General features: G+C 69.9%; 56 protein-coding genes (2 of these 56 running past the window's edge). 28 read left to right on the top strand and 28 right to left on the bottom strand.

Annotated elements, in window-relative coordinates; all coding sequences use genetic code 11:
* On the top strand, positions 1-1,170 hold the 3' end of the coding sequence (locus PUT80_RS23760) for a UbiA family prenyltransferase (RefSeq protein WP_275293491.1). Its footprint begins 1,302 nt before the window's first position; 1,170 of the gene's 2,472 nt are visible here — the last part of the coding sequence; its start codon lies beyond the left edge, outside the window; its stop codon occupies positions 1,168-1,170.
* A gap of 265 nt (positions 1,171-1,435) precedes the next feature.
* Here the strand turns inward: PUT80_RS23760 and PUT80_RS23755 are convergent, their stop codons facing one another.
* Together PUT80_RS23755 and PUT80_RS23750 are read right to left on the bottom strand one after the other, a co-directional pair.
* Entirely contained in the window at positions 1,436-1,987 is a 552-nt protein-coding gene (locus PUT80_RS23755) for a hypothetical protein (protein WP_275293490.1), read from the bottom strand.
* A gap of 109 nt (positions 1,988-2,096) precedes the next feature.
* Positions 2,097-3,269, bottom strand: coding sequence for a cytochrome P450 (locus PUT80_RS23750; protein WP_275293489.1), 1,173 nt, complete (start codon positions 3,267-3,269; stop codon positions 2,097-2,099).
* Positions 3,270-3,480: 211 nt separating this feature from the next.
* Here PUT80_RS23750 and PUT80_RS23745 point away from each other — a divergent pair, with 211 nt between their 5' ends.
* From PUT80_RS23745 to PUT80_RS23735, 3 genes are all read left to right on the top strand, one after another.
* Positions 3,481-4,503, top strand: coding sequence for a ketoacyl-ACP synthase III family protein (locus PUT80_RS23745; RefSeq protein WP_275293488.1), 1,023 nt, complete (start codon positions 3,481-3,483; stop codon positions 4,501-4,503).
* 2 nt (positions 4,504-4,505) lie between these two features.
* Complete coding sequence (locus PUT80_RS23740; RefSeq protein ID WP_275293487.1) at positions 4,506-5,393, top strand: hypothetical protein; 888 nt, start codon at positions 4,506-4,508, stop codon at positions 5,391-5,393.
* 73 nt (positions 5,394-5,466) lie between these two features.
* Entirely contained in the window at positions 5,467-7,236 is a 1,770-nt protein-coding gene (locus PUT80_RS23735; RefSeq protein ID WP_275293486.1) for a dihydroxy-acid dehydratase, read from the top strand.
* A gap of 120 nt (positions 7,237-7,356) precedes the next feature.
* On the opposite strand, the gene PUT80_RS23730 is transcribed toward PUT80_RS23735, so the two are convergent.
* Both PUT80_RS23730 and PUT80_RS23725 read right to left on the bottom strand, forming a co-directional pair.
* Complete coding sequence (locus PUT80_RS23730) at positions 7,357-8,118, bottom strand: hypothetical protein (RefSeq protein WP_275293485.1); 762 nt, start codon at positions 8,116-8,118, stop codon at positions 7,357-7,359.
* A gap of 409 nt (positions 8,119-8,527) precedes the next feature.
* Positions 8,528-8,998, bottom strand: a complete 471-nt coding sequence (locus PUT80_RS23725) for a hypothetical protein (protein WP_275293484.1) — start codon at positions 8,996-8,998, stop codon at positions 8,528-8,530.
* Between the two features lie 271 nt (positions 8,999-9,269).
* Between PUT80_RS23725 and PUT80_RS23720 the strand changes: the two genes are divergently transcribed.
* On the top strand, positions 9,270-10,265 hold the full coding sequence (locus PUT80_RS23720; protein ID WP_134731553.1) for a PQQ-binding-like beta-propeller repeat protein: 996 nt from the start codon (positions 9,270-9,272) through the stop codon (positions 10,263-10,265).
* On the opposite strand, the gene PUT80_RS23715 is transcribed toward PUT80_RS23720, so the two are convergent.
* Complete coding sequence (locus tag PUT80_RS23715) at positions 10,260-11,480, bottom strand: hypothetical protein (RefSeq protein WP_134731555.1); 1,221 nt, start codon at positions 11,478-11,480, stop codon at positions 10,260-10,262. The two genes, PUT80_RS23720 and PUT80_RS23715, sit on opposite strands and share 6 nt — an antisense overlap.
* Positions 11,481-11,535: 55 nt before the next feature.
* A complete protein-coding gene (locus PUT80_RS23710; protein ID WP_275293483.1) occupies positions 11,536-12,012 on the bottom strand; it encodes a hypothetical protein in 477 nt (158 codons plus the stop codon).
* Positions 12,013-12,116: 104 nt separating this feature from the next.
* Between PUT80_RS23710 and PUT80_RS23705 the strand changes: the two genes are divergently transcribed.
* From PUT80_RS23705 to PUT80_RS23695, 3 genes are all read left to right on the top strand, one after another.
* Positions 12,117-13,673, top strand: a complete 1,557-nt coding sequence (locus tag PUT80_RS23705; protein WP_275293482.1) for a GMC family oxidoreductase N-terminal domain-containing protein — start codon at positions 12,117-12,119, stop codon at positions 13,671-13,673.
* A 155-nt stretch (positions 13,674-13,828) separates the two neighbouring features.
* Positions 13,829-14,389: an isochorismatase family protein gene (locus PUT80_RS23700; RefSeq protein ID WP_037814504.1), complete on the top strand. Its 561-nt coding sequence runs from the start codon at positions 13,829-13,831 to the stop codon at positions 14,387-14,389.
* 505 nt (positions 14,390-14,894) lie between these two features.
* The gene (locus PUT80_RS23695) at positions 14,895-15,878 is read left to right on the top strand and encodes a S1 family peptidase (RefSeq protein WP_043827530.1); all 984 of its coding nucleotides are present in this window, start codon (positions 14,895-14,897) and stop codon (positions 15,876-15,878) included.
* Between the two features lie 101 nt (positions 15,879-15,979).
* On the opposite strand, the gene PUT80_RS23690 is transcribed toward PUT80_RS23695, so the two are convergent.
* The 6 genes from PUT80_RS23690 to PUT80_RS23665 form a co-directional block, all read right to left on the bottom strand.
* Entirely contained in the window at positions 15,980-16,423 is a 444-nt protein-coding gene (locus tag PUT80_RS23690) for a hypothetical protein (protein WP_134731561.1), read from the bottom strand.
* Between the two features lie 211 nt (positions 16,424-16,634).
* Positions 16,635-17,225, bottom strand: coding sequence for a 3,4-dihydroxy-2-butanone-4-phosphate synthase (locus PUT80_RS23685; protein WP_134731563.1), 591 nt, complete (start codon positions 17,223-17,225; stop codon positions 16,635-16,637).
* A gap of 19 nt (positions 17,226-17,244) precedes the next feature.
* The gene (locus PUT80_RS23680; protein ID WP_037814493.1) at positions 17,245-17,925 is read right to left on the bottom strand and encodes a GntR family transcriptional regulator; all 681 of its coding nucleotides are present in this window, start codon (positions 17,923-17,925) and stop codon (positions 17,245-17,247) included.
* Between the two features lie 42 nt (positions 17,926-17,967).
* Positions 17,968-18,492, bottom strand: coding sequence for a flavin reductase family protein (locus PUT80_RS23675; protein WP_275293481.1), 525 nt, complete (start codon positions 18,490-18,492; stop codon positions 17,968-17,970).
* Between the two features lie 5 nt (positions 18,493-18,497).
* The gene (locus PUT80_RS23670; protein WP_275293480.1) at positions 18,498-18,926 is read right to left on the bottom strand and encodes an ester cyclase; all 429 of its coding nucleotides are present in this window, start codon (positions 18,924-18,926) and stop codon (positions 18,498-18,500) included.
* Positions 18,927-18,958: 32 nt separating this feature from the next.
* Positions 18,959-20,434 carry a cytosine permease gene (locus PUT80_RS23665; protein ID WP_275293479.1) on the bottom strand — a complete coding sequence of 492 codons (1,476 nt, stop codon included), beginning with the start codon at positions 20,432-20,434 and terminating at the stop codon, positions 18,959-18,961.
* Between the two features lie 323 nt (positions 20,435-20,757).
* Between PUT80_RS23665 and PUT80_RS23660 the strand changes: the two genes are divergently transcribed.
* From PUT80_RS23660 to PUT80_RS23635, 6 genes are read left to right on the top strand one after another with little or no spacing between them, the layout of a single operon-like run.
* Positions 20,758-21,378 (top strand): amino acid synthesis family protein, encoded by a 621-nt coding sequence (locus PUT80_RS23660; RefSeq protein WP_275293478.1) that lies wholly within the window; start codon positions 20,758-20,760, stop codon positions 21,376-21,378.
* The gene (locus tag PUT80_RS23655; protein WP_037814485.1) at positions 21,375-21,926 is read left to right on the top strand and encodes an amino acid synthesis family protein; all 552 of its coding nucleotides are present in this window, start codon (positions 21,375-21,377) and stop codon (positions 21,924-21,926) included. The genes PUT80_RS23660 and PUT80_RS23655 overlap by 4 nt, the downstream gene beginning before the upstream one ends.
* A 6-nt stretch (positions 21,927-21,932) precedes the next feature.
* Positions 21,933-22,664, top strand: coding sequence for an alpha/beta hydrolase (locus PUT80_RS23650; RefSeq protein ID WP_275293477.1), 732 nt, complete (start codon positions 21,933-21,935; stop codon positions 22,662-22,664).
* On the top strand, positions 22,657-24,144 hold the full coding sequence (locus tag PUT80_RS23645; RefSeq protein WP_037814482.1) for an aldehyde dehydrogenase: 1,488 nt from the start codon (positions 22,657-22,659) through the stop codon (positions 24,142-24,144). Before PUT80_RS23650 ends, PUT80_RS23645 begins: the two co-directional genes overlap by 8 nt.
* Before the next feature lie 2 nt (positions 24,145-24,146).
* Entirely contained in the window at positions 24,147-24,359 is a 213-nt protein-coding gene (locus PUT80_RS23640) for a tautomerase family protein (protein WP_037814481.1), read from the top strand.
* On the top strand, positions 24,356-25,399 hold the full coding sequence (locus PUT80_RS23635) for an LLM class flavin-dependent oxidoreductase (RefSeq protein WP_037814479.1): 1,044 nt from the start codon (positions 24,356-24,358) through the stop codon (positions 25,397-25,399). Before PUT80_RS23640 ends, PUT80_RS23635 begins: the two co-directional genes overlap by 4 nt.
* A 10-nt stretch (positions 25,400-25,409) precedes the next feature.
* On the opposite strand, the gene PUT80_RS23630 is transcribed toward PUT80_RS23635, so the two are convergent.
* The 6 genes from PUT80_RS23630 to PUT80_RS23605 all read right to left on the bottom strand — a co-directional run bounded on the left by PUT80_RS23630 (position 25,410) and on the right by PUT80_RS23605 (position 31,283).
* The gene (locus tag PUT80_RS23630; protein ID WP_134731567.1) at positions 25,410-26,249 is read right to left on the bottom strand and encodes a cytochrome c biogenesis CcdA family protein; all 840 of its coding nucleotides are present in this window, start codon (positions 26,247-26,249) and stop codon (positions 25,410-25,412) included.
* Entirely contained in the window at positions 26,246-26,959 is a 714-nt protein-coding gene (locus PUT80_RS23625; protein ID WP_134731569.1) for a thioredoxin domain-containing protein, read from the bottom strand. Before PUT80_RS23625 ends, PUT80_RS23630 begins: the two co-directional genes overlap by 4 nt.
* 90 nt (positions 26,960-27,049) lie before the next feature.
* Positions 27,050-27,988, bottom strand: coding sequence for a M56 family metallopeptidase (locus PUT80_RS23620; RefSeq protein WP_134731571.1), 939 nt, complete (start codon positions 27,986-27,988; stop codon positions 27,050-27,052).
* The gene (locus tag PUT80_RS23615; RefSeq protein ID WP_037814578.1) at positions 27,985-28,353 is read right to left on the bottom strand and encodes a BlaI/MecI/CopY family transcriptional regulator; all 369 of its coding nucleotides are present in this window, start codon (positions 28,351-28,353) and stop codon (positions 27,985-27,987) included. Before PUT80_RS23615 ends, PUT80_RS23620 begins: the two co-directional genes overlap by 4 nt.
* 96 nt (positions 28,354-28,449) lie before the next feature.
* Positions 28,450-29,955 carry an amino acid permease gene (locus PUT80_RS23610; protein ID WP_275293476.1) on the bottom strand — a complete coding sequence of 502 codons (1,506 nt, stop codon included), beginning with the start codon at positions 29,953-29,955 and terminating at the stop codon, positions 28,450-28,452.
* The gene (locus PUT80_RS23605) at positions 29,952-31,283 is read right to left on the bottom strand and encodes an aminotransferase class III-fold pyridoxal phosphate-dependent enzyme (RefSeq protein WP_199817724.1); all 1,332 of its coding nucleotides are present in this window, start codon (positions 31,281-31,283) and stop codon (positions 29,952-29,954) included. The genes PUT80_RS23610 and PUT80_RS23605 overlap by 4 nt, the downstream gene beginning before the upstream one ends.
* Positions 31,284-31,373: 90 nt before the next feature.
* Between PUT80_RS23605 and PUT80_RS23600 the strand changes: the two genes are divergently transcribed.
* The gene (locus PUT80_RS23600) at positions 31,374-32,279 is read left to right on the top strand and encodes a LysR substrate-binding domain-containing protein (RefSeq protein ID WP_275293475.1); all 906 of its coding nucleotides are present in this window, start codon (positions 31,374-31,376) and stop codon (positions 32,277-32,279) included.
* On the opposite strand, the gene PUT80_RS23595 is transcribed toward PUT80_RS23600, so the two are convergent.
* The gene (locus PUT80_RS23595) at positions 32,273-33,328 is read right to left on the bottom strand and encodes a LacI family DNA-binding transcriptional regulator (RefSeq protein WP_308196552.1); all 1,056 of its coding nucleotides are present in this window, start codon (positions 33,326-33,328) and stop codon (positions 32,273-32,275) included. The two genes, PUT80_RS23600 and PUT80_RS23595, sit on opposite strands and share 7 nt — an antisense overlap.
* 162 nt (positions 33,329-33,490) lie before the next feature.
* Here PUT80_RS23595 and PUT80_RS23590 point away from each other — a divergent pair, with 162 nt between their 5' ends.
* The 6 genes from PUT80_RS23590 (at position 33,491) to PUT80_RS23565 (ending at position 39,256) form a co-directional block, all read left to right on the top strand.
* Positions 33,491-34,420, top strand: a complete 930-nt coding sequence (locus tag PUT80_RS23590) for a TIM barrel protein (protein ID WP_275293495.1) — start codon at positions 33,491-33,493, stop codon at positions 34,418-34,420.
* A gap of 71 nt (positions 34,421-34,491) precedes the next feature.
* Positions 34,492-35,934, top strand: a complete 1,443-nt coding sequence (locus PUT80_RS23585; RefSeq protein WP_275293474.1) for a sugar porter family MFS transporter — start codon at positions 34,492-34,494, stop codon at positions 35,932-35,934.
* A gap of 3 nt (positions 35,935-35,937) precedes the next feature.
* Positions 35,938-36,282 (top strand): universal stress protein, encoded by a 345-nt coding sequence (locus PUT80_RS23580; protein ID WP_275293473.1) that lies wholly within the window; start codon positions 35,938-35,940, stop codon positions 36,280-36,282.
* Between the two features lie 22 nt (positions 36,283-36,304).
* The gene (locus PUT80_RS23575; protein WP_037814469.1) at positions 36,305-37,324 is read left to right on the top strand and encodes a Gfo/Idh/MocA family oxidoreductase; all 1,020 of its coding nucleotides are present in this window, start codon (positions 36,305-36,307) and stop codon (positions 37,322-37,324) included.
* Positions 37,321-38,313, top strand: coding sequence for a sugar phosphate isomerase/epimerase (locus PUT80_RS23570; RefSeq protein WP_275293472.1), 993 nt, complete (start codon positions 37,321-37,323; stop codon positions 38,311-38,313). Before PUT80_RS23575 ends, PUT80_RS23570 begins: the two co-directional genes overlap by 4 nt.
* Before the next feature lie 67 nt (positions 38,314-38,380).
* Complete coding sequence (locus PUT80_RS23565) at positions 38,381-39,256, top strand: sugar phosphate isomerase/epimerase (RefSeq protein ID WP_275293471.1); 876 nt, start codon at positions 38,381-38,383, stop codon at positions 39,254-39,256.
* 478 nt (positions 39,257-39,734) lie between these two features.
* Here the strand turns inward: PUT80_RS23565 and PUT80_RS23560 are convergent, their stop codons facing one another.
* Genes PUT80_RS23560 through iolC form a run of 5 tightly spaced genes read right to left on the bottom strand, consistent with a single transcriptional unit; the run spans position 39,735 to position 45,727 of the window.
* Entirely contained in the window at positions 39,735-41,228 is a 1,494-nt protein-coding gene (locus PUT80_RS23560; RefSeq protein ID WP_275293470.1) for a CoA-acylating methylmalonate-semialdehyde dehydrogenase, read from the bottom strand.
* 23 nt (positions 41,229-41,251) lie between these two features.
* Complete coding sequence (iolD, locus tag PUT80_RS23555) at positions 41,252-43,117, bottom strand: 3D-(3,5/4)-trihydroxycyclohexane-1,2-dione acylhydrolase (decyclizing) (RefSeq protein WP_275293469.1); 1,866 nt, start codon at positions 43,115-43,117, stop codon at positions 41,252-41,254.
* Positions 43,114-43,920: a 5-deoxy-glucuronate isomerase gene (gene iolB, locus PUT80_RS23550; RefSeq protein ID WP_037814462.1), complete on the bottom strand. Its 807-nt coding sequence runs from the start codon at positions 43,918-43,920 to the stop codon at positions 43,114-43,116. Before iolB ends, iolD begins: the two co-directional genes overlap by 4 nt.
* Positions 43,917-44,783: a hypothetical protein gene (locus PUT80_RS23545; RefSeq protein WP_037814461.1), complete on the bottom strand. Its 867-nt coding sequence runs from the start codon at positions 44,781-44,783 to the stop codon at positions 43,917-43,919. Before PUT80_RS23545 ends, iolB begins: the two co-directional genes overlap by 4 nt.
* Positions 44,780-45,727: a 5-dehydro-2-deoxygluconokinase gene (gene iolC, locus PUT80_RS23540; RefSeq protein WP_275293468.1), complete on the bottom strand. Its 948-nt coding sequence runs from the start codon at positions 45,725-45,727 to the stop codon at positions 44,780-44,782. Before iolC ends, PUT80_RS23545 begins: the two co-directional genes overlap by 4 nt.
* A gap of 119 nt (positions 45,728-45,846) precedes the next feature.
* On the opposite strand from iolC, the gene PUT80_RS23535 reads away from it, so the two are divergent.
* The 7 genes from PUT80_RS23535 (at position 45,847) to PUT80_RS23505 (ending at position 53,226) form a co-directional block, all read left to right on the top strand.
* Positions 45,847-46,605 carry a GntR family transcriptional regulator gene (locus PUT80_RS23535; RefSeq protein ID WP_275293467.1) on the top strand — a complete coding sequence of 253 codons (759 nt, stop codon included), beginning with the start codon at positions 45,847-45,849 and terminating at the stop codon, positions 46,603-46,605.
* Positions 46,606-46,812: 207 nt separating this feature from the next.
* A complete protein-coding gene (locus tag PUT80_RS23530) occupies positions 46,813-48,252 on the top strand; it encodes an APC family permease (RefSeq protein ID WP_275293466.1) in 1,440 nt (479 codons plus the stop codon).
* Positions 48,253-48,280: 28 nt separating this feature from the next.
* On the top strand, positions 48,281-50,251 hold the full coding sequence (locus tag PUT80_RS23525) for a primary-amine oxidase (protein WP_275293465.1): 1,971 nt from the start codon (positions 48,281-48,283) through the stop codon (positions 50,249-50,251).
* Positions 50,238-50,579 carry a hypothetical protein gene (locus tag PUT80_RS23520; RefSeq protein ID WP_043827562.1) on the top strand — a complete coding sequence of 114 codons (342 nt, stop codon included), beginning with the start codon at positions 50,238-50,240 and terminating at the stop codon, positions 50,577-50,579. Before PUT80_RS23525 ends, PUT80_RS23520 begins: the two co-directional genes overlap by 14 nt.
* Positions 50,576-52,018, top strand: a complete 1,443-nt coding sequence (locus PUT80_RS23515) for an aldehyde dehydrogenase family protein (RefSeq protein WP_275293464.1) — start codon at positions 50,576-50,578, stop codon at positions 52,016-52,018. Before PUT80_RS23520 ends, PUT80_RS23515 begins: the two co-directional genes overlap by 4 nt.
* A gap of 11 nt (positions 52,019-52,029) precedes the next feature.
* Positions 52,030-52,584 (top strand): nuclear transport factor 2 family protein, encoded by a 555-nt coding sequence (locus tag PUT80_RS23510; RefSeq protein WP_275293463.1) that lies wholly within the window; start codon positions 52,030-52,032, stop codon positions 52,582-52,584.
* 66 nt (positions 52,585-52,650) lie between these two features.
* Positions 52,651-53,226 carry a TetR family transcriptional regulator gene (locus PUT80_RS23505; protein WP_275293462.1) on the top strand — a complete coding sequence of 192 codons (576 nt, stop codon included), beginning with the start codon at positions 52,651-52,653 and terminating at the stop codon, positions 53,224-53,226.
* 63 nt (positions 53,227-53,289) lie between these two features.
* On the opposite strand, the gene PUT80_RS23500 is transcribed toward PUT80_RS23505, so the two are convergent.
* The 4 genes in view from PUT80_RS23500 to PUT80_RS23485 are tightly spaced (at most 26 nt apart) and all read right to left on the bottom strand, a layout consistent with a single transcriptional unit that may run on beyond the window.
* Complete coding sequence (locus PUT80_RS23500; RefSeq protein WP_275293461.1) at positions 53,290-53,616, bottom strand: putative quinol monooxygenase; 327 nt, start codon at positions 53,614-53,616, stop codon at positions 53,290-53,292.
* 26 nt (positions 53,617-53,642) lie between these two features.
* Entirely contained in the window at positions 53,643-54,668 is a 1,026-nt protein-coding gene (locus PUT80_RS23495; protein ID WP_134731621.1) for an NAD(P)-dependent alcohol dehydrogenase, read from the bottom strand.
* Positions 54,665-55,396 carry an iron-sulfur cluster assembly protein gene (locus PUT80_RS23490; RefSeq protein WP_037814447.1) on the bottom strand — a complete coding sequence of 244 codons (732 nt, stop codon included), beginning with the start codon at positions 55,394-55,396 and terminating at the stop codon, positions 54,665-54,667. Before PUT80_RS23490 ends, PUT80_RS23495 begins: the two co-directional genes overlap by 4 nt.
* Positions 55,396-56,406, bottom strand: the 3' portion of a protein-coding gene (locus PUT80_RS23485; RefSeq protein ID WP_134666042.1) for an amidohydrolase family protein. 15 nt of this gene lie beyond the right edge of the window; 1,011 of the gene's 1,026 nt are visible here — the last part of the coding sequence; its start codon lies beyond the right edge, outside the window; its stop codon occupies positions 55,396-55,398. The genes PUT80_RS23490 and PUT80_RS23485 overlap by 1 nt, the downstream gene beginning before the upstream one ends.

The raw sequence follows: 56,406 nt of genomic DNA, 5'->3' as shown, positions 1-56,406 counted from the left end.
TTCCGCGGACCGCGCGGCCGAGCCACCGCGGTGCCGCGCGAACCGCTGCGCACCGGGCAGCTGCCGGAGCGAGTGGTCGTCAGCGACACCACGCTGCGCGACGGCGAGCAGATGCCCGGGGTGGCGTTCCGCCCGGACCAGAAACTGGAACTGGCCCGGCGGCTGGCGGCGTTGGGCGTGCCGATGATCGAAGCGGGCTTCCCAGTGGTGTCGGAAGAGGAGAGCGCCGCGATCCGCGCCATCGTGGCCGCCGAACTGGACACTGTCATCCAGGTGATCGCCCGCCCCGCCGACGCGGACGTGGACGCCGCGCTGCACACCGGCGCGCACAGCGTCGCGGTCTTCATCGGCACGTCCGAATCGCACTTGCGGCACAAACTGCGCATCGACGTGGACGAGTTGAAACGTCGGGTGGACCGCGCGGTGCGCCGGGTCAAGGCGGCCGGACGGCAGGCGGTATTCGCCGCCGAAGACGCCACCCGCACCGACCCTGACATCCTCGCCGCGGTGTACGAGGCAGCCGCGGACGCCGGTGCGGATGCCCTGGGCCTCGCAGACACCGCCGGCATCGCGCAGCCGTGGACGATGCGGGAGCTGGTCGAACGGGTCGGCGAGAGCTGCCCGTTGCCGCTGGCCGTGCACTGTCACAACGACCTTGGCCTGGCCACCGCGAACTCGCTGGCGGGTTTGCTCGGCGGCGCGTCCGGGGTGCAGTGCTCGGTGCTGGGCATCGGCGAACGGGCCGGGAACGCCCCGCTGGAACAGGTCGTCATGGCACTGGAAGCCGCGATGGGGCACTCGACCGGCCTCGACCTCCCGCTGCTGGAACCGCTGGCGCGGCACGTCGCCGGGCTCATCGGCGATCGCGTGCCCGCGTACGCTCCCGTCGTCGGCGCGCACGCGTTCGTGCACGAAAGCGGCCTCCACGTGGACGGAATCTCCCGCGATCCCAGCACTTACGAGCCGTACCCGCCGGAACTGGTGGGCAGGCAGCGCCGGATCGTGCTGGGCAAGCACTCCGGCCGCTCGGCCGTGACGGCGGTCGCCGCCGAACGCGGCCTGACGGTCGAACCCGCGGACATCGACGCGGTGCTGACAGAACTCAAACGCGGCGCGGTAGGCACGGACCGGGTAGCCGAACTGCTGACCCGCGCCCGCCCCGTTGCCTGAGGCACCTGAGCCTCGCCGCCGATGCGAACGTACGTGAGGGGAACCCTGACGGAACCAGATTCCGTCAGGGTTCCCCTCACGTACGTTCACCGGGAGCGAGGCCGCTTACCGCAGCCGCTGAGAAAACCCCAATGTGGCATTGGGTGCACCCCACGCACCGAACGCCACATTGGGGTGCATCTGACGCACCCAATGCCACATTGGGGTGCACCGTGCGGTCCCGGACATTCCTTGCCAGGGCGCGACACCCTGACTGCCATCCGTCTCAGCCAGCGTGCCCGACCCGGTCGGAAGCCTGGCCCTTCTTGGCGTTCTTCTTCGGCGACAGACTCAGGTTGAGCCCCATCCGGCGGGCGCGGGGGAGGACCACCGAGGCCTCGCCGAGGAAGGTCAGGCCGAGCAGGATGCCCACCATGTCGGTGCCGCCCGCGATGTCCGCGTGCCAGTGCTGGGCCAGCAGGACCATGCCGACGCGCAGCGGGATCAGCGAAAGCCAGATGGTCACGGTGAGCCAGTTGTACTTCTGGTGCGGGAGGCCGTCGTGCTCGTAGAGCCGGATGGTGGCGCCGCGGCCGAGGCCCTCGCCGTACGCCGCGAGCACGAAGACGCCCAGCAGCTCCCAGTCCAGCGCGGTCGCCTTCGTGACATCGCCGGCAGCCATGTAGATGCCGACGGCGAAGCAGACCACCGGAAGGACCAGCAGCCGTTTCGTGGACATCGGCGTGCCGCGCAGCCGGCGGATGATCGACCAGACGATGTAGGCGCCGCCGGCCACGAGGGCCACGATGTTCGAGATTTCGTCCAACGTCTTCCACATCGCGCAATCCGTTCCTCGGGGTCGGCCCCACGGTAGGCAGCGCACCCCCGCGCGGGCATCCACCCGGGGGTGCAAAGGAGGGTGGAATCCTGGGGCCGACCGGCCCGGTTCACCAGCTGACGGCGAGTTCGGTCACCCCGCCGGTCACGGACTCCGCCCGGCGCCGCGGCGCGTCCCCGTCCGCGGCGAGGTGCAGTCCGGGGAACCGTTTCGCCAGCGCGCCGAACACCGCCCGCAGCTCGATCCGGGCGAGCGTGTTGCCCACGCAGTAACGCATCCCGTGCCCGAAACCGAGGTGCGGATTGGGCGAACGGGTGATGTCGAACTCGTCCGGCCGCTCGAACACCCGCGGATCCCGGTTCGCCGCGTGGTATGCGAGCAGCACCGCGTCGCCGGAGGGGATGGTCGTGCCGCCCGCCGTCAGGTCCTCGGCCGCGTATCGGACCGAGCCCCCGGTGTCCTGGATGTTCGTCACGACCATCCGCAGGACTTCTTCCACCGCACCGGTGACCAGCCCGGGGTCGGCGGTCAGCTTCGCCCACTGCGCGGGGTTGCGGATGAACAGCACGGTGCCGAGGTCGATCCGGCTCATCGTGGTCTCGTATCCGGCGAACAGCAGCGCGGCCGCGAGCCGGGCCGCCTCCGGAAGTTCCACTCCGCCCGCCGCGGCCAGGTCGGAGAAGACGTCCTCGCTCGGTTCGCGCTTCTTCCGCTCCAGCAGTTCGGCCATGTAGACGCCGAACTCGATCTGCGCCGCGCGGCCCGCCTCCCGATCGCCGGTGCCCGAAAGCCGCGACGTCCAGGACCGGAACAGCTCGTAATCCTCGTACGGCGCCCCGACCAGCGTGCAGATGACCATCGCGGGCAGCCGCTGGGACAGCCCGGCGTGCAGGTCGGCGGGCGGCCCGGGGAGTTCGTCGAGCAGCGCGTCGACCCGTTCCTCGACGCTTTCCTGAAGCGCCAGCATCCGCTTCGCGGAAAACGCGGGCGTGAGCAGCTTGCGCATCCGGGTGTGCCGCTCCAGTTCGCCGTCGAACTCCTCGGTCGGACCGCCCTGCACCACCGAATCGTTGATCCGCGCCGCCGATTCCGGCGTGCGGTGGCCGCGCCGCAGGACCGGGCTGGAGGCCAGGTCCCGCACGAGGTCGTACCCGCAGACCAGCCAGGCCTCGTCCCCGGCGGGCGTGCGGACCTTCGTCAGCGGCTCGTCCTCGAGCAGGCGGTAGTACTGCGGGGCCAGCCGGGACAGGTCCTCGCTCGGCGGAAACGGCAATTCGTACACGGAACCTCCCGATGGCCCACCGCGGCGGGAACTGCGGACGGAGCCGGAACCCGGCCCCGTGCTCCCTCCTACCAGCCGGTCCGCCCGGCGCACAGCCGTCGCCGCCGGAGCGTCCACACCGGCTCAACGCCGCCCCAATCACCGCGCCGTACGGTCGGTTCGTCCAATCGTGGCGCGGGGTCCGGCCCTGCGCCGGGGAAGGAGCGACCCGGTGAATCCGTGCCCCCTGTACGTCGCGGGCGTCGGCGCCTGCCTGCCCGACCGGGAGACGGCCGAGGAAGCCGTCGCGGCGAACCGGTACGACGCCGAGTCGGCACAGACGGACGGCGTCCGCTCCGCCTGCGTCGAGACCGAGCGGTACCCGGCGGAAATGGCCGCGATCGCCGGACGCGGCGCGCTGGCCATGGCGTCCGCCCGCGACTTCGGCACGGTCCGCGCGGTGTTCCACTCCTACGTCGACTACCAGGGCGCGCACTACTGGCAGGCCGCCCCGTACGTCGCCCTGCACACGGTCGGCCGCGACGTCCCGTCGTTCGACGTCGTCCAGGAATGCAACGGCGCGATGGGCGCGCTCGAACTGGGCCGCCGGTTCGTGACCGGCCCGGAGGACGCCGTCCTCGTCACCACCGGCGACCGTTTCGACAGCCCGTGGGTCCGCCGCTGGTACGGCGACCAGTCGGTGCTCGCCGACGGCGGGAGCGCGCTGCTGCTGAGCGGTTCCGGCGGATTCGCCCGGATCCTGTCGCTCTCGACGATGGCCGACAACTCCCTCGAAGGCGAGGCCCGCGGCGGCGGATTCGCCGGCGCGCAGCAGCCGCCGGTCGACTTCGACGCGATGCGCAAACAGTTCCACGCCAAGGACTTGCCGATGCTGGAGCACTACGGCCGGATGGCCGCGCTGTTCGGCGCCTCCCTGCACCGCGTCCTCGACGAAGCGGGCATCACCGCGGCGGATCTGGCGTTCGCCGTCCCGGTGGTGACCACCGCCGCCCGCGCCGCCGACATCGCCGACCGCTTCCTCGGCATCCCGCTGGAGCGCACCAACTGGGAATTCGGCCGCACCACCGGCCACCTCGGCACCGGCGACCAGTTCGCCGGCCTGCACCACCTGGTCAGCACCGGCCGGGCCCGCAAAGGCGACCGCATCCTGCTCCTCGGCGGCGGCACCGGCTACACCATCACCTCGGCGGTCCTGGAAATGCTGGAAGACAGCCCGGACCCCGAACGGAACTGACCATGCCCGACAAGTCCCGGCCCGCCGACGCGACCTGCCGAGGGGAGACGGGCGGTCTGGGCGAGCTGGCCCGTGCGGCCGGTCGGACTCGTCCGGCTGCCGGAAGCCGCCCGGACGACCGAATCCGCTCGGCTGCTCCGGTTCACGTGTCTGATCTGGCCCGCTCGGTTGAGCCGACCCGCCTGACCGGATCGTCCGGCCGAACCGACCCGGTCGGCGCAGGGCTGACCGCGCTTCCCCTCCTCTACTCCCGCTGCGAGGCCGCTCTGCAACCCGGACGGACCGGCGGCGCGGTACGCGAACACCCCGCCCGCCGGGGGACCGGGCTGCCGTTCCGGGAGGCCGCCTTCGACGCCCGGTCCCGGATCCTCGGCGTCCTGGCCTCCTGGGCAGGGCTGGTGGCTGCCGAACGGCAGGTCCCGGCGCCGCGGCGGACCGTGCCGGAGCTGGTGCGTTTCCTCGCCGCACACCGGGACTGGCTGGCCGCGCACCCCAGCGGCGCGGACTTCCTCGACGAGCTCTCCGACCTCATCTCCTCCGCGACCGCCGCTCTGGACGATCCGCGCCCCGCCGTCCCGGTCGGGAACTGCCCGGTCGGCGGCTGCCGCGCCCCGGTGCACCTGCGGCCCGCCACCGCCACAGTCGCCTGCGAAGCCGGGCACGACCTGCCCCCGGCGGACTGGCTCGACATCCGCACCCAGGAGGAACACCGGCGGCGCACCGTGCCCACCAAGGAAGCCGCGCTCGCCGCCGGAGTGCCCGAGGCGACCGTCCGCCAGTGGGCGCGCCGGGGCAAACTGACCCGCTACGGCTCCGCCCGCCGCGCGGAGTACTGCCTGGACGAACTGACCGCCCTCCGCACCGGCGAGGCCCGCCCGCACGCCGGTTGACCGTCGAAGCCAGGATGCGCACCCGCCCGGATCTGCGACGATGGGGGCGATTGTGTCGAAGACGGGAGCGTTGATGGACGAGTCGAGCCGCCGGGATGTGTGGCGCCCGGGCCAGGACTGCCAGGCGGTGGCCACGGCCCGCGCGCTGGGCCAGGACGTGGACAAGATCCACGGGGACGCGTGGGGCGTCGTGGGCACGTTGGGCGACAGCGTCTGCTACGTCGGCGTCTCGGACAAGGTCGAGGCGATCCACGAAGCGCTGGCGCGCCGGATCCGCGAGCGCGACCTGCCCGTCCGGCTGCTGGCCCCGAACTACTCGGGCGGGATCTCGGACGGCCAGCGCAACGGCACGCCGCAGATGCGGTACTCGCTGATCGGCCGCGAGACGACGAACGACGGGCTGTCGCTGCACTTCGAGGGCAGCGAGATCCGGGGAACCGTCGCCGTGGTGGCGTGCGACAAGCCCCCGGTCGGGGCGACGGCGGCGATCCTGGAGCGCGACGTGCCCGCGGTAGTGCTCTCCGACGGGTCCATCCGGCCGGGCACGGATCCCGAAACCGGGGAGCGGATCGACCTGGTCAGCTGCTTCCAGGTCGCCGGGGACCCGGACGCGGCCAAACGCGAGCGGTGGGCGCGCAACGCGTGTCCCGGGCACGGCAGCTGCGGCGGGATCTTCACCTACAACACGATGCAGTCGTTCATCGCCGTGCTGGGGCTGGAGCCGCTGCACATGGTGTCGCCCGCGTCCGAGGATCCGCGGCGGACCGGGGAATTCCCCGAACAGATCGTGGACTGCCTGGAAATCATGACGCAGCGGGGGATCACGCCGCGGCAGCTGGCCACCCCGGCGGCGTTCCGCAACGCCGCGGTCGTGGCGATCGCGCTGGGCGGCTCGACGAACGTGGTCCTGCACGCGCCGGAGATCGCCCGCGCGGCCGGCCTCGACTTCTGGTCGGAGGTCATGACGCAGCAGGAGTTCAACCGGCTCTCCCGGAGCGTCCCGGTGCTCGTCGACGCCCGCCCGTTCGGGCAGTACAGCATGGTGGACATCGACGCCGCCGGCGGCCTGCAGGCGGTGGTGGCGGAACTGCTCCGGCACGACCTGCTCGACGGCTCCGCGCTGACCTGCACCGGCGAGACGCTCGGCGAACAAGTCGAACGGCTCGCCCCGCCCGCCCCGGACAGCGAGGTGATCTTCCCCGTCACTGAGCCGTTCAAGCCGACCGGCGGCCTGCGCCTGTTGTCGGGCAACCTCGCCCCCGATGGCGGCGCGGTGATCAAGCTGGCCGGGGTCGAGACCGGCGTCGTCGACGGCCGGTTCGAGGGACGGGCGCGCGTTTTCGACAGCGAGCAGGCCCTGCTGCGGGCGCTCGTCGAGACGCCGGACGAATTCGCGGATAGGGACATGGTCGTCATCCGCTACGAAGGCCCGAGGGGCGCTCCGGGCATGCCCGAAATGCTCGACCCGACCTCCCGCATCACCGCGCTGTGCCGGCGGAAAGGCATTTCCGTCGCGCTGATGACCGACGCGCGGTTCTCCGGAGGATCGGTCGGACTGGTCATCGGGCACGTCGGCCCGGAGGCCGCGCTCGGCGGCCCCATCGCCCTCGTCGAAGACGGCGACACGATCACCGTCGACCTGAACACAGACACCCTAGAGTGCACCGAACTGGCCGACCCCGCCGTCAATCAGGCTCGCCTGGCGAAGTGGCACCAGGCCGCCGAAGCGAACGGCGGCGTCCACCCGCTGGTCCGCCCGGTGACGTCCCGCCTGCTGCGCCGCATGCGCGCCCTCGCCGCCTCCGCGATCGAGGGCGCGGGGATGTCGGAGGTCTCTTCCTGACCGATCGTTTGTCCACTGTGGATAACGAGCGGAGTGCTCGATCCAAGGAAAGCGAAGGCCTCCTTGCCCGCAACGGCAAGGAGGCCTTCGTCAGTCCACTATGGACTTACCACCGCGGCGTCACCGGCATTTCAGGACGCCGTCGGAGATCGCCACTCCGCCGACCGTGCCGTTGGCAGCGGGAGTGAACACGAACCGCCAGCCCGGCTTCTCCGCGATGGGCATCTCGAACCGCCCGGCTTCGGCGAGCTTCAGGCCGCGTGCGTCGTACGCCTTGTGCAGGTCCGCCAGCGACGAGCCGATGCCGATGCCCTCCGCGGTCTTGGCGTCGGGCGGCGCGCCCAGCTCGTGCACGCCGTTCTTGCCGAACGACGCGCCACCGGCCGCGGCGAACGCCTTGTCGCGCTCTTCCCGCTTGCCCGCCAGTTCGGCACTCGCCATCGCGGAGTCGGCCGCCAGCTGGGCCGCTTCCGCGTCCTTGGCGGCTGCTTTCGCCAATTCCGCAGCGGACTGGCCGGTGTTCTCCTTCGAGTCCCGGTCCGCCGCGTCGGACTTGGCGTAGAGCTCGTCGGCCTTCTTCTGCGCCGCGGCCTCGGCCGCGAGTCTGGCCTGGTCCGGCGCGGGACCGCCCTGCCAGCTCAGGACCGTGCAGCCGTCCAGTGCGGAGACCGGCGCGTTGGCGAGCTTCCCGGTGGCGAGCGCCGCCTCCTTGGCCATCCCCGGCGCGATCCCGCGGTAACCGCCCGCGCCGAAGACCTCGGCATGCGCGGCGGCGGTTTCCGCCGGAGCAGCCGCGGTCCCCGACGAACACGCCGCCAGCCCGCTGACAGCGGCGACCGCCACGACCGCACGGCCTGCGGACAGGACAAAACCCTTGTGCATCTGATTCCCCTCGTACGGACCCATTCCCACGGGTCGTCGTTCCCGGTGCACCGAGATATCCGACAACCTACCGGAACCGGACGAGGCCTCCCATCGATTACCGGACGGCGCGACGGGCAGGTGTGATCGCCACGACACGGCAGGGTTGCCGCGGCAGCGAGACCACTATGGGATCTCGCCTTGGCGAAAACGCGCATCCGCCGACGGTTGTGTGCGTTCGAGCGCGCTTATTTCCGCGATTTCCGGCGGCGCGGCATTTTTTGCGCGAACGCCGTCAGCTCCACGGTTTGCTGAGGAACAAGTAGCCGCGCTGAGGCTGGCCCGCGTTCCCCTTGCGGCCGACGTCCTTCGAGGCCGCGACCGAGCGCTACCGGGCTGTCGTTTTACTCCCTGGGGCGGACCAGATGACTCATCCCACGCAGCTGGGAATGACACATTTGAGGATGTAGTTGACCTGTGCGTGGCGTTCGTTGTTTCCCTGCGTGGTCATCGTGAACAGCCCGCCTGCTGTGCCGTCGAAGGAATTGGAGCCGGAATAGGGGAGGTTCCAGTGCGCGTAGGCGTAGCCTTGACCCCCCGTTCTCTCGATCGTGTAGTTCACCCAGCCTTCGGTGCCGGTGAACGCCCCGCAGCTGTCGGACCGCCAATAGACCGCCGTGTGCGGCTGGATCCGGCTGGACGGTTCGGTGTTCCAGCACCCGTGGTCGAGGTGGGACGCCTTGAGGGTCAGGACCCGGTTGGTCTGGTTGAACAAGGTCACGTAGGCCTCGAAGGCCGAAGCCGGACCCCGGCGGGGGACCGCGGCCGACGCTCCGGCGGACGTGAGCACATTCAGCACGAGGACGGCAGCGAGCGTCAGGAGCAAACCTGTCTTTTTCATGGCACCCCTCGGCGATAGATGGATTTCCGACTGCGAACTTTCAGCATTGCACCGATGTCAAGCTCCGTTTCTGACGTATTCGGTGCAGCGGCTCCGAATGTGTCAGCCGTGGGCCTTGGGGAAATCAGAAAAGGTCGCATGTCCCGGGACATCTGGCCGAGAATGTTGCCTAGCGAAATTGTTGCCGCGCGAAGAATAAAGCGGGCCGCCTGGTTTCGCGGCGCACCTAATGCGGTTGCCGATGGTCACCTGATCGTGGTGGTCTGATGCGGTGATCGACATCGAGTGGGAGCATCCGCTGCACCAGCGCGGCGTTGCCTCGGGCCTGGCCGTGACGAGCGGTCACGTCATCGTCCACGAGCGCAGCACCAGGCTGGTGAGCCTCGACCCGTCCGACGGTGCTGTGCGGTGGGACGTTCCGATCGGCACGTGGCCGCGGGCGGTTGCCGTCGTCGGTGAGCGTTGCCTGGTGATCCCGCAGAACAACCCCCGATTGTCCTGTTTGGACCTCGCGACCGGGCGCGAGATCTGGTCCGCTGACCTCCCCGCAACCCCCGGGCATCTGGTCGTTTCGGCGAACGTCGTGCTCGTCGGCGGCTGGCGCGGATACACGCCGCTGCGCGCGTTCGACCTCGCGACGGGGCGGCTCCGCTGGGAAACCGAGCAGCGAATCCGCACCGTGCTGCCCGTGCCCGCCGGTGACGGCTTCCTGATCGGCGTACCGGGCGACATCCGGGTGCGCTTGATCGATCGGCACGACGGCCGGGTACGGGCCGCATGGCGGCTTCCGCAGCCGCTCGTGGACAACGACGCCGGATCCAGCATCGCAACGGTCGGGCCCGGCCGTTTTCTGCTGCGTTGCGGCCGACGTGCCCTGGCTGAAATCGACCTGTCATCCGACACTGCCCGCGAGTTCGTCCAGGCCGAGACTGACCTTGTGGCTGCGGCGCCGGAACAAGCCGGAGGATTGCTGTGGTTGCCTGAACCCCGCGGCTACACGGTCGTGGACCCCGCCGGAGGACGCCTGCAGTGGCGGGTCGATGTCGGGGAGCGGCTCGTCGGCCAGGTGTTCCCGACCGCCGACGGCTTCCTGGTCGCCGGCATCTCCGGCGTGCTGTTCCACCTGACTTCCGACGGACGGCTCGCCAATCGCACCCGCGTGGCCCGGCGGATCTGGGCGCTGCGCAGCGCCGCACCCGATCGGCTGTTCGCGGTAGCCAAGGGCAGCCTGATCGCCATCGCGGTCAGGAACAGCGCGGGCTCATAGAAAGCGCGCGTCGCCCTCCAGTTCGAGCAGTTGGCGATCGGACGACTGGAAGATCAACACGTTGTTGATGTTCACCGTCCACTCGTTGACGAACCTGTCCGGGTGAAAATAGGGCAGCCGGATCTCTTGCATCCGCGCGGCGAGCATGTCGCTGGCGACCCCGGTGAACGCGGGCTGGCCGGGCATCACCTCTTGCAGCACCTCGTCCGCCAGGACCAGCCCGGGCCGCAACGACACGATCAGGGACGGCGACACGGGAAAGTCCGACCGGACAAGCACTTCCACCTCGAAGCCGGGCGGCCGCGCCGTCGCCGCGTACCCCGGCGGCGAGTCCTGCGCGAACTTGGCGGCGACCACGACGGCGGCGGACGCAGCACTAGGAGGTTGCGGCTGGCCTGGAACCGGGCGGATGTCGCCGAAAGCGACCGTCAGCGGACCGAACCGCAGCGGCCCGGGCTCGATCGGCCGGACGACCACCTGCGCGGTGCTGGCCAGTCGCTCGTCGTCTTCGTACCCCGCGGGCAGGAGCAGGTCGACGTCGGTTTCCGGCCCGAGGTCCTGACCGAGCCCGCGCGCGAGGGCCTCCGATTCGGCGAGCAGGTTGAGGGCGAGATCCACGACGTCGTCGACCGCGTCGACGAGGTCGCTGCCCAGTTCGTCGATCCGCTCCTCGCGCCGGCCCCGCAGGCCCAGCCGGCTCGACCGGGGGAGTTGCGCCCGAGCCTTCTCGTAAGCCTTGGGCCCGAAGAGCGGAAGCGCCTCGGTCAGCGCCCGGAAGGCCGCCTCGTTCAACGTGTCCAGCGCCGCGGGCACGGCGTCGGGGCGGCCCGCGGAGAGGGAGCACAGCGCCACGTACCGCTCGGCCACCGCGATCTGCAGCGGGGACTTGGCTGAGGCTGCCGCGGCGGCCTCGCGGAACAAGTCACGCGCGCGGGCCAGCTCGGCGGCCCGAGAGCGCGGCTCGGGCGCGGTGCTCGCGTCGCGCAACGCCCGCTGCCCGGCCCCCAACGCGACCGTGTACCGCTGATCCAGCAACTCGTCCAGTTGACGGCCGATCCCGGCCATCTGCTCGCTGAGGCGGTCTTCGCTGGCCACGAGTTCGCCGAGCAGCTCCGAGGCCAGCCCGCTGAGCTCGTCGTTCCCGGTGAGCGCACGGATCAGCTGGGAAGCGCCGTACTTCGCGGCGATCGTGGCGATCGCGGTCAATGGCTCCACCTGGCTCACCTTAAGGCCAGGTCAGTGCGCGCAGGTCCGGATTGAGTCATCCGGGTCAGGCATCGGACTCGGTCCGGCTGGAGTACTCGGCCAGGAGCGCTTCGAGCTGTTCGGTCATGAAGACGTAGTAGTCGCGCATCCGCCGCAGCCGGGCGCGTTGCTCGGCTGCCAGGTGTTTGCCGTGTTCTTGTGCGCTCTCGGCCAGTTCGAGCAGTTCGCGGGTCGCGTTCACCTGGTGCTGCAGGCAGCCGAGCCAGGCGTCGTCGCGCCAGCGGTAGACGAACTGGCGGCTGCCGGGCTTCTTGGTCCGCTCGACGACGCCGTTGACCATCAGCAGGCGCGTCATCTCGGACACGGAACCCTTGCTCGCGTCGAGCGCGTCCTGGAGTTCGCCGAGGGTCAGGGGTTTTTCGCTGAGCAGCAGCACGCCGCTGGTGCGGCCCGCCATCGGCGGCCAGCCCATCGCCCGGCCGATGCGCAGGCCGAAGTCCTCGACGAGCGCGTGCTCGGCGGACCGGTCGGGCAAGGTCATCGGCACCTCACGGTAGCTCAGGAAAAACTGAACGTTCACTCTTGACTGAACGTACGGCCGGGGATCATTCTAGCCGCCACGGAGACCGGCGAAGGGGCAGGCACATGGCGGACAGCGGCTGGGACCTCATCGTGGTCGGCACCGGATCCTCGGGAGCGGCGCTGGCAGTCCGCTCGGCGGAACGGGGCAAGCGGGTCCTGCTGCTCGAGGCCGGTCCGGATTACCGGTCCGCGGAGATGCCCGAAGCGTGGCGCTCGCCCAATCCCATCGTCGCCCTGCTGGACCCGGCCGCGGCCAAAGAAATGGTGTGGCGAGGCTTGGACTCCACGCGCACGGACAAACAGCTGCCGGCGCTGTACTGGCGCGGCCGGGGCGTGGGCGGCAGTTCGTCGATCAACGGGCAGATCGCGATCCGCCCGCCGATGGCGGATTTCGCTGATTGGGCGCTGCCGGGCTGGGGACCGGGCGACGTGCTGCCGTACTTCGCGAAGCTGGAGGACGACGAGGCTTTCGGCGACGAGCCCTACCACGGCCGCGGCGGCCCGACTCCGATTTACCGTATGCCGCAGGAGAATTGGGGCGCGGTCGACGCCGCGCTGCACCGCTCGGCGATCGCCGCGGGCTACGGCTGGGCACCGGATGTGAACGCTCCGGGAGCCAGCGGCGTCTCGCCGTACCCGATCAATTCCCGCGCCGGGCGGCGGGTTTCGGTCAACGACGCCTACCTGGAACCCGCCCGGGCGCTGCCGAACCTGACCATCCGCGGCGACGCGATCGTGGACCAGGTGCTCTTCTACGGCAGCCGCGCGATCGGCGTCCGGGCCGTCATCGGCGGGACGGCCACGACGGAGCTCGCCGACACGGTCGTGCTGAGCGCAGGCGCGATCCACACGCCGACAATCCTCCAGCGCTCCGGCGTGGGACCAGCGGGTCAGCTGCGGTCGCTCGGCATCGACGTCCGCGCGGACCTGCCGGTCGGCCGCGGCCTGCAGGACCATCCGATCGCGATGATCCAGCTCCCGCTGACCGAAGCGGCCGCGATCAAGACGCCGGACGACCGGCACACCAACGTCTGCGTCCGCTTCACCAGCGGCCCCGGCGCGCCCGAAGGCGACCTGATGTTCGTCTCGATGAACCAGAGCGTGCTCGCCATGGCGTTCGCGGACACCGGAGCCGGGGCCGGTTCGTACGGGGTGTGGCTCAACCAGAACTATTCTCGCGGCGACGTCAGCCTGATCTCCACTGATCCGGACGCGCAACCGTTGGTGCGCCAGCGAATGCTCTCCGACGAACGCGACCTGCCGCGGCTACGCGCCGGTATTCGAGCGCTGGTCGAACTAGCTCGCTCCGACGAGACCGCGCCGATCCTCAGCGGCTCGTTGGAGAGCGCGAACGAGGAGCTGTTCGCGGTGCTGGACAACGACAGCGAGCTAGACGATCACCTGCTCGCCACCGCAGGCGACTCGCAGCACGCCACCAGCACGTGCCGGATGGGCGACCCCGGACACCGCGACACGGTCGTCGATCCCGACTGCCGAGTACTCGGCTTCGACGGCCTGCGCGTGGTCGACGCGTCGATCTTCCCTTTCGTTCCCCGGGCCAATACCAACCTGGCATCGATCATGGCGGGCGAGCTGATGGCCGAACGACTCGACCGCTAAAAGCCGAGATTCCTCTCCGCTGAAACCCGGGTCCCGCCCCCAGTGACAAAAAAGAATTCCGAATCGAACAACCGCGCTGGATCGCGCGGTAGCAATGCCGCGAAAGGCGCGCTATGGTGCTGCTGGCTCGTGGGGGACTTTGCCTGGAGGGGAAAATGACCACACTGGACAACCGGCCGAAAACGGCATTGCTGGTGATCGACGTGCAGAACGCGGTCGTTTCCGGCGCGCACGCGCGGGACGAGGTCGTCGCGAACGTGGCGGAACTGGTGGCCAACGCCCGCGAACACGCGGTGCCGGTGGTGTGGGTACAGCATTCCGACGAGCAGCTCGCGTCGGGGAGCGAGGAGTGGCAGATCGTGCCCGAACTCGCGCCTGCGGAGAGCGAGCGCCGGGTGGAGAAGAACTACGCGGATTCGTTCGAGGGCACCGCACTGGAAGAAGTGCTCTCGGATCTGTCGGTGGGCAAGCTCGTGGTAGCCGGCGCGCAAACCGACGAGTGCATCCGGGCCACACTGCACACGGCGATCGTGAAGGGGTACGACGCGCTTCTGGTCGCCGACGCGCACACGACCGAGGACCATTCCGAATGGGGCGCCCCGCCGCCGGATCAGGTCATCGCGCACACGAACCTCTATTGGACCTACCACCGCGCGCCGGGTCGTTCGGCGGGCACGGTGCGGACGAAGGAAATGGACTTCGCCGCCATCGACTGAACCGTCTCCGCCCCTGGCCCGCCGAGGAGGGTGGCTCGGGGTTGCTGCCGACGCCGCGCTTCACGCAGGTGTCGGGCTGATGCCCAGCCTGGCCGCGACTTCGGTCCGTTCAGCGTAAGGCTGATTGCTCCAGTCGCGCGAGCGCGATTTCCTGGTTGACCAAGCGTGTCGATACGCGGTAACCGTCTCAAATGGACACTCGTCCGCCAACTGGCTCGGACGCATCCCGCCGCTGCGCCGTTCGGGCGCGCGCATTGCGCCAAACGTGAACCTACCTTCGTCGGTGTCGCGATTGCCCGGAACTGTTCGAGAATCACGAACCTCAGGTTGATCACGTTCCGTTTCCACAACGAGACGGTTGGAGGCTCATGATCCGGTCACCCGACGCCCGGGGGAGGAGATCCCTCCGCAGCTAGCCGAGTCCGGCACCGAATCCGGAAGCCCGGAGGCGGGCTTCCCCTGCGGTGCACGTCCTTTCTCTCCCGTTCCGCGCAGGAGGAAACACATGCGATCGACACGTTTCAGGCTGAGCGTCCTCGCCGTCGGCTCGTTCGGCACGCTGGCCCTCGCCATGACCACCGTGCCCGCCGCGTCCGCAGCGGCGACACCGGCCGCGGTCATGAGCAGTCTCGGCTCCGCCACCGGCGGGCACTACCTCGACGACAGCGGCGCCTCGGTCGTCACTGTGCTCAACAACGCCGACGCGGCCAAGGTGCGCGCTTCCGGCCTGAACGCGCAGGTGGTGAAGTACAGCCTGAGCCAACTCAGCACGGTGAAACAGCAACTGGACGCGACCGGCGGCGTGCCCAGCGCAGGCTGGGGCCTCGACCTCGCGCACAACCAGGTCGTCGTCGACGTCTACGACGCCACCCCGAAGGCACAGAAGGACGCGCTGCTCGAGACCGCCCGCCAGCACGGCGACATGGTCCGCGTCGAACACCATCCCGGTGCCATGTCGTTGTTCATCAAGGGCGGCGACAAGATCAGCAACGGCCAAGCGTCCTGCTCCAACGGATTCAACGTGGAGAAGGACGGCAAGAAGCTGCTCCTCTCCGCAGGCCACTGCGAAAAACTCGGCGGCGGCGGTCCGTGGAACGACGGCAAGACCGTCGACGCGGTGTTCCCCGACGAAGACAACATGCTCGTGGAGAACGCTTCGGGCGAAGGACCGAGCGAGATCAACGACGGCACCAAGATCACCGAATTCGCCGACGCGACGGTCGGCGAGGAGATGAAGCGCGCCGGGATCACCTCCGGCGTGACGTCGGGCAAGGTCACCAAGGTCGACTACACCTTCGAAGCCGAGGGCTACACGGTCTACCACGAGTTCTGCACGACCGCCCACTCCGACCACGGCGACTCCGGCGGCCCGGCCTACGACGGGAGCAAGGGTCTCGGCACTCTCTCCGGGGGAGACACGCAGACGTCGTGCTTCTTCCCGGCGACACTGTCGGCCAAGAGGTACGGGGTGACGCTGCCCCAGTCCTGATCCTCGGGTGCCGTGGGGAGGCTCTGGAGTCTCCCCACGGCATTTCCGTGAGTTTAAGGGCGATAAACGCGCTGCAGGCCGCAATTGCGAAGCGGCGGCGGCTACTTCCGTTGTTCGAGCCGGTAGCTGCCGTTGTTGCCGAGCACGAATCGTTCGAGGGGGTAATACGTGCGGTAGCAGCCGATTTTGAAGACGCAGAGCGCGATCTTCGCCTGTTTCACCAATGTCGCTTCGTAGTGCGCGGATCCGGGGTAGCTGAGCTGGTTCTGGATGAGGCCCTGGTAGTCGGCGACACCGCCGCCGTCTTCCTTGAGGTAGTCGTAGTGGCGGATGTTGCTGACGGTCTTGCCGTCGTAGCACCAGTCGACCCGCACGGCCCACTTCACCGCCGTGGCGTGGGTGGTGCTCGGGTAGCTGATGTAGCGATCCGCGAACGTGCAGCTGGTTTTGGCCGGGGCGGCGGACGCGGGCTGACCGGCGGATGCCGTGGCTGCCAACGCCACCGTCGCGGACGCCGCGAGGACTGCCTTTCGAAGCACCTGCACGACCAGCCTCATTCCTTTGTGGACACCGCGGGTGGTTGATCAACTTCACATAGTAAGAACCCGGGTGTGGAGGCGCAACGGACACGAACGGGTGGACAGGCCGCGTCTCGTCCGCGAATCGGGGAGCCCGCAGCTGCCGGAGTTCATTTCCTGAAGGAATGATTTCTGGAGTCGTGGTGCAAAAACACCCGACTCGCCAGAATCGCGCGCGTCAAAGACCGTGCTGCATCGGTCCCCAGGCCGCCACCGGAAGCCCATGCTCAGCAGCGAACTGAGCAGCCGCGAAGTCATCCAGCAGTTCGCCCCGATCGTCGACCAGCCGGCACACCATCGCGACCGGATGATGCCCAGCCGCGGAAACGAGTTCGACCGCTCGTTCCCACACCCGCGGGCGGCCACTCGAAGCGCACCGCACAGGCAGCACGTGCCCAGGACGGATCAGATCGGCGGGCACCGTGCCCGGATCGGCGAGGACTCGCATCGTGCGGGCTCGGTCGCGGGCGGAGATGCCGGTTCCGGTATCGACCGCGTCGACGGCGACGGTGAAGGACGTTCCGCTGTCTTCCGAGGCGAGTACGGGCTGGTCAGGGATCCGCAGGCGGTCCAGCCAGGCGGACGGGGCGGCGGCGTGCAGCAGGCCGCTGGAGTACCGGATGGCGAAGTGCAGCAGTTCGGGCGTCGAGGACTGCGCGGGCAGGACGAGCACGGCTCCGTCGTCATCCTGCAGCACTGCGGGGCGGCCGGAGGCGAGGGCGAGATAAACAATGTCGGCTGGGGCCGGGAGGGTGCAGAGGTCGGTCATCGGGGGTTCCTTGCGGTGGTCAGGGTGCGGCGTCGCCGGTGCGCAGGCCTGCGAGGAGGGCGCGGCGGCTGGCTCGGACGTGCTCTCGCATGACCTGTTCGGCGCTGTCGCCGTCTTTCGACAGGATCAGTTCGAGGACGTGGTGGTGTTCGCGGTCGGACTGGTGCGGCCGGCCCGGTTGTTTGAGCGACGTGGTGACCAGGCGCGAGTAGGCGAGCTGGTTCATCAGGGTGCGGTAGTGCGCTTCGAGTTTGCGGTTGTCCGCGCCGACGATGATGAGGTCGTGGAATTCTTCGACGAGCTGTGCGTAGCGCGCCCGGTCGTCGGCGTCGACGGCCAGGTCGGCTTGGCGCAGGTTCTCTTTCAGCTGGTCGATCTCGGGCACTTGGCCGCGCTGGGCGAGCAGGCGCGCCGCGGCTCCTTCGAGGAGTTCCTTCATTTCGAACAGTTCCGTGATTTCCCGGCGGGACGGTGCGGTGACGAAGGTGCCGACGCGCGGGCGGATCTCGACCAGGCCTTCGGTCTGCAACTGCTTGAAGGTTTCCCGGACCGGGGTGCGGCTGACGCCGAACTCCTCGGCGAGCGCGAGTTCGGACAGGCTCATCCCGGGCGAGACCTCGCCGGCGATGATGCGCCGCCGGATCTCGGCGATCAGCCTGCCCTGGATGGAGCCGGTGCTCGTCCCGTTGACGCCAGCCATGGTGCCTGTCTCCCTTCGCCTGCCCCGCGTTCCGCTGCCGGTCTAGGCCAGCGGATCGAGGGCGCTTCCGTCGAAGAACCTACCTGCGCTGTACACCATCGACGGGATGTCGGCGGCCTCCGCGTGGACGACCCGGCAGATGAACACCGTGTGCGTGCTCGCCAGCAGCCGCTCGCGGATCTCGACCTCCATCCGCGCGGCGCTGCCCTCCAGCAGCGGGCTGCCGTGCGGGCCCGGCGTCCAGTCCAGGCCCGCGAACTTGTCGGCGGATTTCGTCGCGAACGTCTTGACGACGTCGAGCTGCCCGGCGGACAGGATGTTGATCGCCAGGTGCCCGGTCCGGTACAGGCAGTCGTGCGTGGAGGACGTGTGCTGGACGGCGACCATCACCGTCGGCGGGTCGAGCGAGATGCTGGAGAACGCGTTGACGGCGAGCCCGCGCGGGGTGTCGCCGTCGAGCGCGGTCACGACGGTGACGCCGCTGACGAACCGGCTGTTGACCTGCTTCATCAGGTCGGGGTCGGGGAAGGTCATCGGGGTGTTCCTCGGCGGGATCGTGGAAGTCATGGCGGTCACCGGTCCTGTCCGACGGCGACGATGCCGAGCGCGGTGAGCAGGGCGCGCGGGTCCCAGGTGACGGTCTCCTCGACGATGCGGTCGTCGCTGAACCGCGCGAAGGTGGCGCCGTTGACCGCGACGGACCGGTTGGTCGCGGGAACGCCGAGGAACGACTCGGTGTGCGAACCGGTGCTGTGCCAGCGGATGGCCGCGCGGTCGCCTTCGACGACGATCTCGTCCACGACGGTCGTCAGGTCCGGGAACGCGGAGCGGGTCGAGACGATGGAGGCTTTGAACTGGTCGCGGTCGTGTTCGGCGCCGCCGCTTTCGATCCGGCGGTAGCCGGGGCTGAGCAGGTCGTCGAGCGCGTCGACCTCGCCGCGGTCCCAGGCGCTCTCCCAGGCGGCGCGGATGTGGTCGCGCCGGGAGTCGTTGTCGGCCATCACGATGTGTCCCTTCTCTTGGTGCGGGGCGGTCAGGACGCCCGGGCTTTGCTCTTGACCTCGGCGGCCTTGACGGCGGGGTCGTCGAAAACCGGCTTCTCGCGGTGCCACAACGGCGGCAGCCGGTAGGTCAGGACGAAGACGATCGCCGCGACGCCGAAGCCGACGAAGTACGACAGGTCGCCCCACTCGGGATGGGCTTTCGCCATGGGGCCCACGTAGAACGACAGGTTCCAGAACAGCGCGGAGACCGCCGCGCCGACCACCCAGGCGACGAAGCCCCATTCGAGGATCCGGCGGGAGTCGTAGAGTTCGGCGATGCGCGACCGGTCGCGCCGGTGCCCGAGCGCGTAGTCGAGCAGCAGCACCGCGCCGAACGGGGCGATCAGGTACGCGCCGAGGAACAGGAAGGTCTTGAACTTCGCCTCGAAACCCTCGTCCGCCCACAGGCTGATGGCGTAGGCGACCGCGCAGATGGCGGTGACCGCGGTGCGGCGGCTGATCGGGATCCGCAGCGTCTGCACCGAGATCGCGCCGCCGTAGACGTTCAGGAAGTTCTGCGAGAACGACGAGATCAGGATGACCAGCAGCGCCGGGATGTGGAACGGGCCGGTGAGCCGGTCGAGCGCCTCGATGGGGCTTTCGCCGGACGCGGCCGAGTTGCCCAGCAGCGCGCCCGCGATGCCCAGCCAGGACAGCGACAGGAAGTTGCCGGCGAAGGTCCAGATGCCGGTGGCGCGGTTGACGCGGTTGCTGTCGGGCAGGTAGCGGGAGTAGTCGGAGGCGAACGGCCACCAGGCGATCAGGAACGACAGGAAGTAGCCGGCGAAGGTGATCCAGCCGCCGGTGCCGCCGATCCAGCCGGACGCGTGCGGGTTGGACTGGAAGCTGCCGGTCCAGCCGCGGCTGACCGAGACGACGGTGATCATCACGAAGCCGAAGAGCAGCACGACCGCGAGGATCCGCTCGAGGTAGTGGATCATGTTGTAGCCGAACACGGCCACGACGAGCTGCAGCACGACCAGCACGAGCGTGCCCAGCCAGTAGGGGATGCCCGGGGCGAGCGCCTTGAGCGCCTGCCCGCCGAGGATGACGGTGACCGCGGCCCAGCCGATGCCGGCGAAGACGTTCACGTAGGCGACCGGGATGAAGTTCCCGAAGAACCCGAGCGGCCCGCGGGCCTGGATCTGCTGGGCGACGCCCAGGCGCCCGCCCATCCGGGAGAAGACGCCCATCAGCACCGCGCCGAGCAGCGAACCGCCGATGATCGCGGTGACCGCGGACGTGAGCGACAGCCCGAAGCCGGACGCGACGAACCCGAGCACCATGATCGGGAAGTTCATGCCGGCCGCGAACCAGATGAAGAACTGCGAGACCGGCTTGCCGTGCCGTTCGGAGTCGGGGATCGCGTCCACTCCGTACGGTTCGACCACCGCGATCCGGTCGCGGTAGTGCAGGTCCGGTGCTTCCCCGGCCGGTACCGGGGATGCAGCGTCGTTGCTGGGCATCGGATCACCTTTCGCAGGGGGATCGAAGCGCGGGAGACAAAGGCGGACGACGGGGCGTCCGGATCGGCCGGTACTGCGGCGGGGGCCGCTTCCCTGGCATGCAAGAGAAGGTAGGCGCGGCCACGCTTGCATGTCAATGGGTTGCGGCCGCCAGCGCGGGGGAGGACGCGGCAGCTCGGCTGGCGGCCAAGCCGAGAAACCGCACTTGATCTGCTGTTATGCACTTCCGATCTGCGTCGAACTGGGGCTTTTGGCGAGTGAGACCGGTGCGGTCCAGGCTCGATCCCTTGACGTCTGACCCGTCCCGACTTACGGTCTGTGGCATGCAAGAGGAAGTGAGCGCTGACGAGATCGGCCTGCGCAAGGTCGTGGTCTACCGCGAAGAGGTGGTCGCCGAGGCCGGTGCGCCGCCCGCGCGGCCCGCCGTGCAGGCGAGCGTCGCCGCGGTGCTGCGGAATCCGTGGCTGGGCACGAGTCCTTCGCGGGACCTGTCGCCGGAGGTCGTGTCGATCGCGCCGGTCCTGGCCCGGGTGCTGACCGGCCGGCTGCTGGACGCGCTGGGCGGGGTGGACGCCGTCGAGGCGTTCGGGAAGGCCGCGGTGGTCGGCAACGCCGGCGAGATCGAGCACGGCGGCGCGCTGATCCACACCCCGTACTTCGGCAACCTGATGCGCGAGTTCCTCGAGGGCGAATCGATCATCTGCTTCGCCGACACCCGCGCGGAGGCCGGGACGACGCTGGTGGTTCCGTTGTGGCACAAGACCCACGCCGCGACCCGGAGCCACTACCAGACGGTCGCCACGCGGATTTCCGACGCGCCCGGGCCCGGCGAGATCGTCGTCGTCGCCGCGGCCTCCACCGGCCCCCGCCCGCATCCCCGCATCGGGGACCGCACCACCGATCCCGCTGTCACCTCGAAGAAACTGGAGAGCGTTCCGTCATGAAGCTGCGCAAGATCGTCACCGTCGTCGAGGAGACCCTGACCGAGGGCGGCCGCCCGGTGGAGCCGGCCGCGCGGGTCGCCGTGGTCGCCGCGATCATCGAAAACCCTTGGCACGGACAGGGTTTCGTCGACGACCTGGCTCCCGGGATCGAGGCGACGGCCTCGGACGTCGGCGCCCTGCTCGCCCCCCGGGTGATGGAGGCGCTCGGCGGGCCCGCGGAGGCGTACGGCAAGGCCGCCATCGTCGGGCTGGAGGGCGAGATCGAGCACGGCTCGGCGCTCATCCACACCTTGAAGTTCGGCGACCACTTCCGCAAGGCGGCCAACGCCACCACGCTGCTGCCCGCCGTCGAGAAGCGCGCGCCGGCGGGGATCGTCTTCGACATCCCGCTCAAGCACATCACCGACGCCACGATCCGCTCGCACCACCAGACGGTCGAGGTCCGCATCGCCGACGCGCCGCACGCCGGCGAGATCGTCGTGGCGCTCGCCGCCGCCGCGCAGGGACGCCCCCAGCAGCGGCTCGCTCCGCTCACCACCGAGCAGTAGCCGCCGATGACCGCGCAGACGCTGGTTCTCCTGCACGGGGTGGGCCTCGACCGCACCGTGTGGGAGCCGGTGACCGCACTGCTCGGCGGCCGGTTCCGGATCGTCGCGCCCGATCTGCCCGGCCACGGTTCGCGTCCGCCGGTACCCGAGGGCACGACGCTGGGCGATCTCGCGGCCGGCGTCGCCGGAGAAATCCCGCCCGGCGCGCACGTGGTGGGATTCTCGCTCGGCGCGCTCGTGGCGCAGCATCTGGCGGTGCACCGCCCGGAGCTCGTGGCGACGCTGACCTCGGTCAGTTCGGTCTGCCGTCGCACCGAGGCCGAACGGGCGGCGGTGCTGAAACGCTTGGCCACGGCGGAGGCCGACCCGCGAGCGAGCACGGCCGCCTCGTTGCACCGGTGGTTCGACGGGACGGACGTGTCCGCGGACCGGATCCGTGCCACCGAAGCCACGCTGGAAGCCAATGATCCGGCCAGTTTCGCCCGCTGCTACCGCGTGTTCGCGACGGCCGACGCGGAGATCGGGCCGCGGCTCGGGGAGATCCGGGCTCCGGCGCTCGCGGTCACCGGCGAACTGGACCCGGGCTCCACGCCGGAGATGACCCGCCGGCTCGCCGAGGCCGTCCCGGACTGCACGGCGGAGGTGATCCCGGGCGCCCGGCACATGCTTCCCGTCCAGAATCCCCGCGAACTCGTCACCTGTTTGACCGCATTCATCGGAAGGTGCTCCCATGTCTGAGCCTCGACGGCTGTACCACTTCATCGGCGGCAAGCCGACGCCGCCGGATTCGGGCGAGTATTTCCCGAGCGCCAACCCGGCCACCGGCGAGGTCCTCTACGAGGCGGCGCGCGGCAACCACCGCGACATCGCCGCCGCGGTGGAAGCCGCCCGCAAGGCGTTCGACGACTCGCAATGGCAGGAGCTGAGCCAGACCCGGCGCGGTCATCTGCTGCGCCGCCTCGGCGACCTGATCGCCGAGAACGCCGAAGAACTCGCCCGTTCGGAAAGCCTCGACAACGGGAAACTGCTGCGCGAAATGCGCGGCCAGCTCGCTACTCTGCCCGAGTACTACCACTACTACGCCGGGCTCGCGGACAAGATCCAGGGCGACGTGATCCCGACGTCCGACCGGCGGGTCCTCAACTACACCGTCCGCGAGCCGCTGGGCGTCGTCGGCGCCATCACGCCGTGGAACTCCCCGCTCACCCTGACCGGCAGCAAACTCGCACCGGCCCTGTGCGCGGGCAACACGGTCGTGATCAAGCCGTCCGAGCACACGTCCGCGACGGTGCTGCGCCTCGCCGAACTCGCGGTCGAGGCGGGCTTCCCGCCCGGAGCGGTCAACGTCGTGACCGGGTTCGGCGGCGAGGCGGGACAACCGCTGGTGGACCACCCCGGGCTCGCCAAGATCTCGTTCACCGGCAGCACCGCCACCGGGTCGCGGATCGCCGCCGCGGCCGCGGGCCGGTTCATCGGCTCGACACTCGAACTCGGCGGGAAGTCGCCGAACATCGTCTTCGAGGACGCGGACGTCGCGAACGCGGCGACCGGCGTGGTGGCGGGGATTTTCGCCGCCGCCGGGCAGACCTGCATCGCGGGCAGCCGGGTGTTCGCCCACCGCGCCGTGTACGACGAACTGCTCGAACGCGTCAGCGAACGAGCCCGCAGCATCCGCATCGGCGACCCGCTCGCCGACGACACCGAACTGGGCCCGCTCGCGTTCCCGGACCAGCGCGACAAGGTCGCGTCCTATGTGGACCTCGCGCGCAGTGAGGGCGCCCGGGTGCTGACCGGCGGCCGCGCCACCGACGGCGGGCTTGGCGGCTGCTTCTACGAACCCACTGTGCTCGTGGATGTCCACAATGGAATGCGCGCCGTGCGCGAGGAGATCTTCGGCCCGGTCGCCGCGATTATGCCGTTCGACACCGAGGACGAGGTCGTGGCGCTGGCGAACGACACCGACTACGGGCTCGCCGCGGGCGTGTGGACGACGAATCTCGCCCGCGCGCACCGGATGGCGGCGCGGCTGGACGCCGGCACGGTGTGGGTGAACACCTACCGCGCCATGTCGCCGATGTCGCCCCGGCAGGGCTTCAAGGCCAGCGGCGTCGGCGTCGAGCACGGCACCGAGACCATCAAGGAATACACCCGCCTCAAGAGCGTCTGGATCAACACCGACGAAGGCCCGGTGCCCGATCCGTTCGTGATGCGGGGCTGATCGTGCCGAACATCGACATCAGCCTCGCCGAGGGCCGGAGCGAACAGCAGATCCGCGACCTGATCTCGGCCGTGCACGAGGCGGTGCTCAGCACCGTCGGCGCCCGGCCCGAGCACATCCGCGTCCTCGTCCGCGAAATCCCCCGGACCCATTGGGCCACCGGGAACCAGACCATCGCCGAGATGCACGACGGCCGACCGAAGGAGTTTCAATGAGGTTCTCCCTCTTCGTCCACATGGAACGCTGGGACGAGCAGACCACCCACCGCGAGCAGTTCGAGAACCTGGCCGAACTGGCGCTCATGGCCGAGGCCGGCGGGTTCGGCACCGTGTGGGTCGGCGAGCACCACGCGATGGAGTACACGATCGCGCCCAGCCCGATGCCCGTCCTCGCCTACCTCGCCGCCAAGACCAGCACCATCCGGCTCGGCGCGGGCACCATCATCGCCCCGTTCTGGAACCCGATCCGCGCCGCGGGCGAAACCGCGCTGCTGGACGTGATCAGCAACGGCCGCATGGAAGTCGGCGTCGCCCGCGGCGCCTACCAGATCGAATTCGACCGGCTCGCCCCCGGCCTGAAGGCCACCGACGGCGGCAAGCACCTGCGGGAACTGGTGCCCGCGGTCCGCGCGCTCTGGCAGGGCGACTACGCCCACGACGGCGAGATCTGGCAGTTCCCGACCGCGACCAGCGTCCCCAAGCCGGTCCAGCAGCCGACGCCGCCGATGTGGGTCGCCGCGCGGGACCCGGCGTCGCACGACTTCGCGGTCGAGCAGGGCTGCAACGTCATGGTGACGCCATTGATGAAGGGCGACGAGGAAGTGGCCGCCCTCAAGGAGAAGTTCGACACCGCGGTCGGCAACCACCCCGAGGTCCCGCAGCCGGAGATCATGGTGCTGCGCCACACCTACGCGCACTCGCCCGACGACCCCGACGGCTGGCGTCCGGCGGCCGCGGCGATTTCCCGGTTCTACCGCACCTTCGACGCCTGGTTCGGCAACAAGACCGTGCCGGAGAACGGTTTCCTCGAGCCGAGCCCGGAGTCGAAGTTCGCCGATCGTCCCGAATTCTCGCTCGATTCCTTGCACCGCACCGCGATGATCGGCACCCCGGAGGAGATCATCGCCCGCCTCAAGGAATACGAAGCACTGGGCATCGACGAGTTCAGCTACTGGACCGACAACAGCATGACGCACGAAGAGAAGAAGGAATCCCTCGCCCGCTTCATCTCCGACGTCGTGCCGGTCTTCTCCTGACTGTTCGCCGTCACGCGCCGTCGGGGTCGTTGCGCTTCTGGCGCAGGGATCGGCGCACCAGCATCGCCGTCAGCACAATGATGACCAGGGCCAGCGCCACCACGGTATCCGGTATAGCGCCGAAAACCCGCTGGACCGTCTGCTGCGCCTCGAATTGCTGGTCGACGCCGACCGCGGCCCCGACGGCTGCGGTGCCGTCGGTGGCCAGGAACAGCACGCCGATGGCGATGAACAGCAGGCCGGAGATCAGAGACGTCGACTGGGTGCGCAGCGGGCCGATCCGCAGCTCGCGGCCGCGCAGCCAGCGTCGCGAAGACAGGCGCAGGCGGTCCCACAACAGGGCCAGCACGAACAGCGGTGCTGCCATCCCGACGGCGTAGACGGCCATCAGCAGGGCACCGTAGGCCGGGTGCGCGCCGAGCGCGGCGACGGTCAGAATGCCGCCCAGCAACGGGCCGGAGCAGAATCCAGCGAGGCCGTACACCGTGCCGAGCGCGAAAACGGAGACCAGGCTGGAGATTCGCCATTTCCCGGCGAAGCGTCCGGCGGCGGTGCTGCCGAATCCGAGGCCGACGATCGTCATCAGCCCGAGCAACACCAGCAACGCGCCGCCCACGGTGGTGGCGATGCCGCGGTAGCGGGTGAGCAGTTCCCCGATCGCCGCCACCCCGGCGCCCAGCGGCACGAGCACGACCATGAGACCCGCGAGAAAGGCGGCGGTGCGCGAAAGCAGCGCGCCGACCGTGCCGAACGCGTAAGCGAAAAACGACGGCAGCAGCAGCGCGGCACACGGGCTGACCAGAGAAAGGAGACCGCCGAGGAACGCGGTGAGCAGGCTGACGCCGGTCACGACGCGCCGGCCAGAGCGCGGTCGATCTGCTGCTCGAACAGCTCGGTCGGCTGGGCGCCGAGGACCGGGTAGCCGTTGACGGAGAACGCGGGCGTGCTGGACACCCCGAGCGCGGACGCCTCGGCGAGGTCCGTGCGCACCTCCTGGGCGAGCTGCGGGGAGGCGGAGTCCTGCTGGAAGCGGGCCAGGTCGGGGACCCCGGCGGTGCGGGCGAATTCCAGGAGCCGGTCCGGCGGCAGGTCCGGGTGGCCCTTCTCGGGCGCGGCGTCGTAGAGGGCGTGGTTGAACTCCCAGAACTTCCCCTGCAGCGCCGCGGCGCGGCCCGCGATCGCGGCTTGCATCGACTGGTCGCCGAAGATGGGGAAGTCGCGCCACTCGATCCGCAGCTTGCCGGTGTCGACGTACCGTGTGGCCAGCGTGCGTTCGGTGTCCTTGCTGAACTTCGCGCAGAACGGGCACCGGTAGTCGGAGAAGATCACCATGGACACCGGCGCGTCCGGCTTGCCGAGCGCGAGCGGATCGCCGGGCTTGCGGTGCGCGAGTTCGCCGAGCGGGCCGAGGGACGGCTTGGCCGGCGGGGCAGTGGAGGCGGGCGAGGCGTTCGTGTCGGTCTTCGAGGAAATGACCGCGAAGACCACGAGTCCCAGCACGGCGACGGCCAGCGCCGCTGCGAGGACGAGGGTGGGAACTCCGCCGTTGCGCCGGGCCATGCCGCCGACTCCTCTACTAAGTCGATAGTAGTTAACTACTAAGAACCTAGTAGACAGCGATGACCGGAGATCAGCCGGGGCCGGGAAAAGTCAGCTGGTGCGGCTCAGGCAGAGCAGCGTGAGCGACGCGACCGCCATCGCGGCGGACACCAGCGGCGGCAAGAGCGCCGTGGTTCCGGCCAGGCCGCGGGAGATCGCCCCGGAGCGCCGCAGCATCGGCGAGCGGGGCCGGGTCAGCCACGAAACCCTGGCTTGTACGTGCGCGCCGAAACCGACGACACCGGGTGGGGCAGGGGCGGGTGCCATCGAGTGCAGGGCACCGGTGACGGCGGGAAGACCGCACGCGTTGACGGCCGCGGCATCCGCGGAAAGCTCGCACAGCACGGAAATCGCGGCCGGGGCGGCTCGGCACAACGGAACCCACGGCAGTGCGCGGGCCATCGAATGGGCGAGGGTGACCGCGAGATGGTGCCGTCCGCGCAGATGTGCTCGTTCATGGGCGAGCACGGCTTGGGCGACGTCGTCCTCGAGGCGGTCCACCGCGGTCGAGGCGACGACGATCCCGCGGCGGAACCGGCCGATGGAGAACGCGAGCGGCTGTTCGCTGGGCACCCACCAGACGTCGCCGGACACCCGGGCCACCGCGCGCAGGGTCCTCGCGCGGTCGCGGCGGTTCCGGCTGCCGCTGACCAGATCCGCGGTCAGCACGCTGCCGAGCCGGACGAGGAGCAGCAGCACGGTGAGGCCGGTGAGAAGGCGGGTCAGCAGGAGCCACGGGAACGCGGAGTGGCCGATCGCCCGCCAGCAGACGGTGGCGAGCCCGAGCGCTCCGTCCGGGACGGCCGGGTCGGGGCTCAGCAGGATGACGGCCGCCGAGAGGGCGGTCGCGATCATCGAGAGGGCGGCGACCAGCCACGCGCACAGCGACAGGGCGGGATGGACCCGCGGCGTGCTGCCGGGCCGCAGGTAGCGGGGCGCCCCGGCGGCGATGACGACAGAGGCGAGCAGGAAGGCGACGGCGAGCGTCACGAGCGCTCCGGCTTCCGGGGCTCGTCGAGGGCTTGGCGCAGGAACTGCGATTCCTCGGTGTTCATGTCGCGCGCGAAGCTCATCAGCACCCCGCGCGGATCGCCCAGCGAGTCGAGCAGATCGCGGAGCATCTGCGCGCCAGCCTCCTCCCGTGCGCGGGCAGGACGGTAGGACCACGCGCGCCCGTCGCGTTCCCGGACGACCCAGCCTTTGGTGTGCAGGTTGTCGAGCACGGTCATGACGGTGGTGTAGGCGAGATCGCGCTCGGCCCGCAGCGTCGAATGGACCGCACGGACGGTCTGGGGGACGTCCGAGTCCCACAGCGCCGCCATGATTCGGCTTTCCAAGTCACCTAGACCAGCCACCCCAGTGATGTACCACAGCCGGGTCGGACGGGTGTCTCCCGGTGGTGCCTGCTGACGCGAATCGCCCGCCAGTTGTCTGGCGGGCGATTCGGCTGATCACTGGGATTCCGGCGTGGCGTGTTCTGGATTGGGCGGCCCCGCCGTCCCGTTGTTCAGCCGACGACGCAGCACCACGACCCACCACAGGAACCCGACCCCCAGCACGACCGCAGCAGTGACCGCGTTCTGCCGGTTCTCCTCCGGCACCGTCAGCGCAGCGACCACGGCGGCGCACCAGAGCAGGCCGAGCACGACGACGGGGTTCAGCCAGCGGCCGAGGTCGAAGACGCCGGGCCGGGCGGCCGGGATGCGGCCTCGGCGGGCGGCGATGGCGGTCGCGGTCAGGGTCAGGCCGTAGACCAGGTAATAGGTCAGGCCGACCATGGCGTAGATCTGGCCGACGATGCCGCCGTTGAGCAGGTTGAGCCCGATCGCGACCGCGGCGACGAAGACGATCGCCCGGACCGGGGCGCGGCTGCGGCTGCCGACCTTCTGCAGGCCGCGGGACGCGGGCAGCATGTTGTCGCGGGACAGCGCGAAGGTCATCCGGGTCGCGACCGCCATGTTGGCGATCAGGCAGGCGAAGATCGAGGCGAAGGCGACCACGATCATCATCGCCCGGGCGAACGGCCCGAGATGCACGGCGAGCAAGCGCAGCACCGGGTTTTCCGCGCTGGCGAAGAAAGTCGCGGGGTCGGCGGGCAGGGCCATGCCCAGGAGCGCGAAGATCAGGAAACCGATGACGCCGGACACGAGCACGGCCCGGAACATCGCGCGCGGGGCGGCGCGGCGCGGGTCGAGTGTTTCCTCCGCGAGGTCGGCGGCTCCTTCCCAGCCGAGGAGCACGTAGACCGGGAGCAGGGCCGCCAGCGAGATGCCGGTGAGGGTCGCCGCGCCTCCGCTCAGCGGGTGGGTGTCGGTCAGGATCCGGGGGCCTTCGGTGTGCCCGAAGAACACGAGCAGCCCGGCGACCAGCACGATGCCGAGGACGACGGTGCCGATCAGTTCGATGGACGCGCCGATGTTGTTGATCCGCGTAGCGACCTTGACCCCGATGATGTTCAGCCCGGCGACCACGACGGTGCAGCCGATGGACAGCGCCTGCACCTGGCGCGGCGTCGGGTCCGTCCAGATCTCCGGCGCGAACACGGTGCCGACCGCGGCGGCCGTCCCGGCGGTCCCGGCGAGGAACGAGACCAGCGCGATCCAGCCGGTGAACCAGCCGAAGTTCGGGCTGACCAGCCGGCTCGACCATTGGTAGGCGTAGCCGGTGATGGGGATCCGCCCGGCCAGGTGCGCGTACACCGCGACCAGGGTGAGGACCAGCAGCAGCACCGGCAGCCACAGGAAGACCGCCGAACCGCCGAGGTACTGGTAGGGATCGGTGAACAGGGTGATGATGCCGGTGTTGATCGACACCATCGAGAACGCGAGCGCGAACGCGGTGAACGAGCTCATGGTCCGGCGGAGCTGCGGCTGGTAGCCGAGCGTGGCGAGATCGTCGTCGTCGGAAACCCGTGCGGCGCGGGCCCGGGTGGCGCCCGGGTGCTCCGGCGCGTTCACCGGACGCCGGTCCCGTAGTCGCGTTCGACGTCGCCGAGCACGTCGTCCAGGACGTCGAGAGCGTGCGAAAGCTGCTCCCGGCTGATGTCGAGCGGCGGCTTGATCTTGATCAGGCTGCCCAGGTTCGCGTAGCGGCTCTCCCCGAAGATCACTCCCTTGCGTTGCGCCCGAAGGAAAACCTCGTGCGCTTCGGCGGGCGCCGGTTCCTTGGTCGCCCGGTCGCGGACCAAATCGATCGACACCATCAGGCCGGGGGAGCGGACGTCGCCGATCAGCGGGTGGCGCGTCTGCATCTCCCGCAGCCGCTCGGTCGCATAGGCACCGTGCTCGGCCGCGCGGGCGGGCAGGTCGTCCTCGATGATCGCTTTGACCGTCGCGAGCCCGGCGGCGATCGAAACGGGGAACTGGCCGAAGGTGAGCTGGTCGTCGCCGGCGAGGAACTTCGCGTGCTCGTGCTTGGCGAGGACCCCGGCGAGCGGGAAGCCGCCGCCGACGCCCTTGCCGAACACGAGGATGTCGGGGTCGAGGCCGTAGTGCTCGCTCGCCCACATCCGCCCGGTCCGGCCGAATCCGGTCTGCACCTCGTCGACGATCAGCAGCATCCCGAATTCGTCGCAGAGCTCGCGGATGCCCCGGTGCCAGCTCGCGGAGAACTCGTTGTGCCCGCCGTTGCCCTGGATCGGTTCGTAGATCAGGGCGGCGACCGGGCCTTCGGCGCCCTTCTCCAGGATGTCGCGGACGACGGCGAGCGTCAGTTCGGTGTCCTCTTCGGCGGTCCGGCCGAGCCGGGGGCGGAACAGGTCCGGCCGGGGCAGCCGCAGGAACCGGGGCTGCAGCCGGGCGAACGCGTTGCCCGGATGCGGCCAGCTGGCTGCCATGGTGGCGATCGACCGTCCGTGGTACCCGTCGTGCAGCACCGCGACGTGCTCGGCGTCCGGGCGGTTGCGCAGGGCGAGTTTCAGCGCCATCTCCACCGCCATCGACCCGTGCAGGGTGAACCCGACCCGGTTGAGGTCGCCGGGGGCGATGGACACCATGAGCGCGGCCAGCTCGAGCAGTGCCGGGGTGTGGAAAGTGGGGCGGGCGTGGGTGAGCTCGCGAGTCTGCGCGATCGCGGCCTCGATGACGCGCTCGTCGCCGGCGCCGAGGTTGTTCGACCAGGCCTGCGCGGTGCAGTCGAGGTACTCGTTGCCGCGGTCGTCCCACACCAGCGAGCCCTGGGCGCGGACCAGGGTCAGCTTCTCCGGGTCGCCGCCGGCCGGCTCGTGCAGGAGGGCCTCCCGCCCGAGGAGGTGCAGGTCGGGTGTGTCCGTCAGCGTGCTCGTCACGGTTTCTCCTTGGCAGCGCGGTGGATGTCCGCCCGAGCGTAAGAACGCGAGGCGTCCCGGCGGAAAGACGGAATTGAGTAGACTTCATAGATGCTCTCTATGAATGTGGAGTTGCGGCATCTGCGCGCGTTCGTCGCCGTGGCCGAGGCGGCGAACTTCACGAGGGCCGCCGAGGCGCTGCTGATCTCCCAGCCGTCGCTGAGCTACACGATCCGCCAGCTCGAAGGGCAGCTGGGCTTCCGCCTGTTCGCGCGCACGACCCGCGCGACCGCGCTCACCTCGGCGGGGGAGACGTTCCTCGCCGAGGCACGGGCGGTGCTGGCCCGGTTCGACCAGGCGGCCGTCCTGGCGCGCCGGATGGCGGTCGGCGAGGTCGGCACGCTGCGCGTCGGGTACCTGATCGGCGCGGTCGTCGACCTGGTCCCGGCGATCATGCGGGCGTTCGCGGGCCGGTATCCGGACCTGGACGTCGAACTGGTGGAGTACGACTTCTCCGCGCCCCGGTGCGGGCTCGACACCGGCGAAACCGACGTCGCGATCGTCCGGCCGCCGCTGGATTTGCCCGACCTGCGCGAGCGAATCCTGCGCCGCGAAAAATGCGTCGCGTGCGTCCCGGAAGGACACTCGATCGCCGGACAGCCGGAGGTCGGCGTGGCCCGCCTGCTGAGCGAGCCGATCGTCGCCGCTCCCGGCGACGGGCAGTGGCGGGATTCCTGGATCCTGACCGGCCTGCGCGGCGAATCCCCTGTGGTGGCCTGCGAAGCCGCCACGTTCGAAGCGGAGCTTCAGGCCGTCGCGTTGGGGCGGGGCTTGTCGATCGTGCCCGCTTCGGCGAGCCAGTTCTACGCGCGTCCGGGAGTGCGGTTCGTGCCGATCTCGGACCTTCCGGAGTGCACGGTCGCGGTCGCCTGGTCCGCGGACGCGCCGCAAGCCGCGAAGAACTTCGCGGAGGCCGCGGCGGAGACTGCGCGCGAGTTGTCCGATCGGCCTCAGTGAGCCATCGTCAGCGGCGGCGGCCCGGTGGTGCCGCGGACGACCAGTTTCGGGTCGAGGACTGTCTCGGCCGGCGCGACGGTTTCGTCCTCGAGCCGGGCGACCGCCTGACGGACGGCCTGTTCGGCGATCCGGTTCGCGTCCTGGCGGACGGTGGTCAGATCGAAGTGCGAAAGGTGCGACAGGTGGCTGTCGTCGTATCCGACCACCGACAGGTCTTTGGGCACGTCGAGCCCGGCGCGGGCGAAGGCGTGCAGCAGGCCCGCGGCGCAGCGGTCGTTGCCGGCCAGGATCGCGGTGGGCAGGCGGTCTTCGTCCAGAAGCTGCCGGGCCGCGGCCATTCCGGCGTCTTCGGTGTACTCGCCGGGCAGGACGCGGGCGGGCAGTTTGTGCTTGCGCATCGCGCCGCGGTAGGCGCGGCGGCGGTCCGAGGCTCCCGGGCCCTTGCCGCCGTCGACGTGGACGATCTCGCGGTGGCCCAGTTCGGCCAGGTAGTCGATGGCCTGGCGGACCCCGACCGTGTCGGCGGTGTGGACGCTGTCCAGGTGTGCGCCGGGGACACGCCGGCTGACTGACACCGCGACCGTGCGGCGGCCGAGTTCGGCGAGATAGGCCTGCGGGGACGTGGGGCCCAGCAGGATCACCGCCTCGCAGCGGTGGCTCAGCAGGGCTTCCACCGCCTTGGCTTCGTCCCGTCCGGGGGCGCTGGCCGAGAGCAGCACGTCGTAGCCCAGGCGTTCGGCTTCCGGGTAGATGCCTTCGACCAGGTCCGCGTCGAACGGCTGGTGCACGGTGAGCACGACGCCCAGCGTGCGGCTGCGGCCCCGGGCGAGCAGCCGCGCCGCGTTGTCCGGGTGGTAGCCGAGTTCGTCGGCGGCGCGCAGCACCCGCTGCCGGGTGGCCTCGCTGGCGCCGGGCTGGTCGCGGAAGACGAGCGAGACGAGTGCGCGGGAGACGCCGGCCTTGGCGGCGACGTCGACCATCGTCGGGCGCCGCGGCTTGCCCGCGGGTTCCGCGCCGTCCGCGGGGCCGGGCGGCACTCGGTCGGGCACGTGCGCTCCTCTCGTCGGCGTTCCCGGCGATTCTTCCAGGCTTTCCCGCCCGCCCTTGACACCCGGGTGTGACAGCCAGCATAGTTCTTCGCACTAGAGCGCGCTAGTAGAGCGCGCTAGACAGATTCCCTCCGACGTCCGGGAGGACCGCAAGTGACGACGATGTCCCGCATCACCGCCGGGAACCTGTGCCTCGGGTCGGCGCCCGACTCGTGGGGCGTGTGGTTCCCCGAAGACGAGCAGCAGGTGCCTTGGACCCGCTTCCTCGACGAGCTCGCGAGCGCCGGGTACCGGTGGTTCGAACTCGGCCCGTACGGCTACCTGCCCACCGACCCGCGGCAACTGGCCGACGAGGCCGCCGCCCGGGGCCTGCAGGTCTCCGGCGGCACCGCGTTCGGCGCGTTGCACCGCCCGGAAAAGTGGGCCGAGACGGTCGCGACGGCCCGCCGGGTCGCGGAGCTGACCGCCGCCGCGGGCGCGCACCATCTCGTGTTCATCCCGCCGATGTACCGCGACGAGAAGACCGGCGCGTACACCGAAGAACCGCAGCTCACCGCGGAGCAGTGGAACTCGCTCGGCGGGCGCGCGAACGAACTCGGCCGCATCCTGCTGGACGAGTACGGCGTGCGGCTGGTCCTGCATCCGCACGCGGACAGCCACATCCAGACCCAGCCGGAGATCGAGCGGTTCCTGAACGAGACCGATTCCCGGTACGCCAACCTGTGCCTGGACACCGGGCACGTCGCCTACGGCGGCGGCGACAACCTCGACCTGATCCGCCGGTTCGCCGAACGCATCGGCTACGTGCACATCAAGCAGATGGACCCGGACGTGCTCGCGCAGGTGGCCGCCGAAGGGCTGTCGTTCGGCGAAGCGGTGAAACGAGGCGTGTGCGTCGAGCCGCCCGCGGGAGTGCCGGACCCGGCGTCCGTCGTCGAGGCACTGTCCGCTTTGGACGCGGAGCTGTTCGTGATCGTGGAACAGGATCTCTACCCGTGCGCGGCCGAGGTCCCGCTGCCGATCGCGGTGCGCACCCGCGAATATCTCGCCGCGCAGGGACTGGCCGGCACCGCCCGGCCGCGCCTGGGCTGAACACGATCCGGGGAACCACGGGGAAACTCACGCGCCAGTGGGGTCTGGCGCACCGAACCGGGAGCAACCGCATGAGTCACGTCCGGGCAACGACGCCACCGGCCGTACCGCTTGAGGAGAAGGGCCCGCATTCCCGCCGGCTGCGGCTGGTCACCGTCATCGCGACGTTCGGCGGCCTGCTGTTCGGCTACGACACCGGGGTCATCAACGGCGCGCTGCCGTACATGAAGTCCGACCTCGGCCTGTCCCCGTTCACCGAAGGGCTGGTCACGAGTTCGCTGCTGCTGGGAGCCGCGCTCGGCGCGATCCTCGGCGGGCGGCTGGCCGACCGGCGGGGACGGCGGCGCACGATCCTGGTGCTGGCCGCGATCTTCCTGATCGGCACGCTGGGCTGCACGCTCGCCCCGGTCACCGCCGTGATGGTGCTCAGCCGGTTCGTGCTGGGCCTGGCCGTCGGCGGCGCTTCGGTGACGGTGCCGACCTATCTCGCCGAGGTGTCGCCAGCGGAACGGCGCGGCAGGCTGGTCACCCAGAACGAGCTGATGATCGTGTCCGGCCAGCTGCTCGCGTTCACCTTCAACGCGTTCATCGGCAACGCGTTCGGCGAGAGCAACGGCGTGTGGCGCTGGATGCTGGTGATCGCGACCCTGCCCGCGGTGGTGCTGTGGTTCGGCATGCTGGTGATGCCGGAAAGCCCGCGCTGGCTGGTGTCGAAGGACCGGTTCGCCGACGCGCTGGCGGTGCTGAAGCAGGTGCGCTCGGAGCAGCGCGCGACGGCCGAACTCGACGAGGTGCGCCGGCTCGCGCTGGAGGACAAGAAGTCCCAGACCGGCGGGCTGCGCGACCTCGCCACTCCGTGGATCCGGCGGCTGGTGCTCGTCGGCATCGGGATCGGGGTCGTGCAGCAGGTGACCGGGGTCAACTCGATCATGTACTACGGCACGCAGATCCTCACCGACGCCGGGTTCTCCGCGAACAGCGCGCTGACCGCGAACATCGCCAACGGGGTGATCTCGGTGCTGGCCACCTTCGCCGGGATCTACCTGCTGGGCAAGGTGAACCGCCGCCCGATGCTGATCGCCGGGCAGATCGGCACGACGTCGGCGCTGCTGCTGATCGGGCTGTTCTCCCTGCTGCTGCCCGCCGGGCAGGGCCGGGCGTTCGTGGTGCTCGCGCTGACCATCACGTTCCTGGCGTTCCAGCAGGGCGCGATCTCGCCGGTCACCTGGCTGATGCTGTCGGAGATCTTCCCGCTGAAGCTGCGCGGGCTCGGCATGGGGATCGCGAGCCTGGTGCTGTGGCTGACGAACTTCGCGATCGGCCTGACGTTCCCGATCCTGGTCGACGCGCTGCACATCTCCATGACGTTCTTCCTGTTCGTGCTGCTCGGGCTGGCGGCGATCGCCTTCGTGGCGAAAGTCGTCCCGGAGACCCGCGGCCGCTCGCTGGAAGCACTGGAAACCGAGCTGCACCAACGGTTCGGCGCGCCCGCGCTGGCCGCGAAGGAGGGCTGAACGATGGCGGTGCTCGCCGCGGTCACTGACTCGCGGGAAGGGGATCTCGCGCTCGCTCGCGGGATCGAGGAAGCCGCGCTGCGCGGGACGAAGCTGCTGGTGGCGAACCTGCGGCTGACCCCGCTGGACGCGCCGGACGCGGCGGAGGTGCTGGACCGCCGCCCCGGCGTGGACGTCGCCGAGCACGTGCTCGACCTGCTGGCCGAGCGGGCCGGCGAGGTCGACCTGCTGGTGATCGGGATGAAACGGCGTTCGCCGGTGGGGAAGCTCGTGCTCGGCAGCGTCGCGCAGCGGCTGCTGCTCGGCGCGGAGGTGCCTGTCCTGGCTGTGAAGACAGCCGAATACTGAAGAGGTGAAGGGAGAACCCGCCGTGACCGTACGCGTGGGAGTGATCGGGGCCGGGATGATCGGGCAGGACCACGTCCGGCGGCTGACCGACGTGGTCGCCGGAGCCGAGGTGGTCGCGGTGGCCGACCTCGACGCCGAGCGGGCCGCGCGGGTCGCCGAGGCGGTCGGCGCCCGGGCGGCCGCCGACGGGGCTGACCTGATCGGACAGTCCGATGTGGACGCTGTGGTGGTCACGTCGTGGGGGCCGACGCACGCGGAGCACGTCCTGGCGGCGATCGCCGCGGGGAAGCCGGTGTTCTGCGAGAAGCCGCTGGCCACCACGGCGGAGGACTGCCTGCGGATCGTGGAGGCCGAGCAGGCCTTCGGCCGCCGGCTCGTGCAGGTCGGGTTCATGCGCCGCTACGACGCGGGGTACCGCGAGATGAAACGCGTGCTGGACGCGGGCGAGATCGGCACGCCGCTGATGGTGCACTGCGCGCACCGCAACGCGACCGTGCCGGAGAGCTACCACTCGGAGATGGCCGCGCAGGACACCGCCGTGCACGAGATCGACGTGCTGCGCTGGCTGCTGTCCGACGAGATCGTGTCCGCGCAGGTGCTCACGCCGCGGTCGACGGGGAACCGGTTCCCGCACCTGCGGGACCCGCAGATCATGCTGTTCGAGACCGCGGCCGGGGTGCGGATCGACCTCGAGGTGTTCGTGAACTGCCAGTACGGCTACGACATCCAGTGCGAGACGGTGGGCGAGACCGGGCTGGTCCGGCTGCCCGATCCGGCGAGTCCTGCCGTGCGCACCGCCGGGTCGAGCCGGGTGGCGGTCCTCCAGGACTGGAAGCAGCGGTTCGCCGCGGCGTTCGACGTCGAGTTTCAGGAATGGATCGACACGCTCGCGGCCGGCCGCGAACCGGCCGGACCGTCCTCTTGGGACGGTTACGCCGCGACGGTGATCACCGACGCGACGGTGGAGGCCCTGCACACCGGTCGGGTGGTCGGGGTGACGATGAAGGACCGGCCCGCCTTCTACGCCGGGGACGCGCGGTGAAGCTGGGCGCCTACACCGCTTGCCTGCACGACCACACCCTGGCCGAGGCGCTCGACGTGCTGCGGGCCAACGGATTGACCTCGGCGGAGGTGAACAGCGGCGGATTCCTCCCGGCCCCGCACTGCCCGGTCGACCTGCTGCTGTCCTCGGCCTCGGCGCGCCGCGAGTACCTGGCGGCGTTCGCGGAGCGCGGCATCGAGCTGACAGCGTTGAACTGCAACGGGAACCCGCTCAACCCGCTTCCGGGAGTCGGGCCGAAGCACGCCGAGGACCTGCGCCGCAGCATCCGGCTGGCCGGGCTGCTCGGCGTGCGGAATGTCGTGACCATGTCCGGCACTCCCGGCTCCGACCCGGACGCGAAATACCCGTCGTGGGTGGTGAACCCGTGGGACGGCGTGTACCTGGACGTGCTGGACTACCAGTGGGACGTCGCGGCGGAGTTCTGGAACGAGATCGACGCGCTGGCCCGGGAAAACGGCGTCCGGGTCGCGATCGAGATGCATCCGCACAACCTGGCGTTCTCGCCGGTGACGCTCAAGCGGTTGGTCGACGAGACCGGCGCGACGAACCTCGGCGCGGAACTGGACCCGTCGCACCTGATGTGGCAGGGCATGGACGTGCTCGCCTGCATCCGGTGGCTGGGCCCGCTGGTGTTCCACGCCGCGGCGAAGGACGTGACGCTCTGCCCCGGGGCGGACGTCCGCGGCGTGCTGGACACGTCGTTCACCCGGGTGCCCGCTGCGCAGGAAGGCAAGGTCCCGACCGGGATCGGCTACTGGTGCTCGGCGTGGCCGCAGGACCCGGCGTGGAAGTTCGTCGCGGTCGGCCTCGGGCACGACACGGGCTACTGGACCGGGTTCCTGCGTGCGCTGCAGGAGGCCGATCCGGGGATCGCGGTGAACATCGAACACGAGGACGCCGCCTACTCGCAGACCGAAGGGCTCGCGCTCGCGGCGAAAAACCTGCACGCCGCCGCTCGCGACTTGTGAAGCCGATCCACGCGCGGGGCGGCCGGGGCACTTTCCCGGCCGCCCCGCCTGTTCTCCGGAGGAAACCGTGAAACTCGCTCTCGACCCGCAGATGTTCTACGCCACCCATTCCGTGCTCGACCTGCCGGACGTGGTGGCGCGCCTGGGCTACTCGTGGCTCGAACTGTCCCCGAAAGCCGACTTCATCCCGTTCTTCGGCCACCCGCGCGCCGACGACGCCACGGTGGCGAAACTGCGCAAGCGCGCCGCTGACGCCGGGGTGGGCATCGCGTCGGTGCTGCCCGTGCTGCGCTGGTCCGGCCCGGGGGAGGAGGAACGCCAAGCCGCGGTGCGCGCGTGGAAGCGGGCGATCCAGATCGCGGTCGACCTGGGGGTGGACACGATGAACTCGGAGTTCAACGGCCGCCCGGAGGCCGCCGAGTTCGCCGAGAGCCAGTTCCTGCGCTCGATGGACGAGCTGATCCCGGTGTTCGAGCGCGAGGGCGTGAAGCTGGTGCTGGAACCGCATCCGGACGACTTCATCGAGGACGGCCATGCCGCTGTGCAGTTGGTGCGGGGGCTCAATCGGGATTGGATCTCGTTCCTCTATTGCACGCCGCACACGTTCCATCAGGGCAACGATGCGGCGGGGATCATCGCTGACGCTGGGGACAAGGTCACTTACGTGCACCTTGCTGACACCCTGGACCACACTGCGTCGAACGGGCTGCGGTACATCGTGAATCCGCCGGGTTCGACTGTCCGGGTCCATCAGCATGCCGAGATCGGGCGGGGCGAGGTCGATTTTGACGAGGTTTTCGCCGCGCTCGCCGATGTCGGGTTCGACGGGGTGGTGTCGTCGTGTGTGTTCGGCTGGGAGGAACGGGCGGAGGAGATTTCGGTGCGGCAGCGGGAGAAGGCTGTCGGGTTGGTGGAGAAGCATTTTGGGGGCGGGAAGCTTTAGGGCTACAGTGCGGTTTTCTCAGTAGTGCGGTGGGGGTGAAGCTGCTTCTGGCCGAGGGGCGCGGTTGGGCTGGTGCCGGCGTACGTGAGGGGAACCCTGAGGGAATCAGATTCCCTCAGGGTTCCCCTCACGTACGCGAAAACCTCCAGTGCCAGGGACTTAAGGCGGCCCTGCGGGTGCGTGGGGAGCGCGTCTGCCCGGGTCGGGAAGGCTGGGCTGGCTGTCGGCAGGCGGGCCGGTCGGGCGGAAGCGCGGTGTGCGGTCTGTGAGGGACCCCTTGAGGGAATCTGATTCCCTCAAGGGGCCCCTCACGGACTCACGGATACGGTCAGACGGATATCAGTCGGGCATTTCGGCGGGTTTGGTGTCCTGTGCGGACAGTCCGCAGGCCGAAGCCGCCCAGCTTAAGTCCCTGGCATTGACGAGAAAACCTCAGTGAAGGGGGCACGCCCGGCCGGGTGCGCCCCTTCGTCGTGGTTCAGTTGGCAGTCGGGAAGTTGAACGCCGCCCCGTGCGCCTCGGTCTCCGGCCACCGCGTGGTGACCACCTTGGCGCGCGTATAGAACCGCACTCCGGCCGGGCCGTGGATCGGGCTGTCGCCGATGAGGGAGTCCTTCCAGCCGCCGAACGAGTAGTACGACATCGGGACCGGAATGGGCACGTTGACGCCGATCATGCCGACATGCACGCCGCGCTGGAAGCGGCGGGCCGCTTCGCCGCTCCCGGTGAAGATGGCGGTGCCGTTGCCGTACGGGTTGGCGTTGATCAGCGCAATCGCTTCGTCCACTGTGGACACTCGGACGACCGCCAGCACCGGGCCGAAGATTTCCTCGCGGTAGGCCTGCATTTCGGTGGTCACGTGGTCCAAAAGGGACGGTCCGACGAAGAAGCCTTCCTCGTGCCCGTCGACCGAGTGGCCGCGTCCGTCGACCACCACGGTCGCGCCTTCTTCGGCGCCGCGGGCGACGGCGGTGACCACGCGGTCGCGCGCGGCGGCGGTGACGACCGGGCCCATGTCGTTCGTGGCGTCGGAGCCGGGGCCGACCTTGACCTCGCGGGCCTTGCGTTCCAGCACGCCGATCAGCCGGTCGCCGGCGTCGCCGACCGCGACCGCGACGGAGATCGCCATGCACCGTTGCCCGGCGGAGCCGAACGCGGCGGCGGTGAGGTGGTTGGCGGCGTACTCGAGGTCGGCGTCGGGCAGCACGACGGCGTGGTTCTTCGCGCCGCCGAGGGCTTGGACGCGTTTGCCGGTCGCGGTGCCGTGCTCGTGCACGTACTTGGCGATCGGCGTGGAGCCGACGAACGACACCGCGGACACGCCCGGGTGGTCCAGCAGGGCGTCCACCGCGACCTTGTCGCCGTGCACGACGTTGAACACGCCGTCGGGCAGGCCGGCTTCGGCGTAGAGCCGCGCGACCAGGTTGGACGCGGACGGGTCGCGTTCGCTGGGCTTGAGCACGAAGGTGTTGCCGGCGGCGATGGCGACCGGGTGCATCCAGAGCGGCACCATGATCGGGAAGTTGAACGGGGTGATGCCCGCGACAACGCCGAGCGGCTGGCGGAAGTCGTGCACGTCGACGCCGCGGGAGACCTGGTCGGAGAAGCTGCCCTTGAGCGCGTCGGCGATGCCGCAGGCGTATTCGACGACCTCGCGGCCGCGCACGATCTCGCCGCGCGCGTCGTCGACGACCTTGCCGTGTTCGCTGGAGATGACGCGGGCGAGCTCGTCCTCGTGCTTGACCAGCAGTTCGCGGAAGGCGAAGAGGATCCGGGTGCGCTGGGTGAGCGAGGATTCGCTCCAGGACTCGGCGGCCTTCGCGGCGGCGGCGACGGCGGTGTCCACGTCGGCCGATTCGGCGAGCAGGACGGCGGACTGCTGTTTGCCGGTAGCGGGGTCGTAGACCGGCGCGGTGCGGGTGGAACCGGCGGGGGTGGAGACGCCGTTGATCCAGTGTTCGATGGTGTTCACTTCGCTCCTCGTCGAGAGGTCGGTCAGAGGTACGGGCGCTGTTTGCGTTTGACGTCGGCGTAGGTTTCGCGCGCCGCTCGGGTCGAGTCCAGGTCGGACACCTCGCTGACCGGCACGTCCCACCACGCCGATCCGGGCGGGTTGGGGCCGAGCAGGTCGGTTTCGACGTGCACGACGGTGGTCGTGGAGTTCGCCTTGGCCTGTTTCACCGCGGCCCGGAACTCGTCCACAGTGGACGCGCGGAGCACCGTCGCGCCGAGACCGGCGGCGTTGGCGGCGAGATCGACGGGCAGTACGCCGCCCTCGAGCAGGCCGTTGTCGGCACGGTACCGGTAGGAAGTGCCGAATCGTTGCGAGCCAAGGGATTCCGACAACGATCCGATCGAGGCGAACCCGTGGTTCTGCACGAGCACGATGATCACCTTGAGCCCTTCGGCGACCATCGTGACGATTTCCTGCGCCATCATCAGGTACGAGCCGTCGCCGACGAGCACGACCACTTCCCGGTCGGGCGCGGCCATTTTCGCGCCGACGCCCGCGGCGACCTCGTAGCCCATGCACGAGTAGGCGTATTCGACGTGGTAGGCCTTCGGATCGCGGGCGCGCCAGAGCATCTGCAGGTCGCCCGGCATCGAGCCGGCGGCGTTGATGACCACGTCGCGGTCGTCCAGTTCGCTGTTGAGCGCGCCGAGGATCTCGGTCTGCGCGGGAAGCGGCTGATGCCCGACGGCGAAGCAGGCGTCCGCGGTGCGGTTCCACTCGTCGGCCAGCAGCCGCGCCCGCGTCCGGTACGCGTCGTCGACCTGCCATCCGGCGAGGGCTTCGTGCAGGGCGGCGATGCCGCGTTTCGCGTCCGCCAGCACCATTTCCGCGGAATGCTTCGCGGCGTCGAGGCGCGCGACGTTGAGGTTCACGAACTTCACGGCCGGATTGCCGAACACGGTGTGGGACGCGGTGGTGAAGTCGCTGTAGCGGGTGCCGATGCCCAGCACGACGTCGGCTTCCGCGGCGAGCGCGTTGGCGGCGGACGTGCCGGTGGAGCCGATGCCGCCGACTGCACTCGGGTGGTCCCACGGGACCGCGCCCTTGCCCGCGTGCGTGTCGGCGACGGGAATCCCCGTGGCGGTGGCGAAGGCGCGCAGTTCTTCCCAAGCCTCGGAGTACACGACGCCGCCGCCAGCAACGATCAGCGGGGCCTTCGCGGCGCGCAGCAGGTCCACCGCGCGGCCGAGTGCTTCCGGTTCGGGCACCGGGCGGTCGATGTGCCAGACGCGGCTCCGGAAGAACTCCTCGGGCCAGTCGTAGGCTTCGGCTTGCACGTCCTGCGGCAGCGCGAGCGTGACCGCGCCGGTCTCGACCGGGTCGGTCAGCACGCGCATGGCGGCGAGGGCGGCGGAGATCAGCTGTTCGGGCCGGGTGATCCGGTCGAAGTACTTCGACACCGGGCGGAACGCGTCGTTGACCGTGACGTCGCCGCCGCGGGTGTCCTCCAGCTGTTGCAGCACCGGGTCGGGGCCGCGGGTGGCGAACATGTCGCTGGGCAGCAGCAGGACCGGGATCCGGTTCGTGGTGGCGAGGGCGGCTCCGGTGATCATGTTCGTCGAGCCGGGGCCGGTGGACGCGGTGCAGGCGAAGGCCTGGAGCCGGTTGCGCATTTTCGCGAACGCGGTCGCGGCGTGGACCTGGCCCTGTTCGTTGCGCGCGAGGTAGTACGGCAGGTCGTCGGAGCCGGTGCGGGCGGCCTGCAGCAGCGCTTGCCCGATCCCGGCGACGTTGCCGTGCCCGAAGATCCCGAAACAGCCGGGGATCAGCCGGTGTTCGACGCCGTCGCGCTCGGAGTACTGGTTGGCCAGGAACCGCACCAGGGCTTGCGCGGTGGTGAGCCTCATCGTGCGCCTCCGAACGGCAGCCGCGGGTCGACGTCTTGGGATTCCCAGGTTTGGCGGACCCACGCGTGCGCGGGGTCGTCGCAGATCAGCCACGCCCGTTCGGGTCCGGGGCCGGCCATCACGTTGAGGTAGTACAGGTCGTAGCCGGGCGCGGCCATCGACGGGCCGTGCCAGCCGTGCGGGATCAGCACGACGTCGCCGGTGCGGACCTCTTCCAGGACGTCGATCGGGCGCTCGGGAGTGCCGTAGACGCGCTGGTAGCCCATGCCGTCGCCGGCGACCTCGAAGTAGTAGATCTCCTCGAGTTCGCTTTCGCCCTCGCGTGCCTCGTCGTGCTTGTGCGGCGGATAGGACGACCAGTTCCCGCCCGGTGTAAGGACTTCGCAGACGAGCAGCTGGTCGGCGTCGAAGGTGTGCGGCAGGCAGTAGTTGTTGACCTGGCGGCTGCAGTTGCCCGCGCCGCGCAGTTCCGTCGGCACGCCGTCGGCGGGGCCGTAGCGCGCGGGCAGCCGCTTCGAGGTCTTCGCCGAGGGCAGCGCGAACCTGCCCTGTCCGGTGATCGTCGCCTCGGCATCCCTGGGCAGGTAAGCGAAATCGGTGACCGCGTCGAACACGCCGGTGCGCCCGGCCAGCTCGAACGTCTCGCCGTCGACCGACACCGAGCAGCTGCCGGACAGCGGGAGCACGAGCGTTTCCGCGTCGCCGGTGGAGACGGTCTCGGCACCGTCGAGTTCCAGCACGCGCAGGCCGGAGTAGCCCCATCCGGCCGATTCGGGAGTGATTTCGAGACTGAACCGGTTCACAGCAACCCCACCGCCGTATCGACCGCCTTTGCCACGTCGCCGTCGTGCGGATAGAGCAGCGACCGTCCGACCACGAGACCCTGCACAGTCGGCAGCGCGAGCGCCTGCTGCCAGGACGCGAACGCCGCGTCCGGGTCCTTGACCTCGCCGCCGAGCAGCACCGCGGGCAGCGTCGAGGCCGCCAGCACCCGCTCCATCTCGGCGACCACCGGCAGCTTCAGCCAGGTGTAGGCCGACGAGCGGCCGAGCCCGGACGCGATGGTGATCGAGCGGATCACGGCGTCGGGGGAGAGGTCGTTCTTGATCCGGCCGTCGACCCATTCGGACAGGAACGGTTCGACCATCGCGACGAGCTTCCGGTCGGCCAGCGCGTCGATCGCCTTCGCGGTGTTCTCCAGGACGTTCGGCGTCGCCGGGTCGGAGAGGCAGATCCGGGTGAGCGTCTTGCCGCCGTCGAACCGCATGCGCGCGATGGTTTCCGCGTCGTAGCAGGCGAACCGGTCGTCGATCTCGAAGCTCGACCCGGCCAGCCCGGTGCGGTTCATCGACCCGATCACCGTCTTGCCGTCCAGCGCGCCGAGCAGGAGAAGGTCGTCGACGATGTCCGGGGTCGCGAGCACGCCGGTGACGCCGGGGCGTTCCAGCGCGAGGCACAGCCGCTCCAGCAGTTCGCCGCGATCGGCCATCGCCAGCGGATCGGAGCCGACCGCGTTCGCGCCCCGCGCGGGGTGGTCCGCGGCGATGATCATCGTGCGGCCCTTGTCGTTGAACGGCGACTTGGCCCGCACGCGCACGGCAGCGGCCTCGGCGATCGCTTCGGGATCGCGCACGCGTTTGGCGACGATCCGCTCGACCGTATTCATTCTTTTCCTCCGAGCTTGCGCAGTACCTGGTCTTCGGTGGGCATGGCGTCCGAACAGGACAGTTGCCCGGCCACATGCGAGCCGGCCGCGTTCGCGAACCGCATCACCCGCGCGGTGTCCCAGCCGGACAGCAGCCCGTGCACCAGCGCGCCGCCGAACGCGTCGCCCGCGCCGAGGCCGTTGACGACCTCCACCGGCACCGGCGGCACCTCCACCTCGCCGGAGTCGTCCACCGCGAGCACGCCCTTCGGGCCCTGCTTCACCACGGCGAGCGAGACCCCCTTGTCCCGCAACGCTTTCGCCGCCTCCCGAGGTTCGCGGACGGCGACCGCGGTGTCGCATTCGTCGAGGTTGCCGACCGCGACCGTGACGTGTTCGAGCGCCTTGCCGACCCATTCCCGGGCCTGCTCGCGCGAGTCCCAGAACATCGGCCGGTAGTCGAGGTCCAGCACCGTGATCCCCCTGCGACCACGGGCCTCCAGCGCCGCCAGCGTCGCCGAACGGCTCGGTTCCTGCGACAGCCCGGTCACCGTCACCCAGAACACCTTCGCCGCGCGGATCGCGTCGAAGTCGAGTTCATCGGCGGAAATGTCGAGATCGGGCGCTTTCGGGAAACGGTAGAAGTAGAGCGGGAAATCGTCCGGCGGGAAGATCTCGCAGAACGTCACCGGCGTCGGCAGCCGCGGCGACGTCCCGACGAACCGGTCGTCCACGCCGTATCCGGCGAGCGCGCGGTGCAGGAACCGGCCGAACGGATCGTCGCCGGTCTTGGTGATCACCGCCGAGGCCCGGCCGTACCGGGCGGCGGCGACCGCGACGTTGGTCGCGCTGCCGCCGAGATACTTGCCGAACGAGGTGACGTCTTCCAGCCCGACGCCGATCTGCTCGGGGTAGACGTCCACCCCGATCCGGCCCATCGTGACGAGGTCGAACCCCGTGGTCATCGTCGCGTCCTCCTGCCTGCCGCGGTGGCTCCGCCCTCTGACAGTGCAGGACCCCGAGGGACTTTGTCAAGACATATGGACATTAGGTCATCGGCACCTGAGTCGGTAGGCTCCCGAGGATGAACGCCAGTCCGGCTTGGGACCCCGCGCGCGAGATCGCGGTGGATCCGGCCAGCCCCGAACCGCTGTACTTCCAGGTCGCGCGCCAGCTGCACGCCGCGATCGAGGACGGCCGCCTGCCGGCGGGCGCGCGGCTGGCGAACGAACTGGACCTCGCGGCCGGGCTGCGGCTGTCCCGTCCCACGGTCCGCCAGGCCATCCAGTCGCTGGTCAACCAGGGGTTGCTGGTGCGCAAGCGCGGGGTCGGCACCCAGGTGGTGCGCACGAAGGTCACCCGTCCGCTGCGGCTGAGCAGCCTGTACGACGACCTCGCCGGGCTGGGCGGAACGCCGGAGACGACGGTGCTGTGCAACCGCGTGGAGGACGCCGACGCGGAGGCCGCCGGGCTGCTGGAAGTCCCCGGGCTGACGCGCGTGCGCCGGTTGAAGCGGATCCGCTCGACGGGCGGCGAGCCGCTCGCGGTGATGAACAACTACCTCCCGGACGGCCTGATCGACCCGTCGGACGAGGACCTGCGGGAGAAGGGCCTGTATCAGCTGCTGCGCGGGACCGGCCTGCGCCTGCACTCCGCGCAGCAGAACATCGGCGCCCGCCTCGCGACCGCCGAGGACGCCGAACTGCTCGACGAGAAGCCGGGGGCCGCGTTGCTGACCATGCAGCGCACGACCTACGACGAGACGGGCCGGGTCGTCGAGTACGGATGGCATGTGTACCGGGCTTCGCGGTACTCGTTCAACCTCTCCCTGGCGAATTCCTGACGCGACTGTCCATTCCGGACAGTCCGGCGGCCGGGGGCGAAACCGGTCTTCGCGATACCCCTGGCGAGACAGCGGGATTCATCGCCAACGTGCATGAATCCGCGAAACTATCCACTTGACAAGTTCTGGGTCTGGCGCTGAAGGTTGTCGGCAACACCAGCGGCGCCGGCGCAGGCGCCGCCGAGCCGTTCCCGGCGGAGGCGCTCAATGTCGAACGCGCAAGTCCAGCACCAGACCGATCTCAAGCGGAACGCTTTCGGCGTTCCCGGAATCCTGTTCTTCGTCCTGTCGGCGCAAGCGCCGCTGACGAGCATCGTGGGCGCGGCCGCGCTCGCCGTGGCGCTCGGGGACGGGGCGGGCGCACCCGGCGCCTATCTCGTCGTCGGCGTCGTGATCGTGCTGTTCGCGGTCGGGTTCACCACGATCACGCGGCACGTGGACACCCGCGGCGGCTTTTTCGCCGTGATCAAGGCGGGGCTCGGCCGTCGCGCGGGCTCCGGCGGATCCGCGCTGGCCCTGTTGTCCTACAACGCGATCCAGATCGCGATGTACGGCCTGTTCGGGGCCAGCCTGTCCGGGTTGCTGTCCCGGCACGCGGGCATTTCCGTGCCGTGGTGGGCCTGCGTCGCGGGCGCGATCGCCGTCGTGTGGTTCCTCGGCTCGCGCAAGATCGAACTCGGCGCCCGTGTGCTCGCCGTGCTCGTTGCGTTCGAATTGCTGCTGTTGGCCGGGTTCGCCGTCGGCGTGGTCGTCACCAAGGGATGGTCCGCTTTGGACGTTCCCGCGAGCTTCGGCCCGAAAGCGGTGCTGGCCGGCGCGCCCGGAGTCGCCATCATGTTCGCGATCGCGTCGATGTTCGGATTCGAATCGACGGCGATCTACTCGGGCGAGGCGAAGGACCCGCGGCGCACCGTGCCTCGCGCGACCTACATCGCGGTCGTCCTGATCGCGGTGTTCCTCGCGTTCCTGACCTGGACGCTGGTCTGCTTCTACGGCGCGGGGCAGGCGCAGGAGGCGGCGCGGACGGCGCTGCAGGCCGACCCCGCTTCCTTCGCGGTGACGCCGCTCAACAGCGTGCTGGGGGAGTGGGCGGGGACCGCGGCCGACGTGCTGCTCTCGACCTCGCTGTTCGCCGGGATCCTGTCCTTCCACAACATGATCACGCGCTATTTCCACACCATGGCGGGGCACAGCCTGTTCCCGCCGGTCCTGGAGCGCACCAACCGGCACCAGGCGCCGGCCGCGGCCTCGCTGGCGCAGTCGCTGCTGGCCGCGGTGGTGGTGCTGCCCTTCGCGGCGGCCGGGATGGACCCGGTCAACCAGCTGTTCAGCTGGCTGTCCGGGCTGGCCGTCGCGACACTCGTGGTGCTGTACACGCTCACCTCGGCGGCGGTCATCGGCTACTTCCGGCGCACCCGCGCCGAACGCAATCTCTGGACCACACTGCTCGCGCCGGTCCTCTCCGCCGTGCTGATGCTCGGAATCCTCAGCCAGGTGGTGCGGAACTTCGGAGTGCTCACCGGAGGCAGCGCGACGACCGTGTGGCTGCTGCTGGCAATCGTGCCCGTCGTGTTCGCCGCCGGGCTTCTGCGTTCGCCCCGGACAGTGCCGCGCGGCGCACCGGCCCCGGCCACCGAACCCGCCTGACTTCTTCCCCCTGACCAAGGAAAGGCTTATGTCCACTCAAACTTTGCCCGTGTCGCCCGTCGACGGCGAGAACGCCGCCCCGCATCCGCTGGCTGTGCTCTCCGCGGCCGAACTCGAAGCCGCGCGAAGGATTCTCGAGGAAGCCGGTCTCGTGTCCGCGACGACCCGGTTCTCCTACGTCCTGCTCCGCGAACCGGACAAGCAGGACGTCCTCGCCTGGGACGGGCGGACCCCGCTGCCGCGCGAGGTGTCGGTGCTGGTGACCGAACTGGAACCGCTCGGCCTCAGCACCGCGGTGGTGGACCTGACCGCGGGAGAGGTCGTCTCGCGCACGGTGCTCGACCCGGCCGAGGTGGGCTTCGGCCCGTGCCTGGACGAGGATTACGACCTGGTCGACGAGATCGTCAAGAGCGACGAGCAGTGGCTCGCCGCGGTCGCCAAGCGCGGCGTCGCCGATGTCGGCAAGGTCCGGACGGTGCCGCTGTCGGCCGGGGTGTTCGGCTATCCCGACGAGGTCGGCACCCGCGTGTACCGCGTGCTCTCCTTCCACCAGCCGCACCCCGGCGAACCGCCGTGGGCGCATCCGGTTGGCGGGGTGATCGCGCACGTCGACGTGAGCAACCGGCGGGTGCTGCGGGTCGTGGAGACGCATGTCGACCACGTGCCCGAGGAGTCCGGCGATTACTTGCACGACGCCGTCCGCGGCCCGCAGCGCACCGACCTCAGGCCGATTTCCATCACCCAGCCCGAAGGCGTCTCGTTCCAGTACGACGACGGCGTCCTGTCGTGGCAGAACTGGCAGCTGCGGCTGGGGTTCAACGGCCGCGAGGGGCTGACCCTGCACCAGGTGTCCTATGCCGACGGTGGCGTGCGGCGGCCGGTCGTCTATCGGGCCTCGGTCGCGGAGATGGTGGTCAACTACGGCGATCCCGGGCCCACGCACGGCTGGCAGAACTACTTCGACCTCGGCGAGTACCAGTTCGGGCGGCTCGCGAACTCGCTGGAGCTGGGCTGCGACTGCCTCGGCGAAATCACCTACGCCGACGCCGTCGTGGCCGACGACCACCTGCGCCCGCAGCTGATCCGCAACGCGATCTGCATCCACGAAGAGGACTTCGGCGTGCTGTGGAAGCACAACGACATCTTCACCGGCACCTCGCAGACGCGGCGGCAGCGCCGGCTCGTGGTGTCGTTCTTCGGCACCGTCGGCAACTACGACTACGGGTTCTACTGGTACTTCTACCTCGACGGCACCATCGAGTTCGAAACCAAGGCCACCGGCATCCCGTTCCCGTCCGGGTACGACGGCGCGGACCCGCACTTCAGCGAGCTCGCGCCCGGCCTCGGCGCCCCGGTGCACCAGCACCTGTTCTCGGTGCGCCTCGACCTGACCGTCGACGGGGTGCGCAACTGCGTGGACGAACTGGACGTCGCGCCGGTGCCGATGGGCGGGAACAACCCGTGGGGCAACGCGATCGGCCGCAAGCGCACCCGGCTGCGCACCGAACGCGAAGCCCGCCGGAAGGCGGCGAACCACCTCAACCGGGTGTGGGCGATCTCCAGCACGGAGCGCACCAACCGGCTGGGCAAGCCGACCTCGTACGTGCTGCACCCGGAAGGCCAGCCGGCGCTGCTGGCCGACGAAAACTCTTCGATCGCCCGCCGGGCGGCATTCGCCCGCGAGCACCTCTGGGTCTCGCGGTACGACCGGGACCAACTGTGGCCCTCGGGTTACACGGTGAACCAGAACCCGGGCGACGACGGGCTGCCCGCCTACACCGCGCGGGACCGGCCGATCGACGGGGAGGACGTGGTGCTGTGGCACACCTTCGGCCTGACGCATTTCGTGCGCACCGAGGACTGGCCGATCATGCCGGTCGACTACGCCGGGTTCAAGCTCAAGCCGGACGGTTTCTTCGACCGCAACCCGACCCTCGACGTGCCTGACCTCAGCGGGAAATCCGGCTGCTGCGGCACTGCCGGTCATGCCGGGCCGTGAGCTGGCGCTGTGCCGCTGGCTCGCCGTGTTCGCGATGGCCGGTGCGCTCGCCCACGTCGCTGTCGCCGCGCACACGCCCGCTCTGACAGCGGTTTTCGCGGGCATGGCTGTGCTGTGCCTGCCGTGCGCGGCGCACCTGTGGCGCGGCGGCCGGTCCGCGCTGCGGCTGGTCGCGGGCAACGCCGCGGCCATGGTCGCGATCCATCTCGCGGTGGGAACCGGGCACCACTCCGGATCGGCGGCGCTCGCCGTCCTCACCGTCACCGAAGGCGGCATCGCCGCTGGCGCGTGGTACCTCGCGCGCCACTCGCAAAGGAGAACCGCATGACTGACACCGTGACCGCGCTGTTCCTGGACGGCGTCTGGACGAAGGGCGGTGCGCCGGGATTCACCACGCTCAACCCGGCGACGGAGGAACCCCTCGCGGAGATCGCCGCCGCCGACGAGGCCGACGTGGACCGCGCGGTGCGGGCCGCGACGCGGGCGTTGAAGGGGGAGTGGGCGGCGACCCCGCCGTCCCGGAAAGGCCTGCTGCTTTCCCGGCTGGCGGACCTGGTCGAGCAGGAGGCCGAGGGACTCGCGCGGCTGGAGTCGCTCGACATGGGCGCGCCGGCCGGGATCGCGCAGGGCATGTTCGTGCCGAATCTCGTGGCGTCGTTGCGGTACTACGCGGGCTGGGCGGACAAGATCACCGGCGAGTTCGTTCCCACCGACGGCTATTTCGGCGCGCCGACCCACTCCTACACCCGCCGCGAACCGGTCGGCGTGATCGCCGCGATCGTGCCGTGGAACTCGCCGCTCATGATCCTCGGCTGGAAGCTGGCTCCCGCGCTCGCCGCGGGCAACACGGTGATCGTGAAGCCGGCGGAGGACGCGTCGCTGTCCATCCTGCAGCTCGCGGAGCTGTCCGAACGGGCCGGTTTCCCGCCCGGCGTGATCCAGGTGCTGACCGGTCGGGGCTCGGTCACCGGCGAGGCGCTCGCGCGGCATCCTGGCGTGCACAAGGTCAGTTTCACCGGTTCCACCGGCGTCGGGCGGCGCATCCTCCGCAACTCCGCGGACACGTTCAAGCGGACGACCTTGGAGCTGGGCGGCAAATCCCCGCAGCTGGTGTTCGCCGACGCGGACCTGAACGCCGCGGTGGCCGGCCTCGCGGCGGGGATCTTCACCAACCAGGGCCAGGTCTGCGCCGCGGGGACGCGCATCCTCGTGCAGCGGCCCGTGCTGGACGCGGTGCTGGACGGGCTGCGCGACGCCGCGGCGACGCAGGTGCTCGGCGACCCGTTCGACCCGGCGACCACGATGGGCCCGCTGATCAACGGCGCCCAGCGCGAGCGGGTGCTCGGCTATGTCCACAAAGGACGGGACGAGGGCGCGGCACTCGTCGCCGGGGGCAATTCCCTGGACGGCCCGGGCTTTTTCGTCGCACCCACGGTGTTCTCCGGCACGAACGACCTGGCGATCGCGCGCGAGGAGATCTTCGGCCCGGTCGGCACGGTGATCCCGTTCGACGACGAGGCCGAGGCGGTCGCGATAGCCAACGACAGCGACTACGGGCTCGCGGCCACCGTGTGGACCCGCGACGTCGGGCGCGCGCACACCGTTTCGGCCGCGCTCGAAGCGGGCGCGGTCGGGGTGAACGGCTGGTCGCCGCTGGCCCCTCAGCTCCCGTGGGGCGGTCTGAAAGCGAGCGGAGTCGGCCGCGAACTGGGCTACGAGGGCATTCTCGCCAACACCGAGGCGAAAACCGTGACCATCGTACTGTGAAAGGGGAATCGATGACCGACGAGACCGTGGCGGCTTTGGTCCGCAGGGTCGAGGTGCTCGAAGCCGAGGCCGACATCCGGCGGCTGCAGGCGCGCTACATGTTCCTCTGCGACACGCCGAATCCCGAGTACGGCGTGGCCGACGACGCGAAGCGGATCGAGCTGATCCTCGAGCTTTACACCGAGGACGCGGTGTGGGAAGGCGTCGGCGAGTACTACGACGGCCAGTTCGGCCGCGCCGAGGGCAAACCGGCGATCCGCGAGCACTTCCAGCGGTTCTGGGGCGAGAAAAAGGATCCGGCGCTGCTGCTGAACGCGCACTACCTGACTTCGGAACAGATCCACGTGCACGGCAACACCGCCGACGGACAGTGGATCCACATGCAGCCGTGGCTGTTCTCGGACGGGAAGTCGTTGCTGCGCTCCAGCCGGCTCAACAACGCCTTCCGCAAGGAGCCGGACGGCTGGCGGATCACCCGGACCCGCACCGAAAACGTGTTCGTCGCCCCGCTGCCGGACCGGTTCGCGAGCGACTACCCGTCGACGTCGGTGCTGCTGAAGCCGTGACCGGACCCTCCTGTCCGGTTCGCCGCGGATTACGCTGAGCCGAGGCAACCGGACGGGAAGGACGCGATGGCAGGGCTGGCATACGGTACGGGACGGCAAGCGCTGCTGGACGCCGCGGTACGGGTGGTAGCGGCGCAGGGCCTGCGCGGGCTGACCTACCGCTCGGTCGCCGCCGAAGCCGGCGTCACCCACGGTTCGGTCCGCTACCACTTCGGCGACTGGCGGACGCTGGTGGAGGAGGCGCTCGCGCACTGCGTCGAGCGCAGCGTCCAGGGCGCGGAGCTGTCGTCGCAGGGCGAGGGCTTCGACGAGTTCGCCTCGGGTCTGGTCTCGCTGGTGACCGCCGATCCGGGCGCACAGGCCTTCCAATACGAACTGACCATGGAAGCCCGGCGCCGCCCCGAACTGCGCCCGGTCATGGAACGCGCCAACGACCTGTACCGCGACGCGGTGCGCCGCGGACTCGCCGCACACGGCCTCGACGACCCCGACCTGGCCGAACTGGTATTCCTGGCCCTCGACGGGCTGGTGTTCCATTTGACGGCGTTCGGGGACACGTCGCGCGGCGAACGAGCGGCGGCGAAGCTGCGGGCGTTGCTGCGTGCGTATGCGGGGGCTGTGGCTGAGCGCAGCGTGGAGTAGCCGGGGCTGGCTTGACCATGCGTCAAGCCAGCCCCGGCCGGACTGTTCCCGGTACCGGGCCGGTCAGTCGCGCACGGCCAGTTCGCCGAGTTCGGACCAGCCGTCCTGGTCCACCTTGGCGTGCACGATGCGCGGCGTTTCGGCCAGATAGGGCGGAAGCTCGCGCTGCGCGGTCTTGAAGTGGTCGGAACCGACGTGGGCGGCGCCCGCGTCGTCGTCGCGGAATGCTTCCACCAGCACGTATTCGCTGGCGTCGGCGAGGCTGCGCGACCACTCGTACCAGAGGCAGCCGGGCTCGGCCCGCGTCGCTTCGGTGAACGCGCGGGAGATCTCGGGCCACGCGTCCGCGTGCTCCGGCTTCACCCGGAACTTGGCGGTGATGAAGATCATCGGTCTCCTCGGGGCGGTTTTCCGTTTCAGGGAACCAGGATCGCGCGTCCGCGGACGCGGCCGGCGGCCAGGTCGTCGAGCGCGTCCTGAAAGGACTCGAGCGGGTAGGTCGCGGTGTGCAGGCGCACGCGGTCCTGCGCGGCCAGCACCATCAGCTCGCACAGATCGGTGTAGGAGCCGACCAGGTTGCCGATGAAGTTGATCTCGGCGGAGATGATGTCGATCGTGGGCACGTCGATGTTTTCGCCGTAGCCCACCACGTGGTAGTCGCCCGCGCGGCGCAGCATCGCGACGCCGTCGCGGGTCGCGCCGCCCTCTCCGACGAAGTCGAGCACGGTCTCCGCGCCCTCGCCGCCGGTCAGGTCCCGCACCGCGGCGACGTGCCCGCCGTCGGCGACCACGCCGTGGTCCGCGCCGATCGATTCGGCCAGCTTCACCGCGTCCTCGTTGCGGTCGACCACGATCAGCTCGGCGGCGGTGAGCGCCTTGAGCACCTGGATGCCGATGTGCCCGAGCCCGCCGGCGCCGATCACCACGCACCGGTCGCCCGGGCGCAGCCGCCGCGCTGCCTTGGCCGCCGCGTGGTACGCGGTCAGCCCGGCGTCGGCGAGCGCGGCGACATCGGCCGGTTCCAGCGAATCGTCGAGCTTCACCACGCTGCGCGCGGAGGTCTTGAGGTACTCGGCGTAGCCGCCCGCGGTGTCGATGCCGGGGAATTGGCTGGCCGCGCAGTGCACGTCGTCGCCGGCGCGGCAGGCGCGGCACAGGCCGCAGGTGATCAGCGGGTGCACGATCACCTTGTCGCCCTCGGCGACGTTGGTGACCGCGCTGCCCACCGCGTGCACCCAGCCCGCGTTTTCGTGGCCGATCGTGTAGGGGAGTGCGACGCCGGACTTCTCCGCCCACTGCCCTTCGAGGATGTGGATGTCGGTGCGGCACACGCCGGCCCCGCCGATCCGCACGACGACGTCGTACGGGCCGGCGACCTCGGGGACGGGTACGTCGGCGAGCCGAAGTTGCTGGTCGTAGCCGACGACCTGGACTGCTTTCACGATGCTCGGGCCTCCTCGGGCGAGCCGGGCCGCGGCGCCTGGTCGGCCGCGGATTCGGGATAACGGGTGCGGAGCAGGCCGCGGCAGAAGTGCGCGTTGCCGTCGATCGAAATCCGGACCGACCGCGCGAACCGCAGCCGCAGCGGTACTTCCTCCTTCGGATACGGCCGACCGAGGTCGTCGACGAGCACCGGCTGGTCCGGCGTGACCGCGAGACCGAGCGCTTCCCGGCGGCGCAGGAGCGCGGCGGTGACCCGGTCGTCAGGCAGGTCGCCGAGCGTCACGTCGTGCAGCGCCTCTTCGCTCAGGTCGCCGTCCGCGCGCAGCAGCGCGGTGAGCGCCCGTTCCATGGCCGCGGTGTGCGCCTTGCGCCGGAACGTCGCCCGCAGTTGCTCGAGGTCTTGTTCCGCCTCGTTGCCGAACGTGCCGCGATAGCCGGCATCGGCGGCGAGGCCGCGGTTGATTAGGTCCGAATCGTGGTGGTCGTCCAGCAGCACCTCGACCCGGCCCGCCTCGGGCAGCGCGGTCAGCACGTCCTTCGCGTCCGATGCCATCAGGTACGCGAAATTGGGCGAACAGAACGAAGTCGGCAACCGCAGGTGCACGGTCAGCGTTCCGTCGCGGGCTTCGAGCGAACGGACGAAGCCGAGATCGGTGATCGGTTCGTCCAGTTCGGGGTCGAAGACGGCGGACAGCGCGTCGCGGGCACGCTCTTCCAACGCGGGCATCAGCCGACCGCCACCGCGTCGGGGGTCGCCTCGGCCGGATCGTCGGCGACGCGCAGTTCGGCCGGGACCTCGATGTCGTACATCGCCGCCGCGTTGAGCCCGAGGATCTTCTTCTTGACCTCGGTGGTGAGCGGCGGGTACTCGGTCATGTCCGCCGGGATCTGGAAGTCGACGAACTTCTCCACCAGCCACTTCGGCGTCCAGATCGCGTAATCGCTGGAGAACTGGATCCGGTTCTCGTCCAGCCAGTACAGCAGCTCCCCGATGATCTGCGCGAAATACCGCGGCCGGGTGTGGATGAACGGCATCGCGACGGCGAGCCCGGCGTGCACGTTCGGCTCCTGCGTGGCGATCCAGCAGAAGTCCTCCAGCCGGGGGAGCCCGCAGTGCTCGATGACGAAGTTCAGCTCGGTGAAGTCGGTGGCGACCTTGTCCACGTCGGCGACGTCGAACGCGTCGCGGTCCAGCGGCCGGATCGTCGGGCCCTTGTGGATGTGGATGTTCTTGACGCCCAGCTCCTGGGCCGCCTCCAGGTAGCGGTAGCTCCACTTGTCGTCGAGCTTCCAGCCGCGCGAGTCGCCGAACCATTCGGCGGTGTAGAGCTTCGCGCCCTTGAGCCCGAACCGTTTCGCGTCCTCGCGCAGCTGCTTGAGCCCGTCCTCGCCGAACCGGGGGTCCCAGCAGTGGTTGTAGGTGAGCTTGTCCGGATGCCGCTGGGCCAGCGCGAACGCTTCCTCGGTCTGCCCGAAGCCGTTCGTGTAGAACGCGGGCAGCAGGGCCGGCTGGAAGATCGCGTGGTCGACGTAGCCGTCGGCGAACAGGTCCTTCATCAGCCGGTCGCCGCCCTGGTAGAGGTAGTCCTCGTAGGGCCAGACCTCGGACTCCGGGCTGAGGTTGCGGTGGTAGTCGTAGAAGCAGTCGATGAACTGCTTGCCGTGGATGTTGCGCTGGTTGCCCGGCCGGGCGTCCCAGAGCGCGACGTGCGCGTCCAGGATATAGTAGCTCTCCCC

The organism is Amycolatopsis sp. La24 (assembly GCF_029087445.1).
GTDB lineage: Bacteria > Actinomycetota > Actinomycetes > Mycobacteriales > Pseudonocardiaceae > Amycolatopsis > Amycolatopsis nivea.
The sequence above is the reverse complement of the archived record's forward strand: the minus strand, read 5'-3'. Positions and strand labels throughout refer to the sequence as shown.

Coding starts and splice junctions, on each gene's coding strand:
- PUT80_RS23755 (WP_275293490.1), bottom strand. CDS start 1,987: ATGTGGAAGACGTTGGACGAAATCTCGAACATCGTGGCCCTCGTGGCC.
- PUT80_RS23740 (WP_275293487.1), top strand. CDS start 4,506: ATGCCCGACAAGTCCCGGCCCGCCGACGCGACCTGCCGAGGGGAGACG.
- PUT80_RS23735 (WP_275293486.1), top strand. CDS start 5,467: ATGGACGAGTCGAGCCGCCGGGATGTGTGGCGCCCGGGCCAGGACTGC.
- PUT80_RS23730 (WP_275293485.1), bottom strand. CDS start 8,118: ATGCACAAGGGTTTTGTCCTGTCCGCAGGCCGTGCGGTCGTGGCGGTC.
- PUT80_RS23725 (WP_275293484.1), bottom strand. CDS start 8,998: ATGAAAAAGACAGGTTTGCTCCTGACGCTCGCTGCCGTCCTCGTGCTG.
- PUT80_RS23710 (WP_275293483.1), bottom strand. CDS start 12,012: ATGACCTTGCCCGACCGGTCCGCCGAGCACGCGCTCGTCGAGGACTTC.
- PUT80_RS23705 (WP_275293482.1), top strand. CDS start 12,117: ATGGCGGACAGCGGCTGGGACCTCATCGTGGTCGGCACCGGATCCTCG.
- PUT80_RS23700 (WP_037814504.1), top strand. CDS start 13,829: ATGACCACACTGGACAACCGGCCGAAAACGGCATTGCTGGTGATCGAC.
- PUT80_RS23695 (WP_043827530.1), top strand. CDS start 14,895: ATGCGATCGACACGTTTCAGGCTGAGCGTCCTCGCCGTCGGCTCGTTC.
- PUT80_RS23685 (WP_134731563.1), bottom strand. CDS start 17,225: ATGACCGACCTCTGCACCCTCCCGGCCCCAGCCGACATTGTTTATCTC.
- PUT80_RS23680 (WP_037814493.1), bottom strand. CDS start 17,925: ATGGCTGGCGTCAACGGGACGAGCACCGGCTCCATCCAGGGCAGGCTG.
- PUT80_RS23675 (WP_275293481.1), bottom strand. CDS start 18,492: ATGACTTCCACGATCCCGCCGAGGAACACCCCGATGACCTTCCCCGAC.
- PUT80_RS23670 (WP_275293480.1), bottom strand. CDS start 18,926: ATGGCCGACAACGACTCCCGGCGCGACCACATCCGCGCCGCCTGGGAG.
- PUT80_RS23665 (WP_275293479.1), bottom strand. CDS start 20,434: ATGCCCAGCAACGACGCTGCATCCCCGGTACCGGCCGGGGAAGCACCG.
- PUT80_RS23660 (WP_275293478.1), top strand. CDS start 20,758: ATGCAAGAGGAAGTGAGCGCTGACGAGATCGGCCTGCGCAAGGTCGTG.
- PUT80_RS23655 (WP_037814485.1), top strand. CDS start 21,375: ATGAAGCTGCGCAAGATCGTCACCGTCGTCGAGGAGACCCTGACCGAG.
- PUT80_RS23650 (WP_275293477.1), top strand. CDS start 21,933: ATGACCGCGCAGACGCTGGTTCTCCTGCACGGGGTGGGCCTCGACCGC.
- PUT80_RS23645 (WP_037814482.1), top strand. CDS start 22,657: ATGTCTGAGCCTCGACGGCTGTACCACTTCATCGGCGGCAAGCCGACG.
- PUT80_RS23635 (WP_037814479.1), top strand. CDS start 24,356: ATGAGGTTCTCCCTCTTCGTCCACATGGAACGCTGGGACGAGCAGACC.
- PUT80_RS23625 (WP_134731569.1), bottom strand. CDS start 26,959: ATGGCCCGGCGCAACGGCGGAGTTCCCACCCTCGTCCTCGCAGCGGCG.
- PUT80_RS23600 (WP_275293475.1), top strand. CDS start 31,374: ATGCTCTCTATGAATGTGGAGTTGCGGCATCTGCGCGCGTTCGTCGCC.
- PUT80_RS23590 (WP_275293495.1), top strand. CDS start 33,491: ATGTCCCGCATCACCGCCGGGAACCTGTGCCTCGGGTCGGCGCCCGAC.
- PUT80_RS23585 (WP_275293474.1), top strand. CDS start 34,492: ATGAGTCACGTCCGGGCAACGACGCCACCGGCCGTACCGCTTGAGGAG.
- PUT80_RS23580 (WP_275293473.1), top strand. CDS start 35,938: ATGGCGGTGCTCGCCGCGGTCACTGACTCGCGGGAAGGGGATCTCGCG.
- iolD (WP_275293469.1), bottom strand. CDS start 43,117: ATGAGGCTCACCACCGCGCAAGCCCTGGTGCGGTTCCTGGCCAACCAG.
- PUT80_RS23545 (WP_037814461.1), bottom strand. CDS start 44,783: ATGAATACGGTCGAGCGGATCGTCGCCAAACGCGTGCGCGATCCCGAA.
- iolC (WP_275293468.1), bottom strand. CDS start 45,727: ATGACCACGGGGTTCGACCTCGTCACGATGGGCCGGATCGGGGTGGAC.
- PUT80_RS23535 (WP_275293467.1), top strand. CDS start 45,847: ATGAACGCCAGTCCGGCTTGGGACCCCGCGCGCGAGATCGCGGTGGAT.
- PUT80_RS23530 (WP_275293466.1), top strand. CDS start 46,813: ATGTCGAACGCGCAAGTCCAGCACCAGACCGATCTCAAGCGGAACGCT.
- PUT80_RS23525 (WP_275293465.1), top strand. CDS start 48,281: ATGTCCACTCAAACTTTGCCCGTGTCGCCCGTCGACGGCGAGAACGCC.
- PUT80_RS23520 (WP_043827562.1), top strand. CDS start 50,238: ATGCCGGGCCGTGAGCTGGCGCTGTGCCGCTGGCTCGCCGTGTTCGCG.
- PUT80_RS23515 (WP_275293464.1), top strand. CDS start 50,576: ATGACTGACACCGTGACCGCGCTGTTCCTGGACGGCGTCTGGACGAAG.
- PUT80_RS23510 (WP_275293463.1), top strand. CDS start 52,030: ATGACCGACGAGACCGTGGCGGCTTTGGTCCGCAGGGTCGAGGTGCTC.
- PUT80_RS23505 (WP_275293462.1), top strand. CDS start 52,651: ATGGCAGGGCTGGCATACGGTACGGGACGGCAAGCGCTGCTGGACGCC.
- PUT80_RS23500 (WP_275293461.1), bottom strand. CDS start 53,616: ATGATCTTCATCACCGCCAAGTTCCGGGTGAAGCCGGAGCACGCGGAC.
- PUT80_RS23490 (WP_037814447.1), bottom strand. CDS start 55,396: ATGCCCGCGTTGGAAGAGCGTGCCCGCGACGCGCTGTCCGCCGTCTTC.